This is a genomic window from Arthrobacter sp. Soil782 (assembly GCF_001428435.1).
In the GTDB taxonomy this organism is placed as follows: domain Bacteria; phylum Actinomycetota; class Actinomycetes; order Actinomycetales; family Micrococcaceae; genus Arthrobacter_D; species Arthrobacter_D parietis.
Genome location: NZ_LMSO01000007.1, coordinates 229,125 through 286,795 on the forward strand (window position 1 = coordinate 229,125; position 57,671 = coordinate 286,795).

Sequence of the window (57,671 nt, forward strand, 5' to 3'; positions counted from 1 at the left end):
TCCTCGCCGCCGCCTTCCACTCCGGCCTCGGCAACCTGCCGGACAAGGTCCAGACCGGAGGTCACCGAACCCATGATGGTGTATCCGCCGGTGTTCTGTGGAATCCGGGAATCGCTGTAGACAATGAAGAACTGTGTCCCATTGCTGTCCGTCGCAGCACCGCGGGCCACGGCAATGGTGCCGGCAGGGTAGACGCCGTCTTCAGGAGTGTTCTCCACCGGACCCCACTGGTAGTTCGGATCACCCGCACCATCGCCGTTGAGGGACCCGCACTGCAGCACGCCCAAGGTCTCCGCCGTAGTCAACCGGTGGCACGTCTTGCCTTCGAAGAACCCCTCCTGGGCGAGCGAGGTGAAGACGGCTACCGCCTGAGGGGCCTTGCTTCCGTCCAGCTGGACACCGATGTCGCCGACGCTGGTGGCAAGGGTCCCCGTGAACACTTTCCCCGCTGCACTCGACGGGTCCGGAATGTTCGAGCTGTTCGCCGTCGGCTCCGCCGGCGCGGTCTCCACAACACCGGGTGCCTCGTCAAGAAGGTCCATCTGCGCGGCCGTGGGATTCGAGCTGAACCAGAACACCTGCAGGGCGAAAGCAATGGCGAGGACCGCTGCGGCTGCTATCCCCGCGGTCGTGCTGTCTTTCCGCCGCCGTTTCTCCTGAGCGCGCTCAAGCTCCCGCCGGGCCTCGATCTGACTGATATGACGGCGCATTTCGCGTCCGCGACGATCAACGGCCACGCGACCTCCTGTGTCCGACGGTTGTTTCGGGTGCTGCCCACTTTTACCCAGGCTCTCCCGGTCCGGTTAGTCCGGTCCGGCACGAACCACTAAAATGAATGCCGCAGACAGTGTAGGCATAGCTGACCGCTTACCTCTCGGTTTCCCCAGCATCCCGAACCGCCCGGTTGGGGACACCAGCGTCATTTCCCAAGGAGAGTTGCCGTATGGCACGAAAGTCCTCGTTGTCCGGATTTCCCGAATGGCTGCCCCAGGAACGTCTGGTGGAGCTGCACGTTCTGGACACCCTGCGACGGACGTTCGAGCTTCACGGATTCTCCAGCGTCGAAACCCGCGCGGTTGAAACAGTGGGCCAGTTGCTGCGCAAGGGGGAGATCGACAAGGAAGTCTACGCAGTATCGCGCCTCCAGGATGAGGACACCGGCGCCGCCGGTGATGACTCGCTGGCGCTGCACTTTGACCTGACTGTTCCCTTTGCACGGTATGTGGTTGAAAACGCCGGCTACCTTGCCTTCCCGTTCCGCCGCTACCAGATCCAGAAGGTCTGGCGGGGGGAGCGTCCCCAGGAGGGACGGGCGCGGGAGTTCACCCAGGCGGATATCGATGTGGTCGGCGACGGCGCACTCCCGTTCCGCTACGACATCGAGCTTGCCCTCGTGATAGCCGAGGCGCTCAGCGCCCTGCCGATTCCCGCCTTCCAGCTGCGCATCAACAACAGGAAACTGGCTGAAGGCTTCTACCGGGGAATCGGTCTGACGGACACTCCCGGGGTGCTGCGCAGCATCGACAAGCTGGAGAAGATCGGCCCCGCGAAAGTGGCGGAGCTGCTGAAAACCGAGCTGGGCGCCACGGCCGAGCAGGCGGAAGCCGCCCTCAGCCTCGCCGGGATCCGCACGGAAGGCACCTCCTTCGTTGACCGGGTGCGCGCCCTTGGCGTTGAAGACCCGCTGCTCGAGGAAGGACTTGCCGAACTCGAGCAGGTCATCGCCGAGGCATCGAAACGCGCACCGGGGAAGGTGATCGCCGATCTGAGCATCGCGCGCGGTCTCGACTACTACACCGGCACGGTCTACGAGACGGTGCTGGTGGGTCATGAGGCACTCGGCTCCATCTGCTCCGGCGGCCGCTACGATGCGCTGGCGAGCAAGGGCAACCGGACCTTCCCCGGCGTCGGGCTTTCCATCGGTGTTACGCGCCTAGTGACGCGCATTCTGAGCCAGGACTTCGCAGCTGCCTCCCGCCAGGTTCCGACGGCGGTCCTGGTCACCCTCGCAAATGACGACTCCTGGTCCGCCGCTCAAGATGTTGCCGCTGCGTTGCGCGGTCGCGGCATTCCCGTGGAGGTTGCGGCAACGGCCGAGAAGTTCGGCAAGCAGATCAAGTTCGCGGACCGCCGGGGCATTCCCTTCGTCTGGTTCACCTCGGAGGACGGCACCCACGAGGTCAAGGACATCCGCTCAGGGGAGCAGAGCGCCGCTGATCCCTCGTCGTGGACCCCTCCCGTTGAGGACCGCTGGCCGGCCGTGCTGCCTCAGGGCTGAGCCGGCGCGCTGCCTGTAGTGCCGCCGTCAGCGCCGTCGTCGTTGTACGAGGAGCATAGCGGCGCGGCCAAGCAGCCCCACCAGCAGAATGACGGTCATGGTCAGGACCGACCGCACCGGAAGCGTGAACGCGAGCACCAGGCATCCCGTCAGGCCGAGCACATTCAGCGCCCGCGGAGCGTACCAGGGACGCGAAGTCAGGGTGAGCGCGGAGAGGTTCGCCACCGCGTAGTAGAGCAGCACACCGAAGCTGGAGAAGCCCACCACCGTCAGGACATCGGTTCCCAGCAGCAGTGCAATGACGACGACGGCGGTCGCCAACTCCGCTGCGAACGGTGTGGCACGGCGTGCTGACACCGCGCCGAAAACCCGCGGCAGATCACCCTCGCGCGCCATAGCCAGGGTTGTGCGGGCGATCCCGCTGATCAGCGCGAGCAGGGCGCCGAGACTCGCCAGTGCCGCCGCAATCGCCACTGCCAGCACAGGCAAGGACCCGTTGGGCGGAAACACTTCGGTGAGGGGCGCCTGCGAGTCACTGAGGGCGTCCGGCCCCACCGCGCGAAGCAGGCCGAACGCGAGCAGGAGGTACAGAGCCAGAGTGAAACCGAGTGCGCCGAAGATAGCCCGCGGAATGTTGCGCGCGGGCTCGCGGACCTCCTCGCCCATCGTGGCAATACGTGCATAGCCGGCGAACGCGAAGAACATGAGCCCGGCCGCCTGCAGGACTCCGGTGGGTCCAACCGGCACGGCGCCGGGGGCGTCGGCAGGCTGGGCAAAGGCCACAACAATGACGAAGGCGAGGACAGGCACCACCAGCGCAACGATGATCCGCGTCAACAGCGCGGTGCGCGTGATGCCTAACAGATTGACGGACGTCAGGGCCGCCACAGCTGCCACCCCTGCAGCCTTCTCAAAGCCCGGGGCCGCGTACAGCCCAAAGGTGAGTGCCATCGCCGCGCAGGAGGCAAGTTTGCCGGTGATGAAACTCCAACCGGCCAGGAAGCCCGGCCATTCGCCGAGCTGGCGCCGCCCGTAGGTATAGGTACCGCCGCTCACCGGATGCACGGTCGCCAGCTGGGCGGATGCTGCGGCGTTGGCATAGGCAACGACGGCGGCCAGGCCGACTGCGAGCGGCAGCAGGGAGCCGGCGGTTGCGGCTGCCGGGGAGAAGACAACGAAAACACCGGCTCCAATGATGGATCCGATGCCGACGGTGGTGGCGTCGAACCCGCCGAGTTGTCTGTTCAATGCCTGCGGCATTTAGCGATGGTCCCCGTCCGGTGATAAGTGTGGCCGGGAATGCATCTCATCCGGCGGTAAACTCGAACACTGAGATTCAACCACGATTCACAGACCTGGATTTAATTCCACCGGAAGGAATGCTGTGCTGCGCACACATGACCTGGGTTCACTACGGACCGGGCACATTGGACAGACCGTCACTCTCGCCGGATGGGTGGCCCGTCGGCGTGATCACGGCGGCGTGGCATTCCTCGATCTTCGTGACGCATCCGGCGTCGCCCAGGTAGTGGTGCGCGAGGAGGACGTCTTCCATGGCCTGCGCAATGAGTACGTGCTGCAGATCATCGGCACCGTCGAGCAGCGCCCCGAGGGTAACGAGAACCCGGCGCTTGCAACCGGTGAGATCGAGGTCATCGCCGAGAAGGTGACAATTCTCAACACCTCGGACCCGCTGCCGTTCCAGATCGACGAGCATGTCGAGGTGGGCGAGGAGGCGCGTCTGAAGCACCGTTACCTGGACCTCCGCCGCCCAACGCCGAACGCCAACCTCCGCCTGCGCTCCGAGGCGAACCGGGTGGCCCGCGAGCTTCTGCACACAGACGGCTATGTGGAGATTGAGACACCCACCCTCACCCGTTCGACGCCTGAGGGCGCCCGTGACTTCCTGGTTCCGGCCCGTCTGGCGCCAGGGTCCTGGTACGCACTGCCGCAGTCACCACAGCTGTTCAAGCAACTTCTCCAGGTGGGCGGATTCGAGAAGTACTACCAGATTGCCCGCTGCTACCGCGACGAGGACTTCCGTGCCGACCGGCAGCCCGAGTTCACTCAGCTGGACATTGAGGCGAGCTTCGTCGAGCAGGATGACATCATCGCGCTCGGCGAGGAGCTCGTGACGGCGCTGTGGAAGCTGATCGACGTCGAGATCCCCACTCCGATCCAGCGCATGACCTACGCCGATGCCATGGCGCGTTACGGCTCTGACAAGCCGGACCTTCGGTTCGGTCTCGAGCTGACCGAGCTGACCGAGTACTTCAAGGACACCGGATTCGGCGTGTTCAAGGCTGCGTATGTGGGCGCCGTCGTCATGCCCGGCGGAGCCTCCCAGCCGCGCCGTCAGCTGGATGCCTGGCAGGAATGGGCCAAGCAGCGCGGAGCGAAGGGGCTTGCGTACGTCCTCATCGACGACGACGGCAGCCTCCGAGGTCCCGTCGCCAAGAACCTGACGGACGCCGAGCGGGATGGGCTGGCCGGCATTGTCGGTGCGAAGCCGGGGGACTGCATCTTCTTTGCTGCCGGTGAGAAGTCCTCCTCGCGTGCCTTGCTTGGTGCTGCACGGGTGGAGATCGGCCACCGCACCGGGCTGATCGATCCGGCGGCGTGGGCGTTCGTGTGGGTCGTTGATGCGCCCATGTTCGAGCCGGCGTCGGACGCCGTTGCAGCGGGCGACGTCGCGGTGGGAACCGGTGCGTGGACGGCGGTTCACCACGCCTTCACCTCACCGAAGCCGGAATACCTGGACTCCTTCGACATCGATCCGGGCAGTGCCCTCGCGTATGCCTACGACATTGTCTGCAACGGCAATGAGATTGGCGGCGGCTCGATCCGTATCCACCAGCGGGATGTTCAGCAACGGGTCTTCGCTGTTATGGGAATCAGCCCCGAGGACGCCGAGGAGAAGTTCGGCTTCCTGCTGGAGGGTTTCAAGTACGGCGCACCGCCCCACGGCGGCATCGCGTTCGGTTGGGACCGGGTTGTCGCACTGCTTGCCGGCAGCGACTCCATCCGCGACGTCATCGCCTTCCCGAAATCCGGCGGCGGCTATGACCCGCTCACGGCTGCTCCTGCACCGATCACGCCTCAACAGCGGAAGGAAGCAGGCGTGGACGCAAAGCCGGCAGGAAAGTCCGACGCGCCCAAAAATGTGAAAGAATAAGTTCGTACAACGTGCTCCGGGGTCGGTGTAATTCCGAACCGGCGGTTATAGTCCGCGACCCGCGCGCAGCCCCCTGGGGCAGCAAACGGTTGAGCCGGTGAAATTCCGGCACCGACAGTTAAAGTCTGGATGGGAGAAGCACGTGCAGCTTTGGCTGTGCTCTGTCGTCGGTGCTTCATGCGCCGTCGGCAGCGCCGGCCCTGCCTGTCGTTCCCCGGAGCCGTCATCGCGAGTTCTAAAGGGAACAGTATGGATCTACTGAGGTGGCTCTTCGAAGCCCAACTTTTCATCGGCGGCAGTCCATTGCTGCTTCGGGAAGCGCTCGGCAATGTCTTCGGTCTCCTGAGCGCGCTCGGGGGAATGCGCCGCAAGGTCTGGGCCTGGCCTGTCGGCATCGCCGGTAACCTGCTCCTGCTCACCGTCTTTCTCGGTTCGGTGTTCGGTGAAGCTTCCACGGCGAATCTCCTCGGACAGGCTGCCCGCCAGGTCATGTTCATCGCTGTCGCAGTCTACGGATGGCGCCGGTGGCGGCAGGCACAATCGGATGCCGGCGCGGCAATTACCCCGCGTTGGGCAACAAACCGTACACGCCTGGGGCTCGTTGCCGCCCTGGTCCTCGGCACTGTGGCCGTGACTCCGCTCTTCCGGGCGCTCGGTTCGTACGAGCCGGTCTGGGCGGACGCCTGGACCTTCGTCGGATCTCTGCTGGCCACGTTCGGAATGGCCAAGGGCTGGGTGGAATTCTGGCTCATCTGGGTGGCAGTCGACGTCGTTGGCGTCCCGCTCCTGTTCAGCGCCGGCTACTACGCTTCAGCTTTTATGTACCTGTTTTACGGGATCTTCACCCTCGTGGGCTTTGTTGTGTGGACCCGGGCGCAGCGGCAGGCCGCCGCGCATCCGGTTGATCACGCACCCAGTCCTGAGCCGAGCCTGCCATGACAACCGGATCCGCCAGCTTCACGGCACCCGAAATGATGGCCATGGAGCACGCGCTCCTGCTCGCCGGCCAGGGCGTTCGCGGCGCCAATCCTCTGGTGGGCGCTGTTGTTCTGGATAAGGACGGCGCAATGGTTGCCACCGGTTTCCACCTGGGCGCCGGCACTGACCACGCGGAAGCAGCCGCGCTGAAGAATGCGGCCCTGCAGGGGGTGGATCCCGCCGGTTGCACCATGGTGGTGACGCTGGAGCCCTGTAGCCACACCGGTCGCACAGGTCCCTGTACCGAGGCGATCATGGAAGCAGGCATCACGCGCGTTGTCTACGCGGCCGCCGATCCCACTCCTGATGCCGCCGGCGGTGCCGCGCGGCTCGCCAACCACGGAATCGATGTGGCGGGCGGGCTCCTCGAAGATGCCGCAACTGAGCTGAACCGCCGTTGGCTCGTTGCCGTGCAGGCCCGGCGCCCCTTCGTGACAGTCAAAGTGGCGCAGAGCCTGGATGCACAATCCGCGGCAGCGGACGGCTCAAGCCAGTGGATCACCGGCCCGCACGCGCGCGCAGACGGGCACACTATCCGTACCCGCGTCGACGCCGTCCTGGTGGGCACCGGCACCGTCCTTGCCGACAATCCCCGCCTCACCGCGCGGGCCCTGGACGGATCCGACGCCGACCGCCAGCCGCTGCGGGTTGCCGTCGGGCTACGGGGCATCCCCGGGGACGCCGCCGTGCGTGGAAGCGGGTTTGTGCACCTGAAAACCCATGATCCGCTGGCCGCGCTGACTGAATTGTTCAGCCGGGGCGTTCGGCACGTTCTCGTGGAGGGCGGCCCGCAACTGGTCGGAGTCTTCCTCATGGCTGATCTTGCCGATGAACTTTTCGTCTATGTCGCGCCGATGCTCCTCGGCGCCGGGGTGCCCGCCTTCCAACGGCTCGGTGTGGCAACGCTCACTGACGCCCATGTGTGGCGTCTGGATCCGGACGGGGCCGCGGCTCTCACGCAGCTCGGCGACGACGTGCGGCTGCACCTCAAACCCATTGCGCCGCCTCCGGCGCCCATCACGAAAGGCCTTTAAGTGTTCACAGGAATTGTTTCCGGGCAGGGCGCCGTCACTTCCCTCCGCAGCTCCCCGGACGGCAGCAGCGCTGTGCTTGTATTTGAGGCCGGTTCCACAGGAGCCGGGCTCGAGCCCGGCGGCTCCATCGCTGTGGACGGGGTATGCCTGACCGCGACCGTCATCGACGAAGGCCGAATCAGCGTGGACGTGATGGGGGAGACGCTGAGGCGTACGACAATCGGGAGCCTGACCGAGGGCCGCAGGGTCAACCTCGAGCGCTGCGTACCGGCGAACGGCCGTTTGGACGGCCACGTCGTGCAGGGTCACGTCGACGGCGTCGGTACGCTCCTCGAGCGTGAGAATCTCGGCGATTGGGAGCGCTTGCGTTTCAGCTTGCCCGTCCCTCTGGACCGTTATGCCGCTGAAAAGGGGTCCGTCGCCGTGGACGGCGTCTCGCTGACAGTGACGGCCGTGAGCAACGCCGGAACACCCGAGCCCTGGTTCGAGGTCGGCCTGATCCCCACAACCCTCACCGAGACGGGCCTGGGGGCCAAGAACGTCGGGGATCCTGTGAACCTGGAGATGGATGTCCTGGCCAAATACGCTGAGCGGCTGCTCGCGTTCACGGGAAAGGAGGACCGGGCATGATTCGCAGCGGCGCGGGCGGTGCCCCGGACACGCAGAGCAGTGCGGTGCTTGAGATTGTGCTTGACCCGGTGGACACGGCCGTTGCCGCAATGGCGGCGGGCCGCGCCGTCGTCGTTGTTGACGACGCCAACCGGGAAAACGAGGGCGACATCATCTTCGCTGCCCAGTTCGCCACAACGGAACTGACCGCCTGGACCATCCGGTACACCTCAGGCGTGCTGTGCGTTCCGGTGACCGGGAGAACCGCGGACCGGTTGGAGTTGCCCGCCATGGTGATCAACAACCAGGACGCCAAGCAGACGGCCTACACCGTGTCCTGCGACGCCGCCGTCGGCGTGAGCACCGGTATCAGCGCCGCGGACAGGGCATTGACCGCCAGGACGCTGGCGACGCCGTCAGCGGTTCCCTCTGACCTCACGCGGCCGGGTCACATGTTCCCGCTGCGTGCGGTGGAGGGCGGGGTGCGGGAGCGGCGCGGTCACACCGAAGCTGCAATTGACCTGTGCCGGCTGGCCGGTGTGGAGCCGGCCGCCGTTATTGCGGAAGTCACGCACGACGACGGCGGCATGATGCGCCTGCCGGCGCTGCGCGAGTTCGCTACCCGCTTCCAGGCGCCGCTGATTTCGATCGAGGACCTGGTGGAGTACCTTGCCGCAGGCGACACGGGAGCCGCTGAATGAGCGCGGTTACCGGCGGTCCCGTAGTCACTATTCCGACGGCGTACGGACCGTTCACCGCGCAGGCCTGGACGGATGCGGCCTCCGGCGTGGAGCACCTGACAATGTCCGCGCCCGGCACGGACATCGCTGACGGTGCCCCGCTGGTCCGGATACACTCGGAGTGCCTCACCGGCGATGTGTTCGGCTCCTACCGCTGTGACTGCGGTGAGCAGCTTGAGCAGGCGCTCGGGCTGGTTCAGGAACAAGGCGGGTCGGTTGTCTATCTGCGGGGCCAGGAAGGTCGCGGGATCGGCCTTGCCAACAAGCTGCGCGCGTATGCGCTGCAGGAGAACGGCGCCGACACGGTCGAGGCAAACGAGCAGCTTGGTCTTCCGGTCGATGCGCGTGATTATCAGGCTGCCGCAGGGATCCTCACCGCTTTGGGCGTTACGGCGATCCGCCTGCTGAGCAACAATCCCGTCAAGCGGGAACACCTTGAGCGGTACGGCATCACCGTGGTGTCGATGGTGCCTTCCGAGATTCCATCGCGACTGGAAAATCAGCAGTACCTCGAGACGAAGCGGGACCGCCTCAACCACCAGTTGTCCCATCTGGAGGAGCGGTTCCACCAGCGTCCCCAGGAAAAGATCGTTCAGCAGAGCTGACAGTTCCTTCCGCCAATCCACCCCCATCCCAAGGAGAACCATGGCCGGACACGGCGCCCCCACCATCGACGTCACCAGCATTGCGCACCAACAGCAGGAGCCCGTCCGGCTCGCCGTCATTGCCGCCAGTTGGCACACCGCCATCATGGACGGGCTCCTTGACGGCGCCCGCCGGGCCGCCGCGGATGCCGGCATCGAACCCGTGGTGATTCGCGTACCGGGCAGTTTTGAGCTGCCGGTCGCAGCGGCGAGGCTGGCGGACCACTATGACGCCGTCGTCGCTCTCGGTGTAGTCATCCGCGGCGGCACACCGCACTTCGACTACGTATGCCAGGCTGCGACCTCGGGACTCACCGAAGTCAGCGTGCGCACGGGTGTGCCTGTGGGCTTCGGCGTGTTGACCTGCGATACCGAAGAGCAGGGCCTGGACCGCGCCGGGCTCGCCGGATCGAGCGAGGACAAGGGATATGAAGCCACCGCCGCAGCATTGGCAACTGCTGCTGTACTGGGCCCGTGGGGCACATGAACCTCAGGGAGGCCTCGCGTCGGGAGCTTCGTCACACAGAACGGCCACGATACGGCGTATCTCATGGAACCCAGTAACCTAGACAGAGTGAAATCCTTCGACACCCTCTTCGCCGAGCTGAGCGAGAAAGCTGCCGCCCGTCCGTCGGGGTCACGCACCGCGGCCGAACTGGAGTCAGGCGTGCACGGCATCGGCAAGAAGGTAGTCGAGGAGGCCGCCGAAGTGTGGATGGCCGCCGAGTATGAGTCGAATGAAGCTGCTGCAGAGGAAATTTCCCAGCTGCTGTACCACCTCCAGGTCATGATGATCGCCAAGGGACTCACGCTGGAAGACGTTTACAAGCATCTGTAGCCGCGCGGCGACAATCTTCGCAGAACTCGCGCGCGGCCCAGAGCCTGCTTTCCAGGCAACGTCCCCCGCAGAACCCTCCTTCCCAAAGGAACCCCATGCTTCGAGTTGCAGTCCCCAACAAGGGATCCCTGTCCGAATCCGCCTCCGCAATGCTCAGCGAGGCGGGCTACCGCCAGCGTCGCGACACCCGTGAACTGGTGATGGTGGACCCCGAGAACGAGATTGAATTCTTCTTCCTCCGGCCGCGGGACATAGCCGTCTATGTCGGTTCCGGAACCCTCGACGTCGGAATCACCGGCCGCGATCTCTTCCTTGACGCCCAGGTGGAAGCAGAAGAGCTTCTGCCTTTGGGCTTTGGTGCGTCGACGTTCCGCTTCGCCGGCCCGGTCGGGAACTTCAGCTCCGTGGCCGAACTTGAGGGGCGGCGCCTGGCCACCAGTTATGACGGGCTCCTGCGCGACTTCCTGGCTGAGCAGGGCGTCAGCGCCACGGTTGTACGGCTTGACGGCGCTGTGGAATCGTCAGTGCGCCTCGGCGTCGCAGACGCGATCGCGGATGTCGTCGAAACGGGAAACACCCTGAAGGCCGCCGGCATGGAGATCTTCGGCGAGCCCATCCTGAAAAGCGAGGCAGTCCTCATCGGGCGCAAGGGCGCAGCGCCTGTCGGGTTGGACATCCTGATCCGTAGGCTGCAGGGGGTGCTTGTCGCGCGCCAGTATGTGCTGCTCGATTACGACATCCGCAAGGAACTGGTGGATCAGGCCGCGGCGCTGACTCCGGGTCTTGAATCGCCCACTGTCTCGCCGCTGCGTGATTCCGACTGGGTTGCCGTCCGGTCCATGGTTAAGCGCCACAGCACCAACCGGATCATGGATGAGCTCTACGACCTCGGCGCGCGCGCCATCCTGGTGAGCACTATCCACGCGTGCCGGATCTAGGGGCGGAGACCGTTCATGAGCGTGGCCATCCGCGTCATACCCTGCCTTGATGTCGACGCCGGACGCGTGGTCAAGGGAATCAATTTCGAAGATCTCCGCGACGCCGGGGACCCGGTGGAACTGGCACACCGTTATGACCGCGCGGGAGCCGACGAACTGACATTCCTTGACGTCACCGCGTCCTCCGGCAACCGCGCCACCACTTTCGACGTGGTTGCAAAGACTGCTGAGGAAGTGTTCATCCCACTGACGGTGGGCGGCGGCGTCCGGGAGATTTCCGACGTCGACCGGCTGCTGCGCGCGGGCGCCGACAAAGCATCCATCAATACCGCAGCGGTCGCCCGCCCGCAGGTCATCGATGAGATCACGTCCCATTTCGGCTCGCAGGTCCTGGTACTCAGCCTGGATGCGCGCCGGACGGACAATCCGGCGGCTCACTCAGGCTTCGAAGTGACCACGCACGGCGGCCGCAACGGGACCGGGATCGACGCGGTCGCCTGGGCACGGGAAGCAGCTGAGCGCGGCGTCGGCGAGATCCTGCTGAACTCCATCGATGCTGACGGCACCCGCGAAGGCTTCGATCTTGAGATGATCCGGGCTGTGCGGGCGGCAGTGAACGTGCCCCTGATCGCCTCCGGGGGAGCGGGTAGGCCGGATCATTTTCCACCGGCCGTTGCAGCGGGCGCCGATGCGGTATTGGCGGCATCGGTGTTCCACTTCGGTCCAGTTGACGCGATCGCCGAGGTGAAGCGGGCTATCCGGGACGCAGGCTTTCCGGTTCGTTAGAACCCAACCCGGGGGTTGGTTGGCCAGGGCCTGGCTTCCCTAGAGCCCAACCTCGGCGCTCTCAAGGAGCGCCACGGCGTCAGGTTGTCCTTCGAAAGTGACCAGTGCATGGCGTGTGCGGCCGTGAGCATGCATGAGCAGTTCCCCGGGTTCGCCCACAATGGCCACCGAGACGGGGGCTCGTTTCGCTACGTGCCTGGGACCGTCCGGCCGAACCAGCACAATGCCAAGATCCACGCCGCGGTACAGGATCGCGGCGCGCTTGATCAGCTCGTCCCACAGCGCGTTCGAGTACTCCTCGTCCAGCGCGCGCGGCGCCCACCTGCTGGTTGCCCGCCGGACGTCCTCGGTATGCACGAAGTACTCGATCAGGTTGGTGCTGGTGTCAATCGACCGCACTCGCATGGGTGAGTAAAACGGATGCCCCTTGCGGAAGTCGTTGACAAGGGCTTCGTAAGCCGGCGTTGAGGCGGATTTCGCCGCTAGTGTGCGGGTGGCCTTTTCCGAAACAACGGACAGCGGCTTGATGAGGGCCCCGATGCCGACGCTGGGTCTGTGCCCGCGCAGGTACAGGTGGGCGGCGAGTTCCTTCGTTTGCCACCCGTCGCAGAGCGTGGGGGAGTGAGGCCCGGCCGCGATGAGGGTTTCGGCGAGGACTTCACGGGAAGGATCAACGAAATGCATCACTGTTGAAAATAGCATGATGGACGCTCCCCATGCCCGCCGGTGGGCGCTTGTCCCTTGCGACACGACTAGAATCAGTTGCGATGTCACAACACCCCGAACCCGATCCTCCTTCCGTCGCCGGTGAAACACCCGGGCTCGATCCCGCGGTGGCCCACGCACTCAAGAAAGACGCTTCCGGTCTCGTTGCGGCCGTCGTCCAGGAACACGACACCGGGGATGTCCTGATGCTGGGCTGGATGGATGAAGAAGCGCTGCGGCGAACCCTGACCAGCGGCCGCGTCACCTTCTACTCGCGGTCGCGGCAGGAATACTGGCGCAAGGGCGACACTTCCGGCCACGTCCAGTATGTGAAGTCGGTTTCGCTGGACTGCGACGGCGATGCCCTGCTGGTGCGGGTGCACCAGGTCGGCGCGGCGTGTCACACCGGCACGCGGACCTGTTTCGACGGTAGGGAGCTTGCCGCCGTCGTCGGCTCCGCGTGAGCCATACCGTTTGCATCAGGAGACCAACAGTCCGCCCGCCGTTGCGGATGGACGCGAGATTCAGGAAGCGCATGACATGGACGAGCTCGGAGTAATCAGCCCAGGCCTGGAGGAGTTCCGCGCCCTTGCCCGGGACCGGCGGGTGATTCCTGTCCGCCTGATGGTGCTTGACGACGCGCACACGCCGATCGGGATCTACCGCAAACTGGCAGATGGCCACCCCGGTACGTTCCTCATGGAATCCGCTGCTGAGGGCGGAGTGTGGTCGCGGTACTCGTTCATCGGCGTGAATTCGCGGGCAACTCTCACCACCAGGGGTGGTGAGGCCTGCTGGCTTGGCGAGCCCCCCGCGGGAGTTCCTGTGGATGGCAATCCGGTCGAAGCACTCCGGCGCACCGTCGAGGAACTCCAGACCGCACGCTTCGACGGACTTCCGCCCTTCACCTCCGGTATGGTCGGCTTCATCGGCTGGGAATCGGTCCGTCACTGGGAACGGCTCACCTCTCCGCCCGAAGACGACCTCGATCTGCCCGAACTGGCCATGAACCTCGTCACCGACATGGCCATTCACGACAATGCAGGCGGCAAGGTGACGCTGGTGGCCAATGCCATCAACTATGACAATTCCCCGGACCGCGTTGACGAAGCCTGGCACGACGCCGTTGCACGCCTCCGCGGCATGCTGCAGCGACTCGCCTCCGCCTCGGATCAGCCGGTGTCAATTTTGGCCGGCGGCGCAACCGACAGTGCAGCGCTGATGTCCCGCGTGCGTGAACGCTGGGATCGCGACCGGTACCTGGCGGCGATCGAGCGCGGCAAGGAAGCCATCGTGGACGGCGAGGTATTCCAGGTTGTCATCTCGCGCCGGTTTGAACTGGACTGCGATGCGTCAGCGCTGGATGTCTACCGGGTGCTGCGGACCACCAACCCCAGCCCGTATATGTACCTGTTCAGCCTTGAGGATCCAACTGGACGGCCGTATTCGATCGTAGGCTCTTCACCCGAAGCGCTCGTCACCGTCAACGGCTCAGAAGTCATCACCCACCCCATCGCCGGGTCCCGGCCGCGCGGTAGGACAGCCGAACAGGACCGTGCCCTCGCGGAGGAACTCCTCGCTGACGAGAAGGAGCGTGCGGAACATCTCATGCTGGTGGACCTGGCACGCAATGACATCTCGAAGGTATGCCGGCCGGGAACAGTGGACGTCACTCAGTTCATGGAGGTAGAGCGGTTCAGCCACATTATGCACCTGGTGTCCACCGTCGTCGGGGAACTGGCCCCGGAGCGGTCCGCCTATGACGTGCTCGCAGCGACTTTTCCGGCCGGGACCCTGTCCGGAGCGCCCAAACCGCGCGCGCTCCGGCTGCTTGATGAACTTGAACCGCACAAGCGGGGCATCTATGGGGGAGTTGTGGGCTACTTCGATTTCGCCGGTGACATGGACATGGCCATCGCCATCCGCTCAGCACTGCTGCGCGACAACCGCGCCTATGTTCAGGCCGGCGGTGGGATTGTTGCCGATTCCAGCCTGGAGGCCGAGGCACAGGAAACGGTTAACAAGGCCGCAGCTCCGCTGCGCGCCGCGCTGATCGCCGCGAGCCTTCATCCGGTAACCGGTACGGGGGCGGGCTCTCCGTGAGCGCGTCCTCCCAGTCAGGCGCTCCTGCCGTCTCCCGCACACCCGCCCTGCGTCGCAGGGGCTTTCTCGTCCTCGCGACGGTCGCCTCGGCACTGGCCGCCTTCGGCAGTACCACCCAGACCTGGTTGTCGGTGGCCCTGCCGCAATCCGGGGTGCAAACCCCTTCCATTGAAGTGGCAGGCTCAGATGCAGCCACAGCTGTGACCGCATTCGCGCTGGTGGGTCTGGCCGCGGCGCTGGCAGCATCGATTGCCGGCCGCATCGCGCGGTGGATCATCGCTGTCATTCTGACCGTTGCCGGCGCCGGCATTGCCCTCAGCAGCTTGGCTGTCGCCACCGATCCAGGGAGCGCCGCGGCACCCGCAATCGGAGAATCTCTCGGCGTCACCAGCCAGGACGGCGCATCCGTCACGGCCACCGCCATGCCGTGGCTGGCCGCCGTGGCGGGGCTGTTGCTGGTGCTCTGTGCTGTCTGGCTGCTCATCGCCGGCCGCGGCTGGCAAACGGCCCGTCGCTACGAAAACCGGCAGGATTCCTCGCCCACCCGGAACCCGCAGGCGAAGGCGGACACCAATGCTGACGAGATAGACAGCTGGGACAGCCTCAGCCGGGGTGAGGATCCGACAGGCTGAGTGCCCTCGAGTATTCAGCGCGGCCCTGAATCAGTGCCGTGCTGAATCAACGGCTTGCTGAATCAACGGCCTGCTGAATCAATGGCAGAATGGACACCAGACCACAGCACAAGGAGATACGCCATGGCTAAGACCGCGCCCGAGACCCGTTCCAACCAAACCCCGATGGCTGAGCATTCCTCCGTCCATGATGAGACCATCGGACACGGCAACAGCCCGGCGGCGTGGACCTGTGTCTTCGTGATGCTTGCCGGCGCGGCACTGTCCGCGTTCGCCTACATCTTCGCAAGCACCGAGGGCAACCTGGATGCCGGAACCATCCTGTTCTGGATCGGCATCCTCATTATGGTGATCGGCCTCGCGCTCGGAATCATCCTCAAGAAGGCAGGGTTCGGGGTCGGCGGCCACAGGCTCAAGAACACCGGGCACTAAGTGAGCGTTCTCGACGACATCATCCTCGGGGTCCGGGAGGATCTCGATGCACGCAAGATTCTTCTTCCGCTTGAAGAGGTTCGTATCCTCGCCGAGCAGGCATCTGCGCCTCGGAACGCGTATGCCGCGCTGGCTTCGCAGGCCGAGGGTGTCAGCGTCATCGCCGAGGTGAAGCGGAAGAGTCCGTCCAAAGGCGAACTGTCAGCAATCCGGGATCCAGCTGAGCTGGCTGCGGCCTATGAGCGAGGCGGCGCCTCGGTGATCAGTGTCCTTACCGAGGAGCGGCGCTTCGGCGGATCGCTGGCAGATCTCGACGCCGTCCGTGCGGTCGTGAACCTGCCGATCCTGCGCAAGGATTTCACGGTGGACGAGTACCAGATCTGGGAAGCACGCGCGCATGGCGCGGATCTGATCCTGCTGATCGTTGCAGCGCTCGACGACGCCACGCTCGCCTCCTTCCTCGAACTCACCGAACAGCTAGGCATGCACGCTCTCGTCGAAACGCATACCGCTGAGGAAGTGCAACGCGCGGTGGCCGTCGGTGCCCGCATCATCGGCGTGAATGTGCGCAACCTCAAAACGCTGGATATTGACCGCTCCGTCTTCCCGGAACTTGCCGGGCTCATTCCTTCCGGTGCGGTTGTAGTTGCCGAATCAGGCGTCCGGGACATCTCCGACGTCGAAAGCTATGTAGCGCAGGGCGCGCGTGCGGTGCTCGTCGGCGAGGCGCTGGTCAGCCACTCCAACCCGGAGGCCACGGTTGACGAGTTCACCCGCGCAGGCGCGGCATTGCGCCACTGAGATTGCATCACTGAGGCAGTTCCCGCCAGCGCGGACGGCCGCACCCCATCACGACAGGACGACAGGTTCATGACTGAAACCCCACAGCCGCAGGCTGCAACTGACGGCGCCGCAGAAGCGTTTCTCGCCGGGGGATCGCTGCGCCATGCGCAGGGCCCGTACTTCGGCGCGTACGGCGGACGCTGGATGCCCGAGTCGCTGATCGCCGCCCTGGATGAACTGGAAGATACCTTCGACAAGGCCAAAGCTGATCCGGACTTCCTGGCCCAGGTAGCCGAACTCAACCGGTCCTACTCCGGCAGGCCGTCCCTGCTGACGGAAGCGCACCGTTTTGCAGAGCACGCGGGCGGCGTACGGGTATTCCTCAAGCGTGAGGACCTCAACCACACCGGATCGCACAAGATCAACAACGTGTTGGGTCAGGCCCTGCTGGCCAAGCGGATGGGAAAGACCCGCGTGATCGCTGAAACGGGTGCCGGCCAGCATGGAGTGGCCAGCGCCACCGCCGCCGCCCTGCTCGGCCTCGAATGTGTTGTCTATATGGGTGCGGAGGACTGCCGGAGGCAGGCGCTTAACGTCGCACGCATGCAGCTTCTGGGAGCGGAAGTCATTCCCGTCACCAACGGATCGCAGACGCTGAAAGACGCCATCAACGACGCACTGCGTGATTGGGTGGCCAACGTGCAGACTACGCACTACCTCCTCGGAACGGCTGCCGGCGCCCACCCCTTCCCGGCAATGGTGCGCTATTTCCATGAGGTGATCGGAGAAGAAGCACGCGAGCAGATCCTCGATCTTGCGGGCCGCTTGCCGGATGCCGTCTGTGCCTGCATCGGCGGCGGCTCCAATGCCATCGGAATTTTCCACGGCTTCCTCGATGATCGCGAAGTTGCCCTCTACGGATTTGAGGCAGGCGGGGACGGCGTTGACACCGGACGCCATGCTGCCACAATCACGCTCGGACGGCCGGGCGTCCTTCATGGTGCGCGCTCGTACCTGATGCAGGATGACGATGGGCAAACCGTCGAGTCGCACTCCATCTCCGCCGGCCTGGACTACCCGGGAGTCGGCCCGGAGCACGCGTTCCTTGCAGACATCGGCAGAGCCAGTTATGAACCGATCACAGACGCTGAAGCCATGGAAGCCTTCCGCCTGCTGTGCCGCACCGAGGGCATCATCCCCGCCATCGAGTCCGCGCATGCGCTGGCGGGGACACTGAAAGTGGGCCAGCGCCTGGCTGCGGAAGGTGGGGATCCGCGGGAGAAGATCATCATCGTGAACCTCTCCGGCCGTGGCGACAAGGATGTGGCCACAGCCGCGGAATGGTTTGACCTGTTGCCCGAGGACAGCGCGGAAGCCGAGATCGGCGCGGAAGGCGAACAACTGTGAGCACCGGAACCATGAGCAAGTCAGCCGCCGCAATCGAGCGTGCCCGTGCTGAGGGACGCACAGCCCTCATCGGCTACCTTCCGGCCGGGTTCCCCGACGTGCAGACCACAATTGACGCCGCAGTCGCACTCGCGGAAAACGGCGTGGATCTGATCGAGATCGGGATTCCCTACTCGGACCCCGTGATGGACGGTGCAGTCATTCAGCAGGCGACTGTCGAGGCGCTGCAGAACGGCTTCACCGTGCGTCAGATCTTCGACGTTGTCGAGGGAATCACCAGACGAACAGATGCGGCAGTCCTCGTTATGACCTACTGGAACCCCGTCATGCGCATGGGAGTCCGTGAGTTCGCCGGCCGCCTGGCCGCAGCCGGAGGAGCCGGACTCATCACGCCTGACCTCGTTCCGGACGAGGCAGCCGAGTGGATGGCTGTCTCGGAAGAGTTCGGGCTCGACCGCGTGTTCCTGGTCGCTCCCTCAAGCTCTCCTGAACGCATGCAGTCCACGGTCGATTCAACGCGGGGATTTGTCTACGCCGTGTCCATCATGGGCATTACAGGCGCCCGTTCCTCGGTCAGCTCGGCTGCGCGCGAGGTTGTTGCAGCGGCCCACCAAGCCGGTGCTGAGCGGGCCTGTGTGGGACTCGGAGTGTCCACTGCTGAACATGTCCGGGAGATCGGGGCTTATGCGGACGGGGTGATTGTCGGCACCGCCCTCGTTGCAGCCCTGCGTGATGGCGGCGTTCCCTCCGTGGCCGCACTGGCGAAAGACCTGAGCACCGGAACCGGAAAGGGCTGACCATGATCCCCGCCAGCATCCCCAGCCCGCCCGCAGAATGGGCCAGCTTCTCGATCGGTCCAGCCACTATCCATGCGTACGCGCTCTGCATCCTCACCGGCATCATCGTTGCGCTGCTACTCACCTCGGCCCGTTGGAAGCGCTACGGCGGCAACCCCGACGTCGTCTGGGATGTTGCCATCTGGGCTGTTCCTTTCGGGCTGATCGGCGGGCGCCTCTACCACGTCTTTTCCTCACCGGACGCGTATTTCGGGCCTGACGGAGATCTCTCGCGCATACCCCGGATCTGGGAAGGCGGCCTGGGAATCTGGGGTGCCGTTGCCCTCGGAGCGGTCGGAGCCTGGATAGGCTGCCGCCGCGCCGGCGTCAGACTCGCGGCCTTTGCGGACGCTGCTGCGCCCGGAGTCCTGCTCGCGCAGGCAATCGGCCGTTGGGGTAACTGGTTCAACCAGGAACTGTTCGGTGCGCCAACCGATCTGCCGTGGGGACTCGAGATCGACGCCGACAACCCCAACTTCCCCGCGGGTGCGGATCCGGGAACGCTGTTCCACCCCACCTTCCTGTATGAATCGCTCTGGAACCTGGCAGGCGTTGCACTCCTGCTGCTCCTGGACCGCAAATTCAAGCTGCGCGGCGGGCGCATGTTCTGGCTGTACGCCGCCTATTACACGGCGGGCCGGGTCTGGATTGAAGCCCTGCGGATCGACGACGCCGAAATGATCACCATTCTCGGGGTGACCCAGCGTCTGAACGTGTGGACGAGCGTACTAGTGCTGATCGTCTCGCTCGCCATTTTCGCGTACCTGTCAGTGAAGCAGCGGGGCGTAACCGAGCACTCCGTCCACCTGCCCGGACGCGCTCCAGTCGGCACGGACAACGACGAGACCGAGCACGCAGCGGCAGATAACGGATCGGGCACAGACGTCCAGAGTTCGGACACATCGGCTGGGACAGAGCCGGGGCGTGCTAATCTTCCAGAAATAAAAGACGCCTCGGGTACGCCTGCCTCCGCTGGACTTGCCCCCGAGGAACCCCGGGAATCAGATCCCCGAAACTAGCGTCCAGCTGGGCCACCGCCCTAGCTCAAGACACTGTCACAGCGTCGTGGCTCTGCTCGGTATACCAGCTGGCTCACAGGCTTCCGCCCCGTACCGCGCTTGACCAGGCAGTACCGCCGTCAATTCATGTCCGCAATCTCTGCCGGCGTGCGGTGTGGCGGTTCTACAATGTGGACAAGGAAAATGAAGCGCTTCCCTGAAGGGGAAGGCGCGCCCGGGGCCGAAGCTGTCCCCTCCCGACGCTCCATCATGGGGGAAGGACTCTATCTATGACTGCACCCATCACTGGTTTGCCTCCGAAGGCGACCCACAGCGAATCGCCGTTCACGCGGTTCGCGTCATACCCGAAGGCATCCGGACTTTACAACCCGGAAAACGAGAAGGACGCCTGCGGTCTGGCCGTCATTGCCACGCTCCGCGGGGAGCCGGGCCACGACATCGTTGATGCAGCGCTCACCGCCCTGCGCAACCTCGAACATCGCGGCGCCGTAGGGGCTGACGAGGGAACGGGCGACGGCGCGGGCCTCCTCACCCAGGTTCCTGACGAATTCTTCCGCGCGGTCGTTGACTTCGAGCTTCCCGCCGCCGGTACCTACGCCGTCGGCACCGCCTTCCTTCCAGCCGAGGCCGGCGAAGAGGCAACTGCCCGTGCCGGGATCGAGAGCCTTGCCGAGTCCGAAGGCCTTTTGGTTCTCGGCTGGCGAGAGGTTCCCGTCACCGTTGACCTCGTCGGATCCATGGCCAGGGCCTGCATGCCGCACTTCGTGCAGTTGTTCATCGCACCCGTTGCCGGCACAGCCCAGGATCTTGATGCCAGGGCCTTCCGTCTGCGCAAGCGGGCCCAGAACAAGTACGGCGTGTATTTTCCCTCGCTGTCGTCCAAGACCATGGTCTACAAGGGAATGCTGACGACGGCGCAACTCGAGCCTTTCTACCCGGACCTGTCAGACCCGCGCTTCAAAACCAAGCTCGGCATTGTCCACTCGCGCTTTTCTACGAACACCTTTCCTTCGTGGCCGTTGGCGCAGCCTTTCCGCGCCATTGCGCACAACGGGGAAATCAACACCGTCAAGGGCAACCGGAACTGGATGCGTGCGCGGCAATCGCAGCTTGCCAACCCCCTGTTGGGCGATTCGCCCGAGGAACTGTTCCCCATTTGCACCCCGGGCGCCTCAGACTCCGCGTCCTTCGATGAGGTAGCGGAACTGCTGACCCTGGCCGGACGCCCCATTACGCACGCGATCATGATGATGATCCCGGAGGCGTGGGAAAACCACACGTCCATGGACCCGGCACGGCGCGCCTTCTACCAGTACCACTCGATGCTCATGGAGCCCTGGGACGGCCCGGCAGCGGTTTCCTTCACGGATGGACGGCTTGTCGGTGCGGTGCTGGACCGCAACGGCCTTCGCCCCGCCCGGTATTGGGTGATGGAAGACGGTCTTGTCGTCCTTGCCTCCGAAGTCGGCGTCATCGACGTCGAACCCTCCAAGATCGTGCGAAAAGGGCGCGTATCACCCGGCAAGATGTTCCTCGTTGACACGGAGGACGGCCGCATCATTGAGGACCAGGAGGTCAAAGCCGAGGTCGCGGCGGCCAACCCGTGGGGTGAGTGGGTGAAGGAAAACCTGATCGACCTGAAGGACCTGCCTGAACGCGAGCACGTTGTACATACCAAGGCTTCGATCAACCGCCGGCAGCGTACCTTCGGCTACACGCAGGAGGAACTGCGCATCCTGCTCGGACCCATGGCAAAGGCTGGTGCGGAGCCGCTGGGCGCAATGGGTTCGGACACGCCGATCGCTGTCCTGTCCAAGCGGCCGCGCCTTCTGTTCGACTACTTTGTTCAGTCCTTCGCGCAGGTCACCAACCCGCCGCTGGATGCGATCCGCGAGGAGCTGGTCACCTCGATGGGCGTCACCATTGGTCCCGACGGAAACCTGCTCTCCGCCAGGCAGGTGCGCTCGAAGCAGATCGCGCTGACCTTCCCGGTCATCAACAATGATGAGTTGGCGAAGATCGCCAACCTTGAATCCGACGAGGGCGACCGCCTCACCGTCCGCGTGCGCGGTCTGTACAGGGTCGACGGCGGCGAAGCATCCCTGCGCGCCCGGCTTGCGGAAATCTGTGAGCAGGTTTCCAGCGCAATCAACCGCGGCATCCAATACGTGGTGCTCTCGGACCGCGACTCCAACGCGCAGTGGGCTCCGATCCCGTCGCTGCTGCTGACCAGCGCCGTTCACCACCACCTGCTGAAGAGCGCCACGCGGACCAAGACGTCCCTGGTAGTCGAAGCCGGCGACGTTCGGGAAGTGCACCATGTTGCGGTGCTCATCGGTTACGGTGCGTCCGCCATCAACCCTTACCTCGCCATGGAAAGCTGCGAGGAACTCGTCCGCAATGGGGACATCACCGGCGTCACCGCGGAGCAGGCTGTCGCGAACCTGATCAAGGGCCTCGGCAAGGGCGTGCTGAAGATCATGTCCAAGATGGGTATCTCCACCGTCAGCTCCTACTGCGGCGCGCAGACCTTCGAAGCCCTCGGGCTCGCGCAGGAGTTGGTGGACGAATACTTCCACGGCACGCAGACCCAGTTGGGCGGCGTCGGGCTGGACGTGGTTGCTGCCGAGGCAGCGGCGCGTCACGAGTTCGCGTACCCGCAGGACGGGATCGAAGACCCGTACCGCAGCCTGGACAATGGCGGCGAATACCAGTGGCGCCGGGAAGGCCCGCCGCACCTGTTCAATCCCGAAACGGTGTTCCGACTGCAGCACGCCACGCGTGAACGCCGCTACGACATTTTCAAGTCCTACACCAAGGGTGTTGACGACCAGTCCCGCGAGCTGATGACCCTGCGCGGCCTGCTCGGTTTCAAAGAAGGGCTGCGGCCGCCGGTACCGCTCGATGAAGTAGAGCCGGTATCGAGCATCGTCAAGCGTTTCTCCACCGGCGCCATGAGCTACGGGTCCATCTCCCAGGAGGCCCACGAGACCCTTGCCATCGCCATGAACCGTCTGGGCGCAAAGTCCAACACCGGTGAAGGCGGCGAGGACGTGGAGCGGCTGCTGGATCCTGAGCGTCGCTCGGCGATCAAGCAGGTTGCATCGGGACGGTTCGGCGTCACCAGCCTCTACCTGACCAACGCTGACGACATCCAGATCAAGATGGCGCAGGGAGCCAAGCCCGGCGAGGGCGGCCAGCTGATGAGCCAGAAGGTCTATCCGTGGGTTGCCCGGACGAGGCACTCCACACCCGGGGTCGCGTTGATCTCACCGCCCCCGCATCACGACATCTACTCGATCGAGGATCTCGCGCAGCTGATCTATGACCTGAAGCGCGCCAATACCTCAGCGCGGGTCCACGTGAAGCTGGTTTCAGAGGTCGGGATCGGCACAGTGGCTGCCGGCGTCACAAAGGCGAAGGCCGACGTCGTACTCATTTCCGGGCATGATGGCGGAACGGGTGCCAGCCCGCTCAACTCGCTGAAGCATGCGGGCGTCCCCTGGGAGCTCGGCGTGGCTGAGACTCAGCAGACGCTGATGCTCAACGGCCTGCGCGAGCGCGTGGTGGTCCAGGTTGACGGGCAGCTCAAGACCGGTCGTGACGTCCTGATCGCAGCGTTGCTCGGCGGCGAGGAGTTCGGGTTCGCAACCGCACCGCTCGTGGTTTCGGGCTGCATCATGATGCGCGTGTGCCATCTGGACACCTGCCCGGTAGGCGTGGCAACGCAGAACCCGGAACTGCGCAGCCGCTTCACCGGCAAGCCGGAGTTCGTGGTGAACTTCTTCGAGTTCATCGCCGAGGAAGTCCGCGAACTGCTCGCCGAACTCGGTTTCAGGACGCTGGCTGAGGCGATCGGCCACAATGAAGTGCTTGACGTTCAGCGTGCCGTTCGGCACTGGAAGGCCGACGGGCTGGATCTCGATCCCATCCTGCGCGGAAACGAATTCGGAGAGGATGCACCGCGCCGGAATTTGATCGTGCAGAACCACGAGCTGGACCAGCACTTCGACAACAAGCTCATTGATATGAGCAGCGACGCGCTGAACCACCGCGCGCCGGTCCGCATCACACTCGACGTCGTCAACACCGACCGCTCGGTCGGCACCATGCTGGGCTACGAGGTCACCCGACGGTTCGGTACGGAGACCCTCGCAACGGACACCATCGATGTCACGCTGACCGGCCAGGCGGGCCAGTCACTTGGAGCCTTCCTTCCGGCCGGCATCACCTTGCGGCTGCTGGGCGACTCGAATGACTACGTCGGCAAGGGCCTGTCCGGCGGGCGCATCATTGTGCGTCCGGATCGCGCGAACGTCTTTGCGGCGGAACGCAATGTTATTGCAGGGAACGTCATCGGCTACGGCGCGACAAGCGGCGAGATCTTCCTCCGCGGACAGGTGGGGGAGCGTTTCCTGGTGCGCAACTCCGGCGCCACAGCCGTTGTCGAGGGAATCGGCGACCACGGATGCGAGTACATGACCGGTGGGCAGACACTGATCCTTGGGCGCACCGGGCGGAACTTCGGCGCCGGTATGTCCGGAGGCACCGCCTACGTCCTCGACCTCGATGAATCCCGCCTGAATGTGCAGGCGCTGAACAGCGGCGAACTGAAGCTGGAGGAACTGGACGCCGAGGATATCGAGATTGTCCGCCAGTTGCTGCTCCGTCACCAGGAGGAGACCGGGTCGCCTCTCGCAGCGAAGCTGCTTGAGGATATCGAGAGCACCGTGCCCCGCCTGACCAAGGTGCTGCCGCGTGACTTCGCACGTGTCCTCGACGCCCGCGCCGCTGCCATCGAAGAGGGGCTCGACCCTGACGGGGAAGAGGTCTGGAACAGAATTTTGGAGGTTACCGGTGGCTGACCCACGCGGATTCATGAAGGTACGCGAGCGGCAGACGCAGCCGCGCAGGCCCGTTCCGGTCCGGATCATGGACTGGAAGGAAGTGTATGAGGCCCAGGAAAAGGGTGTGCTGAAGAGCCAGGCCGGCCGGTGCATGGACTGCGGCATCCCGTTTTGTCACCAGGGCTGCCCGCTGGGGAACCTCATTCCGGAGTGGAATGACCTGATGTGGCGGGACAAGGGCCGCGAGGCAATCGACCGGTTGCACGCCACCAACAATTTTCCGGAGTTCACCGGACGGCTGTGCCCTGCTCCCTGTGAGGCGTCCTGCGTTCTCGGGATCAACCAGCCTCCGGTCACGATCAAGCAGGTCGAGGTTTCGATCATCGACGAGGCGTTCGACAACGATTGGGTCCACCCCCACCCGCCGGAGCGGCTGACGGGCAAGACCGTCGCCGTCGTCGGCTCGGGCCCGGCGGGCCTTGCCGCAGCGCAGCAGCTCACCCGGGCGGGGCACACAGTCGCGGTCTACGAGCGCGATGATCGCATCGGCGGTCTCCTGCGCTACGGGATCCCGGACTTCAAGATGGAGAAGATCCAGCTCGACCGGCGACTTGACCAGATGAAGGCGGAGGGGACGCGCTTCCGGGCGGGTGTCGAGGTAGGCCGTGACATCAGTTGGGACCAGCTGCGCCGCCGCTATGACGCCGTCGTAATCTCAACCGGTGCAACGGTACCGCGCGATCTGCCGATTCCCGGCCGCGATCTCGACGGCGTGCATTTCGCCATGGAGTACCTCGTTGAATCGAACCGGGTTGTCGCGGGGGAGGAGATCGAGGACCAGATTCATGCCGAGGGCAAGCACGTCGTCATTCTCGGCGGCGGTGACACCGGCGCCGACTGCATCGGCACCGCTCACCGGCATAAAGCAGCCTCGGTCACCACTCTGGCAATCGGGCAGCAGCCGCCAATTGAGCGCATGGCCAACCAGCCCTGGCCTACTTTCCCCACGTTGTTCGAGGTAGCAAGCGCGCACGAGGAGGGCGGTGAGCGTACCTATCTGGCGTCAACGGTCGAATTTGTCGGTGAGAACGGCAAGCTCACCGCCGTGCGTGTCGCCGAAACCGAATTCAGCAACGGGAAGAGGCTCCCGAAGCCCGGAAGCGAGCGGGATATCCCCGCGGACCTGGTGTTCCTCGCACTGGGGTTCACGGGCCCGGAGCCTGCCGGAATCGCTGACCAGCTCGACGCGGCTTTTGACGGGCGCGGTAACGTTGAGCGCGATGGGTACTACATGACCAACACGCCTGGAATCTTCGTTGCAGGCGATGCGGGACGCGGACAATCCCTCATCGTCTGGGCCATCGCTGAGGGGCGTGCGTGCGCGGCTGCGGTTGATCAGTGGCTGATGGGCCAGACCAAGCTGCCCGCGCCGGTAGCACCGACAGACCGCGCGCTCAACGTCCTGTAGTTCCCAGGACGCCTAGAGCGCACAGCAATCCACGAACACGAAACGACAGGCAAGGTTTATGAGACGCGCAAAGATAGTGGCCACCTTCGGCCCGGCAATCGCGAGCTATGAGAACACCCTCGCAGTACTTGAGGCCGGGGTGGATGTCGCCCGTATGAACATGAGTCACGGTGACCACACCGTGCACAACCAGACCTACGAATTTGTACGGAAGGCGGCTGAGGAACTCGGCCGCCCCGTTGGAATCTTCGCGGATCTGCAGGGCCCTAAGATCCGGCTGGGCCGCTTCGTTGACGGACCCCACGTACTGCTTCCGGGTGACACGTTCACCATCACCACCGAGGACGTCGAGGGCACCGCCGAGATCTGCTCGACCACCCACAAGGGACTGCCGCAGGATGTCAACGTCGGCGACACCCTGCTGATCGACGACGGCAAGGTAGCGATGGTCGCCGTTGCGGTCGACGACACCAAGGTAACCGCCGAGGTCACCGTGGGCGGCCCAGTCTCCAACAACAAGGGCATCAACCTGCCCGGTGTGGCAGTCAATGTTCCGGCGTTGAGCGACAAGGACGAGGAAGACCTCCGTTGGGCGATCCAGCGTGGCGTCGACATGGTGGCGCTGTCCTTCGTACGGAATGCAGCCGACGTCGACCGCGTCCACGAGATCATGGATGAGGAGGGCCGGCGCGTTCCGGTCATCGCCAAAATCGAGAAGCCGCAGGCTGTCGACGCTATAGAAGAGATCATCGATGCCTTCGACGCCATCATGGTGGCGCGAGGCGATCTCGGTGTGGAGCTGCCGCTTCAGGACGTCCCCATTGTGCAGAAGCGAGCCGTTGAACTCGCCCGCCGCTGGGCCAAGCCGGTCATCGTCGCCACCCAGGTGCTCGAGTCAATGATCGACAATCCCCGTCCTACCCGCGCCGAAGCTTCGGACTGCGCCAATGCAGTGCTCGACGGCGCTGACGCGGTCATGCTGTCCGGAGAGACAAGCGTTGGAAAGTACCCGATCGAGACGGTGCGCACCATGGCGGACATCATCGAGTCCACCGAGAAGCATGGACTTGACCGCGTACCCCCGCTGGGCAGCAAGCCTAAGACCCGCGGTGGCGCCATTACGCGCGCAGCCGTGGAAATCGCCGACCAGCTCGATGCGAAGTACATCTGTACCTTCACCCAGTCAGGCGACTCCGCACGCCGCCTGTCCCGCCTTCGCCCGACGAAGCCTGTCTTCGCCTTCACTCCGTCGCAGTCAACTCTCAACACGATGTCGCTGATCTGGGGTGTCCAGCCGATGCTCGTTGAGTACGCGGAACACACCGACCAGATGACCGCCCAGGTGGACCGGGTGCTTTTCGAGCAGAAGCTGGTGGACCTGAATGACCTCGTGGTCATCGCTGCCGGGTCGCCTCCCGGCCAGTCCGGCTCAACGAACTCCATCAAGGTTCACAAGGTCGGCGACATCGCGGACGCTGGACAATTGCCTGACCACTACTCGCCCAGCAAGGAGAAGGTCGGTCCCTGGCCGGTCAAGAACAAGCACAAGTAAATCTCTGCCCAGGAACTGAATCCGAACTGAAGAAGGGACCTTGCCTCAGCGGCAAGGTCCCTTCTCTGCGTTGTGGAGGTTAGTTGACCTGGTTGATGATGGTTTCTGCAACTTCGCGCATGCTCAGACGGCGGTCCATGGACGTCTTCTGGATCCAGCGGAAGGCCTCAGGCTCGGTAAGCCCCATCTTCGTGGTGAGCAGGCTCTTTGCGCGCTCAACAAGCTTGCGCGTGGCGAACTGCTCCTGGAGGTCGGAGACCTCGTTCTCCAGGGCCTTGATTTCCTCGTGGCGGGAGAGAGCGATTTCGATAGCAGGAACCAGATCAGCAGGCGTGAAGGGCTTGACCACGTAGGCCATTGCGCCGGCGTCACGGGCGCGCTCCACGAGCTCCTTCTGGCTGAAGGCAGTCAGAAGAACTACCGGCGCTATGCGGGCCTTCACGATCTGCTCAGCGGCGGTGATTCCGTCCATGACCGGCATCTTCACATCCATCAGCACAAGGTCCGGCTTATGTTCCTTGGCCAGCTCAACGGCCTTCTCGCCGTTATCCGCCTCGGCGACAACGTCATAGCCCTCGCCGCGCAGGATCTCCACGATGTCGAGGCGTATGAGGGTTTCGTCCTCAGCGACAATCACGCGCCGCGCCGGGCTCGAGTTAGCTGAGTCGCGGTTTTGAGACACTGGTGGCTCCTAGGTATGCGTTCAATGATTCTGCGTTTTCCGAGTGCAGCAGCGCAGCCGAAAAGGCACGGTGCACCGGTTCACTGGAACAGCCTATCGGCATGTAGAGTAGATTCGCGCACCCGGGGGTTCATGAGTCATGGAACTCACGTTGGGTGCATTGAACGGCCCGAATGGCGGAATTGGCAGACGCGCTGCACTCAAAATGCAGTATCGAAAGGTGTGTGGGTTCGAGTCCCACTTCGGGCACCGCCGGGTTGAAACGTCGTACTTCCGACTCATTGCGGTATCACGGCGCCACATGCTTTCTAATGGAGACATGTCGATGTCCTCCTACCTGGCGTTTTGCGGGTTGTGCGTGGTGCTGGCTGTGACGCCCGGCCCTGATAGCTTCCTCATTCTTCGCTTCAGTCTCCGGAAGCTGTCCTCCGGCGTCGCCGCTTCCTTCGGCTCCGCCGTCGGCTACCTTGCCTGGGCCGGTTTGGTCGCCGTCGGTCTCGCGGCCCTCATCGAACAGTCAGCGGTCGCGTTCCGGGGGCTGAAAGTGCTCGGCGGCATCTACCTTGTTTATCTGGGAATCAAAGCCATCCGGGGAGACGGGAAGAGATCTTCGGCTGTCGTTCCGGACGGCGCGGAGATGGCAGGTGCGCGGGCCTGGAGTTCGTGTGCAGCCGGGCTGACCTCCACGATGCTGAATCCGAAGGTGGGACTGTTCTTCCTTGCCGTGGTGCCGCAGTTCCTCCCCAAGGACGGTTCAGTCTTCGCTGTCACCATGCTGCTTGGGGCAACCCTCGGACTCATCGTGCTGGTCTATCTGGCAGGTCTGTGCCTCGTTGCGGCCAAGGCAAACGCCTGGCTGAACCGGCCGCGCGTCACCCGGAATCTGGAGATTTCATCCGGGGGCGTCCTCGGGGTGCTGGGCATCGGAACCGCCGCGTCCGCAGCCTACGCCTGAGCGCAGCTTCACCCGTTTGGCTGGCGCACGTCCCTGATCAGATTGGTGATACGGGCAGTGGAAAGCCGCTTCCCCTCCTCATCCGTCATGACCACCTCATGCGTGGCAAGGGTGCGGCCCAGGTGGATGGCGACGGCGGTGCCGGTGACCAGCCCGGCAGAGGCGGACCGGTGGTGCGTGGCGCCGATTTCGATGCCGACTGCCTGCCGGTCTGGCCCGGCATGGATTCCTGCTGCGAAGGAGCCGAGCGTTTCCGCCAGGACGAGATGCGCCCCGCCATGCAGGATGCCCGCTACCTGCTGATTTCCCTCGACAGGCATGGTGGCGACCATCCGCTCCGCACTCATCTCCTGGAAAACAATGCCCATCTTGGCGGCGAGTCGGCCGATGCCATGTCCCCGTAGCCAGTCGTGCATGTGCGTCGGCACGCCGGCGGCGGTAAGTTCCTCGAGGAAGGGGTGGGAGCGCTCGGGTCCTGCGTCCGGAGTGAATTTGTCATCCATGGGAACTAGGCTGGCACCTGTGAGCCAAACAAACCAAACCGTCCAGACTGACGAGCGCACCGGCGTGCAGGGCAGCGTGCAACCAGATGTCGGGACCGGCGCCGCGCCGGCTGCCGTCAATACGCTGGAGCGATCCCGCCTGCTGGTCGTTGACGGCCATTCCATGGCTTTCCGGGCGTTCTACGCGCTGCCTGCCGAGAACTTTTCCACGGACACCGGCCAGCACACCAACGCGGTGTACGGGTTCACTGCCATGCTGATCAATCTGTTGCGCGACCAGGAGCCCACGCACGTAGCCGTTGCCTTCGACCTCGACACGCCAACCTTTCGGGATACCGAATACTCCGAGTACAAGGGCGGACGTTCGCGGACGCCGGAGGAGTTCCACGGCCAGATTGACCTCATCATCAAAGTGCTCGAGACCATGCGCATTCCCACGCTCTCCATGGAAGGCTTCGAGGCTGATGACGTCCTGGCCACTCTGGCAGTCGGCGCGGCCGAGCGGGGCTGGGATGTTCAGGTAGTCAGCGGGGACCGCGATGTTTTCCAGCTGGTGAATGACCGCGTTACGGTCCTGTACCCCAAGCAGGGCGTTACCAACATCCCGCAGATGGATGCCAAGGCCGTGGAGGAGAAGTACTTCGTTCCCCCTCACCTGTACTCGGATCTCGCTGCGCTCGTGGGGGAGACGGCGGACAACCTCCCCGGCGTTCCGGGAGTAGGCCCGAAGACAGCCGCCAAGTGGATCCTGAAGTATGGCGGCCTCGAGGGCATCATTGAGAACCTCGACGCCATCGGGGGCAAGGTAGGCGATGCGCTCCGCGAGAACATCGAGAACGTCAAGCGCAACCGGCGTCTGAACCGCCTCCTGACAGATCTGGAACTCCCTGTCGATCTGCAGGCCACGGCCGCTCAGCGGCCTGACCGTGATGCCGTCGAGGATCTGTTCGACGCGCTGCAGTTCAATGTGCTCAGGAAGCGCTTGTTCGATCTCTTCGGAGAGGAAGAGCCGGACATCGCCAGGGATGAGATGGCACCGCCGGAGCACCAAATCATCACAGCGGCCGCTGAACTGACCCGGTGGTTCAACGGAACCAATCAGGCAACAGCCGCAGTGCAGGTTGTCACGCGGTCCACGAGCGGGGGAGAGGAAGCTATCGGGGTGGCGCTCGTGACGGCGTCGGCAGCCGTGTACGTTCCGTTCGAGGAACTGGGTGCTGACGCGGAGCACGTCATCGCGCAGTGGCTCCAGGACCTGGATGCACCCAAGGTGGTCCATGATTTCAAAGCGGCTTACAAGCTGCTCCATGCCCGCGGTTTCACCCTTGCGGGTGAGGTCGATGACACTGCGATTTCCGGATACCTCATCCAGCCCGACCGACGAAGCTACGAACTCGCTGACCTCAGCCAGGTCCACCTGAAGCTCACCCTCCCGACGGCGGCGGCTGCCGCCGGCGGTCAGCAGGCCCTGGCGCTTGAGGAAGAGGACGTCGCCACGCCTGCCGTTGCCGCTGCCTACGCCGCTCTTGAGCTGAGCAGGCATTTCGCGGGCCAGCTGGTGGAGCGCGGAGCCAACCAGCTGCTCGCGGGCCTGGAACTGCCCCTGTCCGAGGTTCTGGCCCGCATGGAGCTCACGGGAATCAGCGTCGCGGTGGACGGACTGGACCGCCTCTACGACGACTTCTCTGCAACCATGGCGAACACCAGCGCCGAAGCCTTCAGAATCATCGGCAAGGAAATCAATCTCGGCTCACCCAAGCAGCTCCAGGCTGTGCTGTTCGACGAGCTTGCGCTGCCGAAGACGAAGAAGATCAAGACCGGGTACTCGACGGACGCGGACGCCCTGACGGATCTGATCGTCAAGACGGGACACCCTTTTCTGGAGCAACTGCTCGCGCATCGCGACGCCTCGAAGCTCCGCCAGACGGTGGAGGGCCTACGCAAATCAGTGGCGGACGACGGTCGTATCCACACCACGTACGTTCAGACGATCGCCGCCACCGGGCGCCTTTCCTCCATGAATCCGAACCTGCAGAACATCCCGATCCGCTCCGATGAGGGTCGGAGAATTCGGGAGGCGTTCGTGGTGGGCCCGGGCTACGAGTCCCTGATGACCGCCGATTATTCGCAGATCGAAATGAGGATCATGGCGCACCTCTCCGGTGATGAGGGCCTGATCGAGGCGTTCAACGAGGGGGAGGACCTGCACCGCTTCGTCGGTTCGCACATCTTCCACGTGGCTCCGGAGGACGTCACCAACGCCATGCGCTCGAAGGTCAAAGCCATGTCCTACGGGCTGGTGTACGGCTTGAGCTCCTTCGGCCTCTCGAAGCAGCTGGCCATTTCTGTGGACGAGGCGCGCACCTTGATGGGCGACTACTTCGATAGGTTCGGGGCTGTCAGGGACTACCTGCGCGGAATCGTCGAGCAGGCGCGGAAGGACGGTTTCACCTCCACCATCGAGGGCAGGCGGCGCTATCTGCCGGACCTTTCGAGCGACAACCGGCAGCTGCGGGAGATGGCAGAGCGCGCAGCATTGAACGCACCGATCCAGGGATCAGCAGCGGATATCATCAAGAAAGCTATGCTCGGTGTCGAGAATGAACTGCGGTCCCGGGGGCTCACCTCCCGGATGCTGCTCCAGGTACACGATGAACTGGTGCTCGAAATCGCTCCCGGCGAGCGGGATGAAGTTGAGCAGCTGGTCCGTGCTGAAATGGCCGGCGCGGCGGACCTATCCGTTCCGCTCGACGTCTCGGTAGGCACCGGTACGAGCTGGCACGAAGCTGCCCATTAGGCGCAGGGGCTTGCCAGGCGTGGTTCGTCAGGGCGCGGACGGTTAGGGTGGATTCTCGTGAGCACGCATACGCAGACCGACACCGCAGTACCCCGTATCGAGACCTTCTCCGTGGACGCGGATACTGATACGTCCGCTGACGGCGCACTAGCCGCCTGGTTCGAGGGCGTGAGCTTCGGCTTCCACGAGGCCCGGCTGGAGGCCGGGGATTTACCGAAGCTCGCCGAGGCGTACGCGGCAGACGGGCGCATTCTCTGGGGTGCGTACGACGAAAAACCGGGTCCCAACGCCTGGAACCCGCGCATTCCGGTGGCCACCTACGGCACCATGGTGAACTCGCTCAATGTGGGCGGCGGTAAATTCCTTGATGCGCACCTGATCACGGCCGTCACGGTCCGGGCAACCCACCGCCGGCGGGGGCTCCTTCGCCGCATGATCACGGAGGACCTGCAGGGAGCGGCAGACCGCGGGCATGCTCTTGCGGCGCTGACCGCATCCGAAGCAACAATCTATGGCCGGTTCGGTTTCGGAACGGCAACCCACACCGCCTCGGTGGAGGTGGACGTCCGCGAGCGCTATGCGGTCACGTCCCCGCCGTACGGACGGATGGAGGTCGTGGACGCGGACGCCGCCGTCCACCTCACGCAGGAGATATTTGCCGGCTTCCACGCCCGAACGCTCGGATCGATCGGCCGCCAGTACGCGTACGCCCGCCGGTCGTCCGGTTTGTGGGGCGAGGAGCGCCCACAGCCGGACAAGGCGCTGCGCACCGCTGTCCATTACGACGCCGACGGCCGCCCGGACGCTTTTGTCTCCTACTCGTTCGCCGGCTGGGACAAAACGCCGTACACCATGCGCGTGAAGGACCTCGTAGCCGTGTCCGAGGCGGCCTACCTTGAGCTGTGGCGGTATCTCGGGTCCCTTGACCTGATCGAGCGGGTCACCTTCACTATGGCGTCCGTTTCCGACCCGCTGCCGTGGGCCCTGGCGGACCGGCGCTGCCGTGAACTGAAGTCCGACGAAGACGTGCTGTGGCTGCGCATCCTTGATCCGGTGGCTGCCCTCGAAGCAAGGGCGTATGAGCACGACGGTTCGGTGGTGCTCCACGTGCAAGATCCGTTGGGCCATGCACACGGTGCTTTCCTCCTGGAAGTGAAGGGCGGCAAGGCTGACGTGACGAGGCTTGGCGCTGAAGCCGCCGTTGGCCTCGACATGGATGTCGCAGCGCTCGGATCGCTGTACCTCGGTGGGGTGACCGTATCGACGCTGGCAAGTGCCGGCCGGATCAGGGCCAACTCTGCCGACGTACTGGAGAGTGCGGACCGGTTGTTCGCCCATTCCCGTCAGCCGTACTGCATCACACACTTCTAATTCGAGGGGTTGCAGGTTCGACCGTTGCACCATACAAGGAACTGCGCAGCGCCGCTGGCCGGCGCTTTGACCGGCGTTGTGCCGCAACGCTAGACTGGGTAAGCATGTCCCACGCACGGTGGGTCCTGCATGAGCTTTATCTGATATTTTCATTTTCCATTTGTCCGCATCCGGGCAGGTTCCTCATCACGGTGGGTACATATTGGTGTGCCTTTCCGCGGGGTTCCGCAAGAGTCCGGATCAACTCATAATCCACAACGGAGCCCCAACTACATGACCATCACCACCACCGAGAAGCCAGGTGCCCCGCAGGTCGCTATCAACGACATCGGCACCGCTGAGGACTTCCTCGCAGCTATTGACGCCACCATCAAGTACTTCAACGACGGAGATCTCGTCGAAGGAACGGTTGTCAAGGTTGACCGCGACGAAGTCCTGCTCGACATCGGTTACAAAACCGAAGGTGTCATCCCTTCCCGCGAGCTTTCCATCAAGCACGATGTCGATCCGGGAGACGTGGTCTCCGTTGGTGACGAGGTTGAAGCGCTTGTCCTCACTAAGGAAGACAAAGAAGGCCGCCTCATCCTCTCCAAGAAGCGTGCGCAGTACGAGCGCGCCTGGGGCGACATCGAGAAGGTCAAGGAAGAAGACGGCGTCGTCACCGGTACGGTCATCGAAGTTGTCAAGGGTGGTCTCATCCTCGACATCGGCCTGCGTGGCTTCCTCCCCGCTTCCCTCGTGGAAATGCGTCGTGTCCGCGACCTCGCTCCGTACATCGGTCAGCAGATCGAAGCCAAGATCATCGAGCTGGACAAGAACCGCAACAATGTTGTGCTGTCCCGCCGTGCCTGGCTTGAGCAGACCCAGTCCGAGGTTCGCTCCACGTTCCTCAACAAGCTGGAAAAGGGCCAGGTTCGTCCGGGCGTCGTGTCCTCCATCGTCAACTTCGGTGCCTTCGTTGACTTGGGCGGCGTAGATGGACTGGTTCACGTTTCCGAGCTGTCCTGGAAGCACATCGACCACCCGTCCGAGGTTGTCGAGGTTGGTCAGGAAGTAACCGTCGAGGTTCTCGAGGTTGACCTGGACCGCGAGCGCGTTTCGCTGTCGCTCAAGGCCACGCAGGAAGATCCGTGGCAGACCTTCGCCCGCACTCACGCGCTGGGCCAGGTTGTTCCGGGTAAGGTCACCAAGCTGGTTCCGTTCGGCGCGTTCGTACGCGTTGAAGACGGCATCGAGGGCCTTGTCCACATCTCCGAGCTGGCTGTCCGCCACGTTGAACTGGCTGAGCAGGTCGTCTCCGTAGGTGATGAGCTGTTCGTGAAGGTCATCGACATCGACCTCGAGCGCCGCCGTATCTCGCTGTCCCTCAAGCAGGCCAACGAGGGCGTCGACGCCGACAGCACCGAATTCGATCCGGCTCTCTACGGCATGGCCGCTGAGTACGACGAAGAGGGCAACTACAAATACCCCGAGGGCTTCGATCCCGAGTCCAACGAGTGGCTTGAAGGCTACGAGACGCAGCGCGCGGCCTGGGAAGCCCAGTACGCTGAGGCTCAGTCCCGCTGGGAGTCCCACAAGAAGCAGGTCGAGCAGCACGCTAATGACGACGCTGCTGCAGCTAACGAGCCTGCAGACTCCGGCACGACCAGCTACTCCTCGGAGCCGGCTCCGGAAACGAATGCGGGCGCCGGCACCGGTACCCTCGCATCCGACGAGGCGCTGGCAGCACTCCGTGAGAAGCTGACCGGAAACTAGGTCCTTTCAACGCAGGAAGCTTCCGCCCACTGGGCGGGAGCTTCCTGCGTTAACCGGACCGTACGGTTAATCGGACCGTACCTCGGAACTAACGTGTACGCGTTGACACGGTGACCGTGAACCGCGGGTCCCGTGCCACTTGCCTGGTTGGGCCTACAAGCCTCTTGAGCGCCTGCCGGTAGTGCAGATGGCTGTTCCACACCGCCCACAGCTCACCGCCCGGTCGCAGTGCGCGCCCTGCCTCCGCGAACAGCTTCAACGCAATTCCCGCATGTACGGTGTGCCCGGAGTGGAATGGCGGATTCAGGACGATGAGTTCGTCTCCGGCGTCGGATCGTCCTGACAGCCCATCTTCGCGCACGACGACGACCTGCCCGCCGACACCGTTGGCCTCGGCTGTGGCTCTGGTGGCGGCAACAGCGGCCGCCGAGGTGTCAGTCGCTGTGACCAGGAGCGACGGACGGGTGAGCGCAAGATACGCCGCGATAGTGCCGTTCCCGCAGCCGAGGTCCACGGCAGATGCAGCTGGCGGCGCATGATGAAGGTGCTGCAGCAGCAGCCGCGTCCCTGGATCCAGTTTGGCGCCGCCGAAGGTGCCTCCGTAGGCCCGCAGCTGCAGCGGCCGGGGGAGGCCGACGTCGTACTCCGCTGTGGTGGGAAAAGGGCAGGCACCAACAGGCAGGGCACCGGTGGCGGTGAGCACGCGGGATTTCTGCCTCGCCAAGCCGGCTGTTACCGCCCCGAAGTATCGGCCGAGTATCTGGTTCATGGCCGGTGTCATGTGCTTCACCCGGCCGCCCGCTAGCACTGTGACGTTGGGCGAGGCAGCGGCCGCGATGTGCCAGGCAATCTCTTCGAGTGCTTCCAGGGAACGTGGCAGCTGCAGCAGAACCAGCGTCGCGCCGTCGAACAGGTCCGGTCCCAGCGGGCGGAAGGCATACTCCCCTGATAAACCGAGCAGGGCGGCGTTCGCGTCCAACGCGCGTTCGCTGGTGACCGGGTCCTGATGAACGTGTACTTTCCGCGCTCCCCGGTGTTGTGCGCCCAACGTCAGCGCGCCATGGGTATCACCTACTACCGCGACCGCGCCGCTGGCGGGCAGGTGTTCCACCATGGTGTCGAGGAGCAGTCTGTCGGTGGCATCGTAAGCAAAAAGGTTGTCCGCCTCGATATCCGGCCGACGCCGCAGCGCTGTGAAGGGGAAGTCAGACACAGTCCGCCCACTCCCAGCCCGCAGGTTCCGCAGCCAGCCCTCCCGCGGTGTTCGCCGCCAGCATGCCCTGGAATGCATCCAGCGCTGCGTGGTCGCCCTGCACCGCGACGGTCAGCCGGGTGAACGTCCCTTCATAATCCACCGCCGCAATGATCATGCCTGCTCGCCTCAACTCATTCTCCAACCGGCCTGCAGTCGCGGGCCGTGAATGAGATTCACGACATCAGTTTCGGTCTCCACCCTATGCAGGACTCTGATGAAGCGGGAGCGGCGGATCTCCAACTCATGTCGGTGGTGGCCGGCGATCGTGGTGTAGCGCGCGATCGTCCCCGCCGTCTCACTCACCGTCCAAGTGTAGGCACCCCGTGCGCCGCTGCGCTCCCAATGGTCAACGACGGCGGTAGCCTTGGGTTCATGCTGAGGGTTGGATTGACGGGTGGAATCGCCGCGGGCAAATCTCTGGCAGCGTTGACGCTGCAGGAACTCGGAGCGGTCCTCATCGATGCCGACCAGCTTGCGCGGGCAGTCGTGGAGCCGGGCACGGAGGGTTTGCGGGAGGTTGCGGACGCCTTCGGAAGCGGAGTGCTTCTCGCGGACGGCTCGCTGGACCGGCCGGCACTCGGTGCACGGATATTCGCCGATCCCGGTGGGCGGGCACGACTGAACGCGATCATCCACCCGCGCGTCCGGCGAGAGGCGGCCAAAGCAGAGGCTGCCGCCCGCGCGGCCGCCGCTGGTGCCGTCGTCGTGCATGACATCCCGCTCCTGGTGGAAACGGGACAGGAGGACAGCTTTCATCTGGTGCTTGTCATTGATGCCCCTCAAAAGACGCGCGTTCGCCGCATGATGGAGAACCGCGCGATGACCGAGCAGGAGGCACTGGGACGCATCGGGGCCCAGGCTGACTCCTCGACGCGCAATGCCGCAGCCGACGTGGTGCTGCACAATGCAGGAAACCCCGCGGACCTGGCCGCTGCGGTCAAGCATTTGTGGGCGAGGCGGATACTTCCTTTCGCCCGCAACATTGACCAGCGGCAGCGGGCAGCACGGCAGGGCGGGCCGGTGCTGGTTCAGGATGGGGACTGGCCCCGCCAGGCCTCCCTGCTCATCCGGCGGTTGACAAGGGTGGATCCGCGCGTCCTGGGCGTGGAACACATCGGTTCCACCTCCGTTCCCGGGCTTCCGGCGAAGGACGTTCTGGACCTGCAGTTGACAGTGGCGTCCGTTTCGGATGCCGATGGTCTTTCCGACCGTCTGGCTGAAGCGGGGTTTCCACGCCTTCCCGGTATCTGGCAGGACACTCCCACCGCGGAAGTACCGGAACCCGAGAAGTGGCAGAAGCGGCTGCACTGCAACGCTGATCCGGGGCGTCCAGTCAACCTGCACGTCCGTGTGGCGGGTTCACCGGGCTGGGAGTACGCCCTGGCATTCCGCGACTGGCTGCGAACCAATCCGGACATGCTCGCGGCCTACGCGGCCGAGAAGGAACGGTGCGCCGCAATCCACCGCGACGACGCCACCATCGCCGGCTATGCCGCCCGTAAGGAGGATTGGTTCACCACGTTCGCTGCGCCCAGGTTGACCACCTGGAAGAACGACGCCGGCTGGTCGCCCGAGCAGTACCTCCCACGTTGAGCAGTCCGTTCAGCCTCCAGCAAAGAGCACCTCTGCGGACGGTCGTTGTCCGCAGGTGGACGGTAACGTAAGACTATGAGTCTTGCGCAGGAGATCAACCGTGTTGTCGCGCCCTTCGAGGTGATCAGTGAGTACCAGCCGGCCGGCGATCAGCCCACTGCCATCAAGGAACTGTCCGAGCGCATCAACGCCGGTGAGAAGGATGTGGTGCTCCTCGGCGCCACCGGTACCGGCAAGAGTGCAACCACGGCCTGGCTGATCGAGCAGGTGCAGCGGCCCACCCTGGTGATGGTGCAGAACAAGACCCTCGCCGCGCAGCTCGCCAACGAGTTCCGCGAGCTGCTGCCCAACAACGCGGTTGAATATTTTGTTTCCTATTACGACTACTACCAGCCAGAAGCCTACGTTCCGCAGACCGATACCTTCATTGAGAAGGACTCCTCGATCAACGAGGAAGTGGAGCGGCTCCGGCACTCTGCCACCAACGCCCTCCTGACCCGGCGGGACGTAGTGGTGGTGGCGACGGTCTCCTGCATCTACGGCCTCGGGACTCCCGAAGAATATGTTGCCGCCATGGTCACGCTCCGGCGCGGCCAGGAAATGAACCGGGATGACCTGCTGCGCCAGTTCGTCGCAATGCAATACGTGCGCAATGACATGGACTTCCACCGCGGCACCTTCCGGGTGCGCGGAGATACGGTCGAGATCATTCCCATGTACGAGGAGCAGGCAATCCGGATCGAGTTCTTCGGTGACGAGGTGGAGCGCATCTACACGCTGCACCCGCTGACGGGCGAGGTCATCCGGGAGGAGACGGAGATGTACGTCTTCCCGGCCTCGCATTATGTGGCCGGACCGGAACGGATGGGCCGGGCAATCACCAGGATCGAGGATGAACTGCGGGAACGCCTTCAGGAGCTGGAATCGCAGAACAAACTCGTCGAGGCTCAGCGGCTGCGCATGCGCACCACCTATGACCTCGAGATGATGCAGCAGATGGGATTCTGCAACGGCATCGAGAACTACTCACGCCACATCGACGGCCGGATTGGCGGCACCGCACCACACTGCCTGCTTGACTATTTCCCAGACGACTTCCTGCTGGTCGTGGACGAGTCCCACGTGACCATCCCGCAGATCGGTGCCATGTATGAGGGAGACATGTCCCGCAAACGCACGCTGGTGGATCATGGTTTCCGCCTGCCGTCCGCCATGGACAACCGGCCGCTGAAATGGGATGAATTCCTGGAGCGGATCGGCCAGACCGTCTACCTGTCGGCTACGCCCGGAAAATACGAGCTCAGCAAGTCAGACGGCTACGTCCAGCAGATCATCCGGCCCACGGGCCTGGTGGACCCGGAAGTCATCATCAAGCCCAGCAAGGGGCAGATCGACGACTTGCTCGGAGAAATCCAGATCCGGGTGGAGCGAAACGAGCGCGTCCTGGTCACCACGCTGACCAAGCGGATGGCGGAAGACCTCACCGGTTATCTGCTTGAGCACGGGGTGAAGGTCGAGTATCTCCACTCCGACGTCGATACCCTGCGCCGCGTGGAGCTCCTGCGTGAGCTCCGGATGGGCACTTTCGACGTGCTGGTCGGTATCAACCTGTTGCGGGAAGGTCTCGACCTTCCGGAGGTCTCCCTGGTAAGCATCCTCGATGCAGACAAGGAGGGCTTCCTCCGCAGTTCGACCTCGCTGATCCAGACCATTGGCCGTGCTGCCCGTAACGTGTCCGGCGAGGTGCACATGTATGCGGACAGGATCACCGATTCGATGGCCAAGGCCATCGAGGAAACCAACCGCCGTCGTGAAATTCAGGTGGCCTACAACACCAAGCATGGCGTGGATCCGCAACCGTTGCGCAAGCGCATCGCGGACATCACGGACACCATTGCCCGCGAAGACGCCGATACCCGTGCGCTGCTGGAGAAGACGGCGAAGTCCGCCAAGGGCAAGGGGAAGGGCAAGGGTTCAGCGATCCGGCATGACGGTCTGGCCGCGGTCCCCGCAGAGGACCTTACAGACCTGATTAGCCAGCTCACCGCCCAAATGCATGCCGCGGCAGAAGAGCTCCAGTTTGAGCTCGCAGCGCGTTTGCGTGATGAGGTAGGGGACCTGAAGAAGGAGCTGCGGCAGATGCAGTCAGCCGGGCACGCCTGATCCATGCCGGAACAGGGCGGCACCGGCAGTAGGTCATTCACTGAGATCCGGGTCCACGGCATTGGGGACCATGAGTACTACACCAGTCTCGGGCTGCCCGTTCAGAAGCCGCTGAATGCGTGGGTCCAGGTTGCCACGCCGCCTCCGCTGCCGGACCACCGGCTGCGCATCGTCAACTGGTCGCGTTCCCGCCGGAAACAAACGGGCTTCCTGTGGTATCTCGCGTTCCCTTTCACGTTGGCGAACGTGGCCGGACGGATGGAACCGGTTAGTGCCGGTGCTGCGCCGGCCGTGCTTCTGCGAACACTCGTCGGGGTAATCGCAGTAACTCTCACGTTGTCGCAGCTTGCCTGGCTGATCGTGCTCTGCGAGACGGTCCTGCGCTACGTGAGCCTTCCGCCGTCTACACTGCGAACCGTACCGCTGATCGCTGCCGGCCTGCTCACCGCGTGGTTGACGCACCGGTACCGGACCGTGGTGATGGCGCAGTCTGAGCAACATCGCCGCCATCTACTGCCGCTGGCTCACGCGGCAGTGGTGGGCTGCAGCGGTGTCCTGCTGAGCGTCGCGCCGCCGGCCCAGCTTCTCCACCCGGGATGGCCCTCCACCCCCATACCGGGGGGTGCCTCGCGGCTCGACGCGATGGCCCTGTGGATAGCACTCAGTATCGCCATCGGGTTTCTCGTGGCTCTGGTGCTGGCCATCCGCAGCAACGCCGGTTTTCACAACGGCAGCAGTCCCAACGCCCCACTTGCTGCTGCGGGCGTCCTGCTTGCCGTGTCCCTACCCCTCTTGCACGGGGTCACTGCGCTCGTCCGCATGCTCGTCGACAACCTGCTCGGTTATATCACCGGCCTGTTTGGCCGGGTTCATGCGCCCCAACCGCATTCCGGCATCCTGCTTTCCTACGACAATCCGGTCGATCCCGGGGACAGCCGGCTCGATCTCTTCCCGTTCCTCGCGCTTATCGCCGCAGCGGCTGCGCTGGTGGCTACCGCCGTCGTGCTGGCCATGGAGCGGCGGCTGGGGCTGCCGCCGGTGACCGGCGGCAAGGCCGCGCGCGGGCGCTGGTGGCATGATGTCTGTGCAGCGGCACCGCGACTGCTGCCCGGGATTCTCCCGTTCGCCGTGGTATTGGCACTGATGACGATGACGACGGCGGTTGCCCTCGGCGAGGGCAGGCTCGGCGGTCCGTGGCTGGCTCTGGCTATCCTGCTGCTGCAGATCGCCGGGGCGGTGGTGGTGCTGGTGGTCTTGCTCGGGCAGCTCCGGACCCTGCGGGAGGTACTGGGCAAAATTGCCGACGTCGCAGGCTTCTGGCCCGTCCGCGACCACCCGCTGGCGGGATCGTCCTACCGGGACGCGGCCGTTGCAGGTATCGCCGAACTGACGAACCGCCACTCCGGGGGCGAGGTGGTGCTCGTGGCGCACAGCCAGGGATCGGTGCTCTGCGCGTGGCTCGTAGCCCGCTCACGGATGGCGGAAGCGCATCCGCACCTCGTCACGTCCGGCTCGCCCATCGGGTCCGTGTACGCAGCGTTCTTCCCTCGTACCTTTTCACCGGAACTGCTCGCCGACGTTGCGGACGGCACACGGACCTGGACGAATTTCTGGCGGGATACCGACCCCGTCGGGTTTCCCATTCCGCACGCCGCCAACCGTGAACTGCCGGACCCGCGCGCCGATGGAATCGTACGCAGTCACAGTGACTACTGGACCGAGCCGGGAATTGTGGCGCACGTTGCGGCCCTGGCCGCGCACCATCCCTGAGGCACTCCACGTTTCCCCTTCCGTTCCGAACGCGGGTACGATGGAAGGAACGTAGGGGAGTATCCTTTCGCGCTACGAACGTCAACACGCAGGCCGACGACGGCCGGCCGGGCGTAGCGGTCGCACACTTGGTTGCGACGGAGAGACTTGCGAAATTCCGTTGTACCTTTGAAAGGGTCCCTTGTGCTTGAACTGCCCCTTGCCTTTGAAATAGGCACCTTTGTCGTCCTGGGAGTAATCCTCCTGCTGGACCTTCTGCTGGTCGTGAAGCGTCCGCACGAGCCCTCCATGAAGGAAGCCGGCCTCTGGGTTGCGTTCTATGTGGGACTTGCACTGGTCTTTGCGGCCGTCATGTTTGCTGTCACAGGCCCTGAATACGGAGGTCAATTCGTCGCAGGCTGGGTAACCGAGTACAGCCTGAGCATCGATAACCTCTTCGTCTTCATCATCATCATGGCGAGGTTCTCCGTACCGAGGAAATACCAGCAGGAAGTGCTGATGGTGGGCATCATCATCGCGCTGATCCTGCGTGGAATTTTCATTCTGCTCGGCGCTGCGCTGATCAGCAACTTCTCCTGGATCTTCTACATCTTCGGTGCCTTCCTCCTATGGACCGCCTACCACCAGGCAAAGGATTCGGGCGAGGAGGAAGAGGACAAAGAGAACAAGCTCATCACCAAGCTGCGCGGTGTGCTTCCCATGTCCGAGCACTACGACGGCGGCAAGATCCGCACCGTGGTGAACGGCAAGAAGGTCTTTACCCCGATGCTGATCGTGTTCATCACGATCGGACTGACAGACCTGCTGTTCGCGGTCGACTCCATCCCAGCCATTTTCGGACTCACCGAAAGCGCCTTCATCGTGTTCACAGCGAACCTCTTTGCGCTGATGGGGCTGCGCCAGCTCTACTTCCTGCTGGGCGGTCTTATGACCCGGCTGGTCTTCCTCAAGCACGCGCTCTCGATCATCCTTGCCTTCATCGGCGTGAAATTGATCCTGCACGCGATGCATGAAAATGAACTGCCGTTCATCAACGGCGGCCAGCACATTGAATGGGCTCCCGTGATTCCGACGTTCGTTTCACTGGCATTCATTGTCGCGACAATCGTCATCGCCGTCGTTGCGAGCCTGCTGAGCCCGGCCGGCAAGCGCGCAAAGCTCGACGCTGAACTCGCTGCCGACGCCGAGCGGGCGCGCACCGGCGGTCCGGAGTCCTGAACGCGGCTTAACAACAGCGCGGCTGAGTAGCAGCGCGAAAGGCGCCGGTCCTGCTGTGCAGGACCGGCGCCTTCGGCGTTGAAGGAGACTCTAGGCCGTGCGGGTCATCGCGAGCAGGCGCGAGAAGATGGCATCGCCGTCGTCGGAAATTCCGTCGTGGTGGAAGTCAGCGGTCTCCCACACCTGCAGGCCCCGGACCGAGACTGCTGTCTCAAGGGATAAGTCCCGGTCCACGTAGATGTCGTCGGTATAGACTGCTGCGGCAGCGGGAACGGTATTGGCGGCCAGCCGCTGCACGTCGTACAGCGGGCCCCAATCGTCCACAGCGGCGATCAGCTCAGCCGTTTCCTTCAGCGGAACCAGTGAAGGGTCCTCATCGAAGTACCAGGGGTAGACCATCTCTCCGGTGAGCAGTGGGTCAGGGGCATCGGGTGCAAACTCGGGAAATTGCTCCAGCACGCGCAGGGCAGCCCAGTTGGAGGCCTGTCCCTGACAGTAGATGGATTCGTGGAGGAGCGCATAGAGCGGATTCGAGCGCCTGCTCACGACCGCCGGGAGCTGGTCCAGGAAGACGGGGGAGAGGCGATCCGCGCCGGAAGCATCAGCGAAGGCATCCTCCAGCAAATAGTGCAGCGCATCGACCCGCGTGTTACCACCCAGGAATGAGCCGACCATCTGGAAACGTTGCGGAGTCAGGCGCTCACCGGTGGGCAGGAACTCCTCCACCCGATCCAGGTGCCGCATAATGCGCGTGACGGCTGCCCTGTCCTCGGGGTAGCGGGTGAAGTATTCGGCATTGCGCGCCGCCACCCGCCTGAAAGTTGAGCGGTAGACGCCCTCCGGAGGCCCTGCAAGGGGCGCCAGCCCGCCGGTGATCAGGGCACGGTCCATTCCCTCGGGCGCCAGGGAAAGGTAGGAGAGTGTGCAGAATCCGCCGAAGCTTTGCCCGAACACTGTCCACGGCGCCGAGCCCAGCGCGGCACGCATCAGCTCAGCGTCGGCGACGATGGAATCAGCACGGAAATGCCGCAGGTACGCGGCCTGCTCAGCGGGGCTGCCACGTTGCGGCAGGGTCACCGAATCGGCCGGCGTGGAGAAGCCCGTACCCCGCTGGTCCAGCATCAGGATCCGGAAGTCCCTGGCGGCTGCCTTCATCCAACCGGACAGCTGCGTGGTGCGGTTGCCGCGCACACCGGGCCCGCCCTGCAGGAACAACAGCCAGGGAAGCCGGGCAGCGTCGGCGTCGGAGTGGTCCGTGGAACTGTATTCCCGGGCGAAGAGGGAGATGTGCTCTCCAGCTGGATCCTTGTGGTCGAGCGGAACCCGGAAACGGTGGGCGGTGCTTCGGACACCGCGCATTACGTGCGTCGGTCCGGTGTGGTGCGCCGCGGAGCTCACGCGCCGGTTCCAGCGAAGGCGGCCAGCGGTGCTCCTGTCAGCCTGAAGGTTGACCACTCGTCCTGCGCCTGGGCACCGAGGCTCCGGTAGAACTGAATGGACGGTTCATTCCAGTTGAGCACTGACCATTCCACCCGGGCATAGCCCCGTTCGGCAGCGATGCCCGCGAGCGTCTGGAGCAGTGCTTTCCCGTAACCGGAACCCCGGGCTTCCGGGCGAACATAAAGGTCCTCGAGGTAGATGCCGTGGACGCCCTCCCACGTGGAGTAATTCAGGAACCAGAGAGCGAATCCCTGAACACCGCCGTCGTCCTCAGCGATATGGGCGAAGATACGCGGGTTGGGACCGAAGAGGGCTTCCTCGAGCCCTTCCACCGTGTTGCGCACGGCGTCCGGTTCCTTTTCATAGACCGCGAGGTCGTGGATCAGTTGCAGGATGGTGGGCACGTCGTCCCGGCGTGCTTCGCGGATGGGAGTCATGGTTCACAAGCCTAGTAGGATCAGGGACCGCCAACGGACGTGATGACGAGAACGGGGAAGCCGGCGTCGTCGGAGGCTGCCAGATCCACCACCGCGTTGATGCCCCAGTCCTGGTCTCCGGACGGGTCCTTGAAAATCTGCCGTACTTCCCAGCGGTCAGGAAGCTGCTTGATGATGAGCAGCGCCGGACCGCGTGCGTTCGGGCCGTCGTCAATGTCATCATGGGCGTCGAAGTATCCGTCCATGGCCTCAGCCCAGCGCGCCGCGTCCCAGCCCGATGACTCGTCCAGCCGGCCGAGTGCTTCCTCATCCTCGTCAGCGAACAGCTGAACGCGCTGGAACATCTCGTTGCGCACCATTACCCGGAATGCACGCTCATTCGACGTGACAGAATCCGGCTCCGGCGGCAGATCGACAGTTCCGGTATCGGACGAGGCAGCGCCGGCCGCCAACTGCTCCCATTCGTCAAGCAGGCTCGAGTCCACCTGACGGATCATTTCGCCGAGCCATTCGATGATGTCGGTCAGGTCCTCCCGGAGGGCGTCCCGCGGGACGGTCTGGCGCAGGGCCTTGAAGCAGTCGGCAAGGTATCGCAGGAGGATCCCCTCCGATCGCGCGAGGGAGTAGAACGCAACGTACTCACCGAAATTCATGGCCCGCTCGTACATATCCCGCACCACGGATTTGGGCGTGAGCTCGAAATCGCCGAGCCATGGAGCACCTGAACGGTAGGTGTCGAAGGCGTGCTGCAGGAGCTCAGCCAGCGGCTGTGGATACGAAATCTCCTCAAGCCGGGCCATCCGCTGGTCGTAGTCGAGGCCGTCCGCCTTCATGGCGGCGACAGCTTCGCCGCGTGCCTTCTTTTCCTGGGCGCTGAGTACCTGTCGCGGCTTTTCGAGGGTGGCTTCGATCACGGAGACGACGTCAAGCGCATAGGCGGGACTCTCCGGGTCGAGGAGCTCAAGACTTGCGAGCGCGAACGGGGACAGCGGCTGATTCAGTGCGAAGTTGGCCTGCAGGTGGACCCGCAGCCGCACCGTTCTGCCTTCCTCATCCGGTTCGGCCAGCCGCTCAACGATACCCGCGGTCACCAGCTCCCGATAGATGCTGATTGCCCGCCGGAGGTGGGCGAACTGCCGCGCCTGCGGTTCGTGGTTGTTCCGCAGCAGGTTCTGGACGGCATGGAGGGGATCGCCGGGGCGTTCAAGCAGGTTGAGCAGCATCGAGTGGCTGACGGCAAAGCTGGAGGCCAGCGGCTCCGGAGTGCCCTCGACCAGGCGGTCGTAGGTGGGTTTGCCCCAGGACACGAACCCCTGCGGCGGCTTCTTGCGCACCACTTGCCGCAGCTTTTTCTGGTCGTCACCGAACTTCGTGACCGCCTTCGCCATGGCTTTGGTGTTCTCCACGACGTGATCCGGCGCCTGAACCACCACCGTGCCGGACGTGTCGTAGCCGGCACGCCCCGCCCGGCCGGCGATCTGGTGGAATTCGCGTACGTTGAGTGGTCGGGTGCGGACGCCGTCGTATTTGCTGAGGGCTGTCAGCATGACGGTTCGGATCGGCACGTTGATGCCCACACCCAGGGTGTCGGTACCGCAGATCACCTTCAGCAGGCCCGCCTGGGCAAGCTGCTCCACCAGGCGCCGATACTTCGGCAGCATGCCGGCGTGGTGCACGCCGATTCCGTGGCGTACCAGCCGGTTCAGCGTCTTGCCGAATCCGGAAGAGAACCGGAAGCTGGCAATGAGCGCCGCGATCCTGTCTTTCTCCTCACGCGTGCACACGTTGATGCTCATCAGATTTTGCGCGCGCTCGATGGCTTCCGCCTGGCTGAAGTGCACTACGTACACGGGGGCCTGGTGGGTTGAGAGTAATTCCTCGAGCGCTTCCTGGAGGGGGTCTTCAGAGTAGTAGAAGTTGAGTGGGATCGGCCGGTCACCGGAGCTGACAAGAACCGTTGAACGGCCGGTACGTTCCGTCAGGTCTTTTTCAAAGCGCTCGACGTCGCCGAGAGTCGCGGACATCAGGAGGAATTGGGCCTGCGGCAGCTCAAGCAGCGACACCTGCCAGGCCCAGCCGCGCTGAGGATCAGCGTAGAAGTGAAACTCGTCCATGACGACGGTGCCGACATCGGCCCTAGCGCCCTCACGCAGGGCGATGTTCGCGAGGATCTCCGCGGTGCAACAGATGATTGGAGCGTCCTGGTTCACTGCGGAATCACCGGTCACCATGCCGACATTCTCGGCGCCGAAGATGGCGCACAGGGCAAAGAACTTCTCCGAGACCAGCGCCTTGATCGGCGCTGTGTAGTAGCTCCTGCGCCCTTCAGCGACAGCGTGGAAATGCGCGGCGACGGCCACCAGCGACTTTCCGGATCCGGTGGGGGTCGCGAGGATTACGTTGTTGCCCGATATGAGCTCAAGAACGGCCTCGTCCTGTGCGGGATACAGGGTGAGCCCGGTGCTCGCGGACCACGAATGGAAGGCCGTGTACACGGCGTCAGCGTCGGGTGTGCCTGGGCGCTCGATCTGGCGGAGGTGCTCCTGGATGTTCATGTCCTCCCAGCCTATCCGTTGAGGCCCGCGATGTGCTTGGCCGATGCGCTGGGACCCCGCACAGTACGGCGCCCTCCCACGTGCTGATGCGCAGGCTGGCGGAGTCCGAGCGCTGGAATCAGCAACTGGGCTCTATCCTGAGGCACGACGACGTCGTCAGCCCACCGGAGGACTACCACCGGCTCCTGCGCGGGGCCGGTTTGGAGGCCGATATCTGGGAGACCACCTACCAGCATCTGCTCACCGGAGCGGATCCGGTGCTGGAATGGGTGCGCGGCACTGGGCTGCGGCCGATTCTCGCAGCCCTTCCGGCTGCTGACGCAGCAGAGTTTGAGCGCACCTACGCCGCAATGCTTTCCGCGGCGTAGGTGCCGGGACCGGACGGCGGCACGCTGCTTGCGTTCAGGCGGATCTTCGCTGTGGGCACCAGATCGAGCACTGGCATCTCACCAGCCGCGTGAACGCCACTGGGCGAGGGACGGCCGCTCCGCACCGAGGGTGGTCGGCTTCCCATGACCAGGATGCACGATCGTATCGTCGTCGAACGTGTTGAAGATGCGCTCAACCACGTCGGAGTAAAGGGACTCGAAACGCTGCGCGTCTCCGCCCGTGTTCCCAACGCCGCCCGGGAAGAGGGAATCGCCGGTGAACAGGTGCACGGGACCGTTCGGGTCCCGGTACGCCAGCGCGATGGACCCGGGAGTGTGTCCGCGTAGCGAGATTGCTTCCAGGGTGAAGCCGTCAAAGGTGCCCACATCGCCATGGGCGAGTGGGACGTCGGTGGGGACTGCGATGTCATCAACATCGTCGGCGCCGGCAGCAGTGCGGGCTCCTGTGGCACGTACAACGTCTGCCAGCGCACGCACATGATCCCAGTGCGAGTGCGTGGTGATGACAAGGGCAAGCTTGGCGGGGACGCCGGTGTCCTGAGCGCCGTCGGCAAGCAGGCGTTCGATGGCCGGAGCGTCGTCGGCAGCGTCGATGAGAACCTGGGCGCCGGTGGTCTTCGCGGTAATGAGGTAGACGTTGTTGTCCATTTCGCTGACTGAGCAGGAACGGATGGTCACGTCGGTGAGGTCATACATGGTCCAACCCTAGTACCGATGGTGATGCTGCGGACCGCGTGGCAGAATGTGAGCACCCTTCCACTGTCGTCCAGGAGCGCGCACCGTGAATTCTGATGTATCGGCGTGGCTGCGGATCGATCCGGCCAGCTCTGTGCCGCCGTACGAGCAGTTGCGTGTACAGATTCTGGACGCTGCTAATGACGGCTCGCTCCCGGTGGGTACACGACTTCCTCCTGTCCGCACCCTTGCTGGTCATCTGGGTGTGGCTGTCAACACCGTGGCACGCGCCTACCGGGAACTGGAACAGGCACACATTGTCGTCACCCGTTCGCGCGCCGGTACGGTGGTGGCGGCCGCGGGGGATGAAGCACGGCGCAAGGCCGCGGAGGGAGCCGCGGAATATGCCAGGCTCATCAAGGCGAATGGGCTTACGGAGGAAGAAGCAGTCTCCTACCTGCGTGCGGCTCTGCGCCGTCGGTGAACATTCAGCACGACACGCCGCCAATACCCGCGTTCGAATATGTCTTCGAACGGCGTTTCCCCTAAAGTGTAATGGTGTCTATAGCAACCTCCGTGGATTCCGGTCTCTCCAACCCTGACAAGCTGCCCCAGGATCTTTCGCGGCTCATTGTCAAGGGTGCAAGGGAACACAACCTGCGCAACGTCGATCTGGACCTGCCGCGGGACGCGATGATCGTCTTCACCGGGCTCTCCGGCTCCGGCAAGTCTTCCCTGGCTTTCGACACCATCTTTGCCGAGGGACAGCGCCGCTACGTCGAGTCGCTCTCCGCCTACGCCCGGCAGTTCCTCGGGCAGGTGGACAAGCCTGACGTGGATTTCATCGAGGGCCTCTCACCCGCGGTGTCGATCGACCAGAAGTCCACGAGCAAGAACCCGCGGTCCACCGTCGGTACCATTACAGAGATTTACGACTACATGCGGCTGCTATGGGCCCGCGTCGGCAGGCCGCACTGCCCGGTATGCGGCGAGGCCGTCATCAAGCAGACGCCGCAGCAGATTGTCGACCAGCTCATGGAGCTGGACGAGGGTACCCGTTTTCAGGTCCTCGCGCCCGTGGTGCGCGGCCGTAAAGGTGAGTTCGTCGATCTCTTCCAGGACCTGGCAGCAAAGGGTTATTCCCGTGCCCGCGTGGACGGCGATCTTGTTCAGCTGACTGATCCGCCCAAACTGGGCAAGCAGTTCAAACACACCATCGAAGTGGTCGTCGACCGCCTGGTGATCAAGGGCGGGGTCCGGCAACGGCTCACCGATTCAATTGAAACGGCGCTCAACCTCGCCGAGGGGCGCGTACTGGCTGACTTCGTTGATCTGGAGTCCGGGGACCCGCTCCGGCTGCGCGCCTTTTCGGAGAATCTGGCATGTCCCAACGAGCACCCACTTGCGATCGACGAGATCGAGCCACGGTCGTTCTCCTTCAACAATCCCTTCGGCGCGTGCCCAGCGTGCACCGGCATCGGCACCAAACTCGAGGTGGATGAAGAACTCGTCGTTCCCAACCCGGACCTCGCCCTCGGCGAGGGAGCCATCGCCCCATGGGCACTGGGTACAGCAACGCTCGAGTACTGGACACGCCTGCTCGAGGGACTGTCCAAGGAACTCGACTTCTCCATGGACACCCCCTGGAAGAAGCTGCCGGCGCATGCCCGGGACGCCGCACTGTATGGCAAGGACCACAAGGTAGTGGTGCAGTACCGCAACCGTTTCGGCCGCGAGCGGAAGTACAGCACGGGCTTCGAGGGTGCTGTCCAGTACATCCACCGCAAGCACCTCGAGACGGAGTCCGACTACGCGCGGGACCGCTACGAGGAATACATGCGGCAGATTCCCTGCCCGGAATGCGGTGGAGCACGCCTCAATCCGGCATCGCTGTCCGTACTGATCAACGGGCGGTCCATCGCCGAAGTAGCCGCTCTGCCTATGCGCGAGTGCAGTGACTTCCTGAATAACCTCGTCCTCACGGGGCGCGAGGCGCAGATTGCCTCCCAGGTCCTCAAGGAGATCCAGGCGCGGCTGCGGTTCCTGCTCGATGTCGGGCTCGAATACCTGAACCTTGAACGGGCAGCAGGAACCCTCTCGGGCGGCGAGGCGCAGCGGATCCGCCTTGCCACCCAGATCGGCTCCGGTCTGGTGGGCGTGCTGTACGTCCTTGATGAACCCTCCATCGGCCTCCACCAGCGGGACAACCGGCGTCTCATCGAAACCCTGACCCGGCTGCGTAACCTGGGCAACACGTTGATCGTGGTGGAACACGATGAAGACACCATCAACGAGGCAGACTGGATCGTCGACATCGGACCGGGTGCAGGGGAACACGGCGGGGAGGTTGTCCACTCCGGCTCTCTCGAGGATCTCCTCCTGAACGAGAGGTCCATCACCGGCGACTATCTTTCAGGGCGGCGGAAGATCGAGATGCCGGCCAAACGCCGCAAGATTGACCGCTCCCGCCAACTCAAAGTTGTGGGCGCCCGCGAACATAACCTGAAGGGCGTGGATGCCACCTTCCCTCTGGGAGTTCTGACCGCGGTGACCGGCGTCAGCGGGTCGGGCAAGTCCACGCTGGTGAACGAGATCCTGTACAAGGTGCTCGCAAACAAGCTCAACGGCGCAAAGCAGGTGGCCGGACGCCACCGCAGAATCGATGGGCTGCAACACCTGGACAAGGTCATCCACGTTGACCAGGGTCCCATCGGTAGGACCCCGCGCTCGAATCCCGCTACCTACACCGGGGTCTTCGACAACATCCGAAAGCTGTTCGCCGAGACAACGGAGGCGAAGGTCCGCGGCTATCTGCCGGGCAGGTTCTCCTTCAACGTCAAGGGCGGCCGGTGTGAGGCGTGCTCGGGGGACGGCACGCTGAAGATCGAAATGAACTTCCTGCCCGATGTCTACGTGCCCTGCGAGGTGTGCCAGGGCGCGCGGTACAACAGGGAAACACTTGAGGTTCACTACAAGGGCAAGACGATCGCCGATGTGCTGGACATGCCGATCGAGGAAGCAGCGGAGTTCTTCGCAGCCTTCACCCCGATAGCGCGCCACCTCACCACCCTGGTGGATGTCGGTCTGGGATATGTCCGCCTCGGGCAGCCCGCCACAACCCTTTCCGGTGGTGAAGCTCAACGCGTGAAGCTGGCCAGCGAGCTGCAGAAGCGCTCGAATGGACGCAGCGTTTATGTCCTCGATGAACCCACGACAGGGCTGCACTTCGAGGACATCCGCAAGTTGCTGCAGGTCCTGCAGGGGCTTGTGGACAAGGGAAACACCGTCATCACCATTGAACACAACCTCGACGTGATCAAGAGTGCGGACTGGGTGATCGACCTCGGCCCGGACGGTGGGTCCGGCGGTGGTGAAATTATCGCCACGGGAACCCCGGAACAGGTCGCTGCCGCGGAGGTGAGCTACACCGGCAAGTTCCTGGCGGAGGTTCTGAACGCCTGACCATATGCCGAATGAGGAATGCAATTTCCGGGCGGAGGTGCCGTTATGGGAAACTTGCCCCGTGAAGAATACGCGCCTGCTCGTTCTGTTCGACCTGGACGGCACGCTGGTGGACCCGGAGGGCGCAATTACCGGTGGGATCGCCGGGGCGCTGGGTAAGCTCGGCCTGCCGGTGCCTGGCCCGGCGGATCTGCGTCGGATGGTCGGGCCGGCGCTGGTGCGCTCGCTCGTGGACATAGCGAAGGTCCCCGAGAACCGCGTGGACGAGGTGATTTCTCTCTATCGCGCGGCCTATCGCGCCCACGGAATGGCGCAGAGCAGGCCGTATTCGGGCGTAGCGGATGCGGTCGCGGAACTCGTAAACCGCGGGCATCTGGTAGCCGTCGCCACGCAGAAACCCGAAACGCTTGCCCGCGAGCTCCTCGAAGTCCAGGAAATGGCAAACCTTTTCGCATCCATCCACGGCTCACCGGACAACGAGCTGGCGGGCGCTGCGCTGGACGGCAAGCGAACCATCATTGGGCAGGCACTCGCCACGCATCAAGGTAACTTCGACCGTGCGCTTATGGTCGGTGACCGCGTGCATGACATTGAAGGCGCAGCAGCTAACGGCTTAGACTGCATCGCGGTCGCGTGGGGATTCGGCAGCGAACGGGAGTTTGAGGCAGCCGGGCCCGCCACGATGGTGTCCACGGCGGGCAGTCTGCTCGAACACATCCTTGCGTACGCGGAGCCGGCCCGGGCGGTGACCCGTGGGCGTCTATGACCTCACGCGCAGCAGCACCCGCGGCCTGATCGCCGGTCTGTGCCGGCCCACCGTCCAAGGACTTGAGAACGTACCGCCCGGCGGTGGGTTCATCGTTGCCCCCAACCACCTGTCATTTCTCGACAGCGTCCTGGTGCAGGCCCTCATGCCGCGTCCCGTGGCGTTCTTCGCCAAAGCGGAGTACTTCACAGGCACCGGCATGAAAGGCGCGCTTATGCGCTCGTTCTTTGAGGGAGTCGGATCGATTCCCGTCCAGCGGGGCCAACAGGCAGCAAGCGTCCAAGCGCTCAAGACCCTGCTCGGCATGCTGGAGGCGGGAGACGGCGTCGGCATTTACCCGGAAGGGACACGATCCCGCGACGGACTGCTGTACCGGGGGAGGACCGGCGTGGGTTGGCTCGCGCTTACCACCGGTGCGCCGGTGGTGCCGGTGGGGCTGCTCGGTACGGATCGGCTCCAGCCGGCGGGCAGCCGCTGGATCCGTCCACAACACTTCACCATGAAGATCGGCAAGCCGCTGTATTTCGAGCGGACAGGCCCGGACCACTCCCTGCCGGCACGCAGGCAGGCCACCGATACGATCATGGACGCCATAGCGGCGCTGACCGGCCAGGCCAGGGCCGCCGGTTACAACGTGGGTCCGGCCGAATGACGCCCGGCTGCCCGAACACGCTCCGGCACCGACGGCTCGGTAGCCGACAGTTCAGTAGCGGCACGCCGGTAGGATATTCGGGTGGCAGATCCAGCAACGTACCGCCCGAAAGCCGGCGAGATCCCGCAGGATCCCGGGGTGTATCGGTTTCGCGACCAGCATCGGCGGGTAGTTTACGTCGGCAAGGCGAAGAACCTTCGCTCCAGGCTTAACTCCTATTTCTCGAATCCACAGGGGTTGATGCCGCGCACCCGGGCCATGGTGCACACTGCGTCAAGTGTTGAGTGGACGGTCGTCGGCAGTGAGCTTGAGGCGCTCCAGCTGGAGTACACCTGGATCAAGGAATTCAATCCGCGCTTCAACGTGATGTTCCGGGATGACAAGTCCTACCCCTATCTGGCGGTCACGTTGGGGGAAAAGTACCCTCGAGTGCAGGTCATGCGCGGTGACCGGCGCAAGGACACCCGCTACTTCGGTCCCTTTTACCCGGCGAAAGCGATCCGGGAGACGGTCGACACCCTGCTCCGCGTATTTCCTGTGCGCACGTGCAGCAGCGGCGTCTTCAAGCGAGCAGAACGCTCGGGACGGCCGTGCCTGCTGGGCTACATCGACAAGTGTTCTGCCCCCTGCGTGGGACGCATCTCACCGGAAGACCACCGCGAGCTCGCGGTACAGTTCTGCGACTTCATGTCCGGACAGGCTGGACGCTTCATCCGTGAGCTCGAACAGAAAATGTCCGCGGCGGTTGCCGAACTCGATTATGAGTCGGCCGCACGTGTCCGCGATGACATCGCCGCGTTGAAGAGGGTCTTCGAACGCAACACCGTCGTACTCAGTGAAGACACGGACGCCGACGTGTTCGCCCTCGCTGAGGATGAACTCGAAGCTGCAGCCCAGGTTTTCCACGTACGCGGCGGAAGGATCCGCGGTCAGCGCGGATGGATTGTGGAAAAGGTGGAGGACATGACCACCGCGGACCTCGTTGAGCACCTCCTACAGCAGGTGTACGGCGAGGGTAACAGCAGCAACAACCGGATTCCCCGCGAAGTACTCGTTCCGGAGATGCCGAGTAACGAGGAACAGATGCGTGAATGGCTGTACCAGCTCCGAGGAGCCCGCGTGGATATCCGGGTGCCGCAGCGGGGGGACAAAGCCACTCTGCTCGGTACGGTCAGGCAGAACGCCGCCGACTCCCTCAGGCTTCACAAAAGCCGTCGTGCCGGTGACATCACCACGCGGTCTGCTGCCCTGCAGGAGTTGCAGGAAGCGCTGGATCTGCCCATGCCGCTGATGCGGATCGAATGCTTCGATATCTCGCATGTCCAGGGCACCAATGTGGTGGCGTCGATGGTCGTGGTTGAGGACGGACTGCCCCGCAAGTCCGACTACCGCAGGTTCTCCATCAACGGCGACGCCGCACGCGACGATACCTCGTCCATGTATGACGTCATCTCGCGCAGATTCCGCAACTATCTTGCCGAGAGTAACCCGCTGGATTCCCTGCCCGGAGACGGAAATGAAGACGGACACAAGGACGACGACGGCGGCGGCAGCCCGGTGCCCGCGGAGCCGAAAGCGCCAACACGCCAGAAGTTCGCCTACCCTCCCAACCTCGTGGTGGTGGACGGCGGCCAGCCACAGGTGCGAGCGGCCGCACGTGCGCTGGCAGACCTTGGAATCGACGACGTCTTCGTCATCGGCCTCGCGAAGCGGCTTGAAGAGGTCTGGCTGCCTGAGGGGGACTTTCCTGTCATCCTGCCGCGCGCTTCGGAGGGATTGTTCCTCCTCCAGCGCATCCGCGATGAGGCCCACCGGTTTGCGCTGGCGTACCACCGCCAGAAGCGTGGAAAATCAATGACGGTGTCGGTATTGGACGAGGTGCCCGGGCTCGGGCCTGCGAAACGGCGCGCCCTGTTGCAGCACTTCGGCTCGGTCCGAAAACTCAGGTCGGCAAGTGCGGAGGAACTGCAGGCGGTGCAGGGCGTCGGGCCTGCGTTGGCCGCTGTGATCCGGCATCAGCTCGCGCCCGGAAGCGGCGAAGGGGTGGACAGGACGCCCGTCGCTGCCGTGAACATGGCGACCGGCGAAATACTCGATTCTTAGTTAGGGTAGATGTGGACGCCGGCCCTGAGGCTGGCGCACCTTTGCGTGTGATGGTGGGACGGAAAACGAACATATGAACCAGACTGACGGTCTAACGCCGGTCAAACCTGCCGAATCCGAACTGCTCGTGGTTACGGGCATGTCCGGTGCCGGCCGCAGTACGGCGGCAAACGCGCTGGAAGACCACGGCTGGTACGTCGTGGAGAACCTTCCGCCGCAGATGCTGAGCACCCTCACCGAGATCGTGTCCCGTACCCCGGAGTCCATACCGAAGCTCGCGGTCGTCATCGACGTGCGGAGCAAGGAACTGTTCCAAGACGTGCAGGGGTCCCTGGCAGCGCTCCGGACGGCGGGGATCACCTACCGGGTCCTGTTTCTCGATGCGGCAGACAACACCCTGGTGCGGCGTTTCGAGCAGGGACGGCGGCCGCATCCCCTCCAGGGGGACGGCCGTATCCTGGACGGCATCTCGGCGGAACGGGAGGTGCTGCAGGAACTCAAGCACGCATCGGATCTGGTGGTGGACACCACCCAGCTGAACGTGCACGCACTCGCAACGACCATCACTGAACTGTTCTCGGACTCAGGTCCGATCGTCCTGCGGTTGAACGTCATGAGCTTTGGCTTCAAGTACGGTTTGCCTGTCGACGCCAACTTCGTCGCGGATGTCCGCTTCATCCCGAACCCTCACTGGGTGCCCGTACTCCGGCCGCAGACCGGCATGGATGAACCTGTCCGGGATTATGTCCTCGAGGCGAACGGCGCGGCCGAGTTCATAGACCGGTACGTGAACGCCCTCGAGCCCGTCCTTGAGGGCTATCGCCGCGAGAATAAGCACTATGCCACGATTGCTGTCGGCTGCACGGGCGGCAAGCACCGCTCTGTTGCGGTGACCGAGGAGATTGCGCAGCGGCTTGCGCAGTTGCCCCGCGTGCAGGTGACTGCACACCACCGAGACCTCGGGCGGGAATAGTGGCGGTCCTCACCGGATCGCTGCCGCTGATTCCCGCCACGTCTGCCGCGCGCTCCGGCGTAGGATCCCAGGAGAGCGCTCCGTCCGTCGTCGCACTTGGCGGCGGCCACGGATTGTCGGCGTCGCTGTCGGCGCTGCGGCTCCTCACGTCTGAGCTCACTGCTGTAGTGACCGTAGCGGATGACGGCGGCTCCTCCGGACGGCTGCGCCGCGAACTCGGTGTCCTCCCGCCCGGGGACCTCCGGATGGCCTTGGCAGCACTGTGTGATGACACCGACTGGGGAAGGACCTGGCGGGACGTCATGCAGCACCGCTTCGCATCCCGGGATGGAGTGGAGGGTTCGCTCGACAAC

The 57,671-nt window shown here is 64.0% G+C and carries 49 protein-coding genes, 1 tRNA gene and 1 riboswitch (2 of these 51 cut by a window edge); of the genes, 39 read left to right on the forward strand and 11 right to left on the reverse strand.

Translation table 11 applies throughout. The features are described from left to right. A protein-coding gene (locus tag ASH00_RS08620) for a peptidylprolyl isomerase (protein WP_327019687.1) crosses the window boundary here: on the reverse strand, positions 1 to 737 show its 5' portion. The gene continues 49 nt to the left of window position 1, outside the view; only the first 737 of its 786 coding nucleotides appear in the window; it begins with the start codon at positions 735 to 737; the stop codon falls past the left edge of the window. Positions 738 to 943: 206 nt separating this feature from the next. On the opposite strand from ASH00_RS08620, the gene hisS reads away from it, so the two are divergent. Beyond that, positions 944 to 2,278 carry a histidine--tRNA ligase gene (gene hisS, locus ASH00_RS08625; RefSeq protein ID WP_056547450.1) on the forward strand — a complete coding sequence of 445 codons (1,335 nt, stop codon included), beginning with the start codon at positions 944 to 946 and terminating at the stop codon, positions 2,276 to 2,278. Between the two features lie 27 nt (positions 2,279 to 2,305). Here the strand turns inward: hisS and ASH00_RS08630 are convergent, their stop codons facing one another. Next, the gene (locus ASH00_RS08630; RefSeq protein WP_056547453.1) at positions 2,306 to 3,538 is read right to left on the reverse strand and encodes an APC family permease; all 1,233 of its coding nucleotides are present in this window, start codon (positions 3,536 to 3,538) and stop codon (positions 2,306 to 2,308) included. A gap of 124 nt (positions 3,539 to 3,662) precedes the next feature. Here ASH00_RS08630 and aspS point away from each other — a divergent pair, with 124 nt between their 5' ends. The 10 genes from aspS (at position 3,663) to hisF (ending at position 12,020) form a co-directional block, all read left to right on the forward strand. Further along, the gene (aspS, locus tag ASH00_RS08635) at positions 3,663 to 5,453 is read left to right on the forward strand and encodes an aspartate--tRNA ligase (RefSeq protein ID WP_157359059.1); all 1,791 of its coding nucleotides are present in this window, start codon (positions 3,663 to 3,665) and stop codon (positions 5,451 to 5,453) included. Positions 5,454 to 5,461: 8 nt separating this feature from the next. Then, a riboswitch (FMN riboswitch) is annotated at positions 5,462 to 5,598 on the forward strand. A gap of 104 nt (positions 5,599 to 5,702) precedes the next feature. Then, positions 5,703 to 6,392, forward strand: coding sequence for a nicotinamide riboside transporter PnuC (gene pnuC, locus ASH00_RS08640; RefSeq protein WP_056547459.1), 690 nt, complete (start codon positions 5,703 to 5,705; stop codon positions 6,390 to 6,392). Continuing rightward, positions 6,389 to 7,465 (forward strand): bifunctional diaminohydroxyphosphoribosylaminopyrimidine deaminase/5-amino-6-(5-phosphoribosylamino)uracil reductase RibD, encoded by a 1,077-nt coding sequence (gene ribD / locus ASH00_RS08645; RefSeq protein ID WP_056547461.1) that lies wholly within the window; start codon positions 6,389 to 6,391, stop codon positions 7,463 to 7,465. Before pnuC ends, ribD begins: the two co-directional genes overlap by 4 nt. Beyond that, entirely contained in the window at positions 7,466 to 8,095 is a 630-nt protein-coding gene (locus ASH00_RS08650) for a riboflavin synthase (protein WP_056547463.1), read from the forward strand. Then, entirely contained in the window at positions 8,092 to 8,775 is a 684-nt protein-coding gene (ribB, locus tag ASH00_RS08655; protein ID WP_056547465.1) for a 3,4-dihydroxy-2-butanone-4-phosphate synthase, read from the forward strand. The genes ASH00_RS08650 and ribB overlap by 4 nt, the downstream gene beginning before the upstream one ends. After that, on the forward strand, positions 8,772 to 9,419 hold the full coding sequence (gene ribA, locus ASH00_RS08660; RefSeq protein ID WP_082566001.1) for a GTP cyclohydrolase II: 648 nt from the start codon (positions 8,772 to 8,774) through the stop codon (positions 9,417 to 9,419). The genes ribB and ribA overlap by 4 nt, the downstream gene beginning before the upstream one ends. Before the next feature lie 40 nt (positions 9,420 to 9,459). Then, positions 9,460 to 9,945, forward strand: a complete 486-nt coding sequence (ribH, locus tag ASH00_RS08665; protein ID WP_056547468.1) for a 6,7-dimethyl-8-ribityllumazine synthase — start codon at positions 9,460 to 9,462, stop codon at positions 9,943 to 9,945. An 87-nt stretch (positions 9,946 to 10,032) separates the two neighbouring features. Further along, the gene (locus ASH00_RS08670) at positions 10,033 to 10,296 is read left to right on the forward strand and encodes a phosphoribosyl-ATP diphosphatase (RefSeq protein WP_056547471.1); all 264 of its coding nucleotides are present in this window, start codon (positions 10,033 to 10,035) and stop codon (positions 10,294 to 10,296) included. 95 nt (positions 10,297 to 10,391) lie between these two features. Next, on the forward strand, positions 10,392 to 11,234 hold the full coding sequence (gene hisG / locus ASH00_RS08675; RefSeq protein WP_056547474.1) for an ATP phosphoribosyltransferase: 843 nt from the start codon (positions 10,392 to 10,394) through the stop codon (positions 11,232 to 11,234). Positions 11,235 to 11,249: 15 nt separating this feature from the next. Then, positions 11,250 to 12,020, forward strand: a complete 771-nt coding sequence (gene hisF, locus ASH00_RS08680; RefSeq protein ID WP_056547478.1) for an imidazole glycerol phosphate synthase subunit HisF — start codon at positions 11,250 to 11,252, stop codon at positions 12,018 to 12,020. A gap of 39 nt (positions 12,021 to 12,059) precedes the next feature. Here the strand turns inward: hisF and ASH00_RS08685 are convergent, their stop codons facing one another. Next, positions 12,060 to 12,704 (reverse strand): TIGR03085 family metal-binding protein, encoded by a 645-nt coding sequence (locus ASH00_RS08685; RefSeq protein WP_056547481.1) that lies wholly within the window; start codon positions 12,702 to 12,704, stop codon positions 12,060 to 12,062. A gap of 83 nt (positions 12,705 to 12,787) precedes the next feature. Between ASH00_RS08685 and hisI the strand changes: the two genes are divergently transcribed. The 11 genes from hisI to pyk all read left to right on the forward strand — a co-directional run bounded on the left by hisI (position 12,788) and on the right by pyk (position 27,804). Further along, positions 12,788 to 13,189 (forward strand): phosphoribosyl-AMP cyclohydrolase, encoded by a 402-nt coding sequence (gene hisI, locus ASH00_RS08690; RefSeq protein WP_056547484.1) that lies wholly within the window; start codon positions 12,788 to 12,790, stop codon positions 13,187 to 13,189. 76 nt (positions 13,190 to 13,265) lie between these two features. Continuing rightward, positions 13,266 to 14,828 (forward strand): anthranilate synthase component I, encoded by a 1,563-nt coding sequence (locus tag ASH00_RS08695; RefSeq protein ID WP_056547487.1) that lies wholly within the window; start codon positions 13,266 to 13,268, stop codon positions 14,826 to 14,828. After that, positions 14,825 to 15,460 carry a Trp biosynthesis-associated membrane protein gene (locus tag ASH00_RS08700; RefSeq protein ID WP_056547490.1) on the forward strand — a complete coding sequence of 212 codons (636 nt, stop codon included), beginning with the start codon at positions 14,825 to 14,827 and terminating at the stop codon, positions 15,458 to 15,460. Before ASH00_RS08695 ends, ASH00_RS08700 begins: the two co-directional genes overlap by 4 nt. 123 nt (positions 15,461 to 15,583) lie before the next feature. After that, entirely contained in the window at positions 15,584 to 15,892 is a 309-nt protein-coding gene (locus ASH00_RS08705) for an HGxxPAAW family protein (protein ID WP_056547493.1), read from the forward strand. Beyond that, positions 15,893 to 16,693: an indole-3-glycerol phosphate synthase TrpC gene (gene trpC, locus ASH00_RS08710; RefSeq protein ID WP_056547495.1), complete on the forward strand. Its 801-nt coding sequence runs from the start codon at positions 15,893 to 15,895 to the stop codon at positions 16,691 to 16,693. It begins immediately after the preceding gene. A 69-nt stretch (positions 16,694 to 16,762) separates the two neighbouring features. Continuing rightward, positions 16,763 to 18,082, forward strand: coding sequence for a tryptophan synthase subunit beta (gene trpB / locus ASH00_RS08715; protein WP_056547496.1), 1,320 nt, complete (start codon positions 16,763 to 16,765; stop codon positions 18,080 to 18,082). A gap of 11 nt (positions 18,083 to 18,093) precedes the next feature. After that, a complete protein-coding gene (gene trpA, locus ASH00_RS08720) occupies positions 18,094 to 18,879 on the forward strand; it encodes a tryptophan synthase subunit alpha (RefSeq protein ID WP_056547820.1) in 786 nt (261 codons plus the stop codon). A gap of 2 nt (positions 18,880 to 18,881) precedes the next feature. Then, positions 18,882 to 19,937 carry a prolipoprotein diacylglyceryl transferase gene (lgt, locus tag ASH00_RS08725; RefSeq protein WP_082566002.1) on the forward strand — a complete coding sequence of 352 codons (1,056 nt, stop codon included), beginning with the start codon at positions 18,882 to 18,884 and terminating at the stop codon, positions 19,935 to 19,937. Positions 19,938 to 20,206: 269 nt separating this feature from the next. Then, complete coding sequence (gene gltB / locus ASH00_RS08730; RefSeq protein WP_056547498.1) at positions 20,207 to 24,802, forward strand: glutamate synthase large subunit; 4,596 nt, start codon at positions 20,207 to 20,209, stop codon at positions 24,800 to 24,802. Next, positions 24,795 to 26,252 (forward strand): glutamate synthase subunit beta, encoded by a 1,458-nt coding sequence (locus ASH00_RS08735; protein WP_056547501.1) that lies wholly within the window; start codon positions 24,795 to 24,797, stop codon positions 26,250 to 26,252. The genes gltB and ASH00_RS08735 overlap by 8 nt, the downstream gene beginning before the upstream one ends. 58 nt (positions 26,253 to 26,310) lie before the next feature. Then, positions 26,311 to 27,804: a pyruvate kinase gene (pyk, locus tag ASH00_RS08740; RefSeq protein WP_056547503.1), complete on the forward strand. Its 1,494-nt coding sequence runs from the start codon at positions 26,311 to 26,313 to the stop codon at positions 27,802 to 27,804. 79 nt (positions 27,805 to 27,883) lie between these two features. On the opposite strand, the gene ASH00_RS08745 is transcribed toward pyk, so the two are convergent. Continuing rightward, positions 27,884 to 28,486 carry an ANTAR domain-containing response regulator gene (locus ASH00_RS08745; RefSeq protein ID WP_056547505.1) on the reverse strand — a complete coding sequence of 201 codons (603 nt, stop codon included), beginning with the start codon at positions 28,484 to 28,486 and terminating at the stop codon, positions 27,884 to 27,886. Positions 28,487 to 28,653: 167 nt separating this feature from the next. On the opposite strand from ASH00_RS08745, the gene ASH00_RS08750 reads away from it, so the two are divergent. Next, positions 28,654 to 28,735 (forward strand) — tRNA-Leu (locus ASH00_RS08750). A 70-nt stretch (positions 28,736 to 28,805) separates the two neighbouring features. Then, positions 28,806 to 29,441 (forward strand): LysE family translocator, encoded by a 636-nt coding sequence (locus ASH00_RS08755; protein WP_056547508.1) that lies wholly within the window; start codon positions 28,806 to 28,808, stop codon positions 29,439 to 29,441. 8 nt (positions 29,442 to 29,449) lie between these two features. Here the strand turns inward: ASH00_RS08755 and ASH00_RS08760 are convergent, their stop codons facing one another. Beyond that, positions 29,450 to 29,944, reverse strand: a complete 495-nt coding sequence (locus ASH00_RS08760; RefSeq protein ID WP_056547511.1) for a PaaI family thioesterase — start codon at positions 29,942 to 29,944, stop codon at positions 29,450 to 29,452. Positions 29,945 to 30,107: 163 nt separating this feature from the next. On the opposite strand from ASH00_RS08760, the gene polA reads away from it, so the two are divergent. From polA to rpsA, 3 genes are all read left to right on the forward strand, one after another. Further along, on the forward strand, positions 30,108 to 32,741 hold the full coding sequence (gene polA / locus ASH00_RS08765) for a DNA polymerase I (RefSeq protein ID WP_056547822.1): 2,634 nt from the start codon (positions 30,108 to 30,110) through the stop codon (positions 32,739 to 32,741). A gap of 57 nt (positions 32,742 to 32,798) precedes the next feature. After that, positions 32,799 to 34,112, forward strand: coding sequence for a GNAT family N-acetyltransferase (locus ASH00_RS08770; protein WP_056547512.1), 1,314 nt, complete (start codon positions 32,799 to 32,801; stop codon positions 34,110 to 34,112). Between the two features lie 273 nt (positions 34,113 to 34,385). Then, positions 34,386 to 35,867, forward strand: a complete 1,482-nt coding sequence (gene rpsA, locus ASH00_RS08775) for a 30S ribosomal protein S1 (protein ID WP_056547515.1) — start codon at positions 34,386 to 34,388, stop codon at positions 35,865 to 35,867. Between the two features lie 88 nt (positions 35,868 to 35,955). Here the strand turns inward: rpsA and ASH00_RS08780 are convergent, their stop codons facing one another. Continuing rightward, positions 35,956 to 37,080, reverse strand: a complete 1,125-nt coding sequence (locus ASH00_RS08780; protein ID WP_235563239.1) for a class I SAM-dependent methyltransferase — start codon at positions 37,078 to 37,080, stop codon at positions 35,956 to 35,958. Beyond that, a complete protein-coding gene (locus ASH00_RS17000) occupies positions 37,073 to 37,237 on the reverse strand; it encodes a hypothetical protein (RefSeq protein ID WP_235563240.1) in 165 nt (54 codons plus the stop codon). Before ASH00_RS17000 ends, ASH00_RS08780 begins: the two co-directional genes overlap by 8 nt. A 257-nt stretch (positions 37,238 to 37,494) precedes the next feature. On the opposite strand from ASH00_RS17000, the gene coaE reads away from it, so the two are divergent. The 4 genes from coaE (at position 37,495) to ASH00_RS08800 (ending at position 43,866) form a co-directional block, all read left to right on the forward strand. Continuing rightward, positions 37,495 to 38,715 carry a dephospho-CoA kinase gene (gene coaE / locus ASH00_RS08785; RefSeq protein ID WP_056547828.1) on the forward strand — a complete coding sequence of 407 codons (1,221 nt, stop codon included), beginning with the start codon at positions 37,495 to 37,497 and terminating at the stop codon, positions 38,713 to 38,715. 75 nt (positions 38,716 to 38,790) lie between these two features. Continuing rightward, positions 38,791 to 40,878: an excinuclease ABC subunit UvrB gene (gene uvrB / locus ASH00_RS08790; protein WP_056547518.1), complete on the forward strand. Its 2,088-nt coding sequence runs from the start codon at positions 38,791 to 38,793 to the stop codon at positions 40,876 to 40,878. Between the two features lie 3 nt (positions 40,879 to 40,881). Then, complete coding sequence (locus ASH00_RS08795) at positions 40,882 to 42,648, forward strand: hypothetical protein (RefSeq protein ID WP_056547520.1); 1,767 nt, start codon at positions 40,882 to 40,884, stop codon at positions 42,646 to 42,648. A 183-nt stretch (positions 42,649 to 42,831) separates the two neighbouring features. Continuing rightward, positions 42,832 to 43,866 carry a TerC family protein gene (locus tag ASH00_RS08800; protein WP_056547523.1) on the forward strand — a complete coding sequence of 345 codons (1,035 nt, stop codon included), beginning with the start codon at positions 42,832 to 42,834 and terminating at the stop codon, positions 43,864 to 43,866. Between the two features lie 90 nt (positions 43,867 to 43,956). On the opposite strand, the gene ASH00_RS08805 is transcribed toward ASH00_RS08800, so the two are convergent. The 3 genes from ASH00_RS08805 to ASH00_RS08815 are packed head-to-tail and all read right to left on the reverse strand — an operon-like array spanning position 43,957 to position 48,298. Then, the gene (locus tag ASH00_RS08805; RefSeq protein ID WP_056547831.1) at positions 43,957 to 45,225 is read right to left on the reverse strand and encodes an alpha/beta fold hydrolase; all 1,269 of its coding nucleotides are present in this window, start codon (positions 45,223 to 45,225) and stop codon (positions 43,957 to 43,959) included. A gap of 35 nt (positions 45,226 to 45,260) precedes the next feature. Beyond that, positions 45,261 to 45,743: a GNAT family N-acetyltransferase gene (locus tag ASH00_RS08810; protein WP_056547526.1), complete on the reverse strand. Its 483-nt coding sequence runs from the start codon at positions 45,741 to 45,743 to the stop codon at positions 45,261 to 45,263. A gap of 20 nt (positions 45,744 to 45,763) precedes the next feature. Beyond that, on the reverse strand, positions 45,764 to 48,298 hold the full coding sequence (locus tag ASH00_RS08815) for a DEAD/DEAH box helicase (RefSeq protein ID WP_056547528.1): 2,535 nt from the start codon (positions 48,296 to 48,298) through the stop codon (positions 45,764 to 45,766). A gap of 80 nt (positions 48,299 to 48,378) precedes the next feature. Here ASH00_RS08815 and ASH00_RS08820 point away from each other — a divergent pair, with 80 nt between their 5' ends. Continuing rightward, entirely contained in the window at positions 48,379 to 48,666 is a 288-nt protein-coding gene (locus ASH00_RS08820) for a hypothetical protein (protein ID WP_056547531.1), read from the forward strand. Positions 48,667 to 48,744: 78 nt separating this feature from the next. Here the strand turns inward: ASH00_RS08820 and ASH00_RS08825 are convergent, their stop codons facing one another. Then, positions 48,745 to 49,383, reverse strand: coding sequence for an MBL fold metallo-hydrolase (locus tag ASH00_RS08825; protein WP_056547533.1), 639 nt, complete (start codon positions 49,381 to 49,383; stop codon positions 48,745 to 48,747). An 85-nt stretch (positions 49,384 to 49,468) separates the two neighbouring features. Between ASH00_RS08825 and ASH00_RS08830 the strand changes: the two genes are divergently transcribed. The 7 genes from ASH00_RS08830 to ASH00_RS08860 all read left to right on the forward strand — a co-directional run. Then, positions 49,469 to 49,846, forward strand: coding sequence for a GntR family transcriptional regulator (locus tag ASH00_RS08830; protein ID WP_056547536.1), 378 nt, complete (start codon positions 49,469 to 49,471; stop codon positions 49,844 to 49,846). 71 nt (positions 49,847 to 49,917) lie between these two features. Further along, complete coding sequence (uvrA, locus tag ASH00_RS08835) at positions 49,918 to 52,824, forward strand: excinuclease ABC subunit UvrA (protein WP_056547538.1); 2,907 nt, start codon at positions 49,918 to 49,920, stop codon at positions 52,822 to 52,824. 61 nt (positions 52,825 to 52,885) lie between these two features. Then, on the forward strand, positions 52,886 to 53,590 hold the full coding sequence (locus tag ASH00_RS08840; protein ID WP_235563242.1) for an HAD hydrolase-like protein: 705 nt from the start codon (positions 52,886 to 52,888) through the stop codon (positions 53,588 to 53,590). Further along, positions 53,577 to 54,242 carry a lysophospholipid acyltransferase family protein gene (locus ASH00_RS08845; RefSeq protein ID WP_056547541.1) on the forward strand — a complete coding sequence of 222 codons (666 nt, stop codon included), beginning with the start codon at positions 53,577 to 53,579 and terminating at the stop codon, positions 54,240 to 54,242. The genes ASH00_RS08840 and ASH00_RS08845 overlap by 14 nt, the downstream gene beginning before the upstream one ends. A gap of 81 nt (positions 54,243 to 54,323) precedes the next feature. Continuing rightward, the gene (uvrC, locus tag ASH00_RS08850; RefSeq protein WP_056547544.1) at positions 54,324 to 56,345 is read left to right on the forward strand and encodes an excinuclease ABC subunit UvrC; all 2,022 of its coding nucleotides are present in this window, start codon (positions 54,324 to 54,326) and stop codon (positions 56,343 to 56,345) included. Between the two features lie 73 nt (positions 56,346 to 56,418). Continuing rightward, a complete protein-coding gene (rapZ, locus tag ASH00_RS08855) occupies positions 56,419 to 57,318 on the forward strand; it encodes an RNase adapter RapZ (RefSeq protein ID WP_056547546.1) in 900 nt (299 codons plus the stop codon). Further along, on the forward strand, positions 57,318 to 57,671 hold the 5' portion of the coding sequence (locus ASH00_RS08860; protein WP_056547550.1) for a gluconeogenesis factor YvcK family protein. It continues 678 nt past the right edge of the window; 354 of the gene's 1,032 nt are visible here — the first part of the coding sequence; it begins with the start codon at positions 57,318 to 57,320; its stop codon lies beyond the right edge, outside the window. Before rapZ ends, ASH00_RS08860 begins: the two co-directional genes overlap by 1 nt.

What these genes read in the sequence shown, in the direction of transcription:
- hisG (WP_056547474.1), top strand. Translation starts at nt 10,392, where the DNA reads ATGCTTCGAGTTGCAGTCCCCAACAAGGGATCCCTGTCCGAATCCGCC.
- hisF (WP_056547478.1), top strand. Translation starts at nt 11,250, where the DNA reads ATGAGCGTGGCCATCCGCGTCATACCCTGCCTTGATGTCGACGCCGGA.
- trpB (WP_056547496.1), top strand. Translation starts at nt 16,763, where the DNA reads ATGACTGAAACCCCACAGCCGCAGGCTGCAACTGACGGCGCCGCAGAA.
- ribH (WP_056547468.1), top strand. Translation starts at nt 9,460, where the DNA reads ATGGCCGGACACGGCGCCCCCACCATCGACGTCACCAGCATTGCGCAC.
- lgt (WP_082566002.1), top strand. Translation starts at nt 18,882, where the DNA reads ATGATCCCCGCCAGCATCCCCAGCCCGCCCGCAGAATGGGCCAGCTTC.
- ASH00_RS08685 (WP_056547481.1), bottom strand. Translation starts at nt 12,704, where the DNA reads ATGCATTTCGTTGATCCTTCCCGTGAAGTCCTCGCCGAAACCCTCATC.
- ASH00_RS08825 (WP_056547533.1), bottom strand. Translation starts at nt 49,383, where the DNA reads ATGTATGACCTCACCGACGTGACCATCCGTTCCTGCTCAGTCAGCGAA.
- ASH00_RS08815 (WP_056547528.1), bottom strand. Translation starts at nt 48,298, where the DNA reads ATGAACATCCAGGAGCACCTCCGCCAGATCGAGCGCCCAGGCACACCC.
- ribD (WP_056547461.1), top strand. Translation starts at nt 6,389, where the DNA reads ATGACAACCGGATCCGCCAGCTTCACGGCACCCGAAATGATGGCCATG.
- ASH00_RS08760 (WP_056547511.1), bottom strand. Translation starts at nt 29,944, where the DNA reads ATGGATGACAAATTCACTCCGGACGCAGGACCCGAGCGCTCCCACCCC.
- gltB (WP_056547498.1), top strand. Translation starts at nt 20,207, where the DNA reads ATGACTGCACCCATCACTGGTTTGCCTCCGAAGGCGACCCACAGCGAA.
- ASH00_RS08630 (WP_056547453.1), bottom strand. Translation starts at nt 3,538, where the DNA reads ATGCCGCAGGCATTGAACAGACAACTCGGCGGGTTCGACGCCACCACC.
- ribA (WP_082566001.1), top strand. Translation starts at nt 8,772, where the DNA reads ATGAGCGCGGTTACCGGCGGTCCCGTAGTCACTATTCCGACGGCGTAC.
- hisI (WP_056547484.1), top strand. Translation starts at nt 12,788, where the DNA reads ATGTCACAACACCCCGAACCCGATCCTCCTTCCGTCGCCGGTGAAACA.
- ASH00_RS08805 (WP_056547831.1), bottom strand. Translation starts at nt 45,225, where the DNA reads ATGCGCGGTGTCCGAAGCACCGCCCACCGTTTCCGGGTTCCGCTCGAC.
- pnuC (WP_056547459.1), top strand. Translation starts at nt 5,703, where the DNA reads ATGGATCTACTGAGGTGGCTCTTCGAAGCCCAACTTTTCATCGGCGGC.
- uvrA (WP_056547538.1), top strand. Translation starts at nt 49,918, where the DNA reads ATGGTGTCTATAGCAACCTCCGTGGATTCCGGTCTCTCCAACCCTGAC.
- hisS (WP_056547450.1), top strand. Translation starts at nt 944, where the DNA reads ATGGCACGAAAGTCCTCGTTGTCCGGATTTCCCGAATGGCTGCCCCAG.
- ASH00_RS08755 (WP_056547508.1), top strand. Translation starts at nt 28,806, where the DNA reads ATGTCGATGTCCTCCTACCTGGCGTTTTGCGGGTTGTGCGTGGTGCTG.
- ASH00_RS08705 (WP_056547493.1), top strand. Translation starts at nt 15,584, where the DNA reads ATGGCTAAGACCGCGCCCGAGACCCGTTCCAACCAAACCCCGATGGCT.
- trpA (WP_056547820.1), top strand. Translation starts at nt 18,094, where the DNA reads ATGAGCAAGTCAGCCGCCGCAATCGAGCGTGCCCGTGCTGAGGGACGC.
- rapZ (WP_056547546.1), top strand. Translation starts at nt 56,419, where the DNA reads ATGAACCAGACTGACGGTCTAACGCCGGTCAAACCTGCCGAATCCGAA.
- ribB (WP_056547465.1), top strand. Translation starts at nt 8,092, where the DNA reads ATGATTCGCAGCGGCGCGGGCGGTGCCCCGGACACGCAGAGCAGTGCG.
- ASH00_RS08795 (WP_056547520.1), top strand. Translation starts at nt 40,882, where the DNA reads ATGCCGGAACAGGGCGGCACCGGCAGTAGGTCATTCACTGAGATCCGG.
- uvrB (WP_056547518.1), top strand. Translation starts at nt 38,791, where the DNA reads ATGAGTCTTGCGCAGGAGATCAACCGTGTTGTCGCGCCCTTCGAGGTG.
- ASH00_RS08810 (WP_056547526.1), bottom strand. Translation starts at nt 45,743, where the DNA reads ATGACTCCCATCCGCGAAGCACGCCGGGACGACGTGCCCACCATCCTG.
- rpsA (WP_056547515.1), top strand. Translation starts at nt 34,386, where the DNA reads ATGACCATCACCACCACCGAGAAGCCAGGTGCCCCGCAGGTCGCTATC.
- ASH00_RS17000 (WP_235563240.1), bottom strand. Translation starts at nt 37,237, where the DNA reads ATGATCATTGCGGCGGTGGATTATGAAGGGACGTTCACCCGGCTGACC.
- coaE (WP_056547828.1), top strand. Translation starts at nt 37,495, where the DNA reads ATGCTGAGGGTTGGATTGACGGGTGGAATCGCCGCGGGCAAATCTCTG.
- pyk (WP_056547503.1), top strand. Translation starts at nt 26,311, where the DNA reads ATGAGACGCGCAAAGATAGTGGCCACCTTCGGCCCGGCAATCGCGAGC.
- ASH00_RS08695 (WP_056547487.1), top strand. Translation starts at nt 13,266, where the DNA reads ATGGACGAGCTCGGAGTAATCAGCCCAGGCCTGGAGGAGTTCCGCGCC.
- polA (WP_056547822.1), top strand. Translation starts at nt 30,108, where the DNA reads ATGGCTTTCCGGGCGTTCTACGCGCTGCCTGCCGAGAACTTTTCCACG.